The organism is Micromonospora sp. NBC_01392, from assembly GCF_045040125.1.
In the GTDB taxonomy this organism is placed as follows: Bacteria; Actinomycetota; Actinomycetes; order Mycobacteriales; family Micromonosporaceae; genus Micromonospora.
Map to the genome: position 1 here is coordinate 910,364 of NZ_CP109549.1, position 54,005 is coordinate 964,368.

Here is a 54,005-nt window from a genome sequence, read left to right on the forward strand (position 1 = left end):
GGGGCAGCTTGCGCAGCTCGGGCACCCACAGCTCGATCACGAACCGGCCGCCCGGCCCGAGGTGCCGCGCCGCGTTGCGGAAGCAGGCCACCTGCTGGTCCTGGTCGAGCAGGTTGGCGATGGTGTTGTAGACCAGGTAGACCAGGCTGAACTCGCCCGGCACGGTCGCGCCGGCCATGTCGCCGACCACCACCGGGACCGTGGCGGCGTCGACCTTCGTCCGCAACTGCTCCACCATGGGTACGGAGAGTTCGATCCCGCTGACCGGCACGCCGCGGGCGGCGAGTGGCACCGCCACCCGGCCGGTGCCGATGGCGAACTCCAGGGCCCGGCCGGTCCCGGCGAGCGCGGCGAGCCGGTCGACGGTGGGGCCGAGCACCTCCGGCGCGAACATCCCGGTGCCCGGCGTGTCGTAGCGTCGGGCGGCCTCGCCGTCCCAGATCTCGTCCTGGCGCATCGGGTCACCATCGACGTCGAGGACGCCGCGTGTCCAGCGCTTTCCGGTCGTCGTACGCGGCCTGCTTGTTACTCTCCGTCAATGGGCGGAGCCCCCGGGCGCTCAGGAACGCGTCAGGCCGCATCGGTACCCTGCTAGTCCCGACCAGCCCGCGACGACACATGAGGTATTCGTGAACGATCTTCGAGTGGTGGCGTTCGACCTCGACGACACCCTGGCGATTTCCAAGTCCCAGATCGATCGTCGGATGGCGGACCTGCTCGGTCACCTGCTCACCGAGGTGGACGTCCTGATCATCTCCGGTGGCCGGTTCGAGCAGTTCCAGTCGCAGGTGCTGGCCCACCTCGATCTCACCGAGGAGCAGCGCGACCGGCTGCACCTGATGCCGACCTGCGGCACCCGCTACTACCGGTGGTCGTCCGGCGACTGGCGGCTGGTCTACGCGGAGGATCTGAGCGAGGCGGACAAGGCCCGGGTGATCGCCGCGCTCACCGAGTCGGCGCAGGCGCTCGGGCTGTGGGAGACGAAGACGTGGGGTGACATCGTCGAGGACCGGGGCAGCCAGATCACGTTCTCCGCGCTCGGGCAGTCCGCTCCGCCGGCGGAGAAGTACGGCTGGGACCCGGACGGCAGCAAGAAGAAGCGGCTGCGCGACGCGGTTGCCGCGAAGCTGCCCGACCTGGAGGTCCGGGGCGGCGGCTCGACCTCGATCGACGTGACGTGCAAGGGCGTGGACAAGGCGTACGGCATGCGGAAGCTGCTGGAGCACCTCGATCTGAAGATCGACAACGTGCTGTTCGTGGGGGACCGGCTCGACGTGGGCGGCAACGACTACCCGGTCAAGGCCATGGGCATCCGCAGCGTCGCGGTGACCCGCTGGGAGGAGACCGCCGACTACGTGGAGACGCTCGTCGACGACCTCGTGAAGCAGCGCGCCGAGCGGGCCTGACGGGAACCGCGCCCGCCGATCCCTGTGGGGGCGACGGGCTCGGTCCGGTCGTTCAGCGGGCGGCGCGGATCGCCTCGGCCAGCGTGGTCGGGGCGCGGCCGAGCAGCTTGGCGAGATCGTCGCCGACCTCCAGTTCGCCCCGGGCGAGACCGAGGTCGCTGTCGGCGAGCACGGCCGCGTACCCCTCGGGCAGGCCGGCGGCGACCAGCACCTCGGTGTAGCGGTCCGCCGGCAGGTCGGTGTAGCCGACCGGCGCGCCGGTCTGCCGGGCCACCTCGGCGGCGAGGTCGGTGAGCGTGAACGGCGCGCCGCCCAGCTCGTACACCTGGTGGTTGTGACCGTCGGAGGTGAGCACCACGGCGGCGGCCCCGGCGTAGTCCGCGCGGGTGGCGGCGCTGACCCGCCCGTCACCCGCCGCGCCCGCCACCCCGTGCTCCCGGTACGCGTCGAGCTGGTCGGTGTAGTTCTCCAGGTACCAGCTGTTGCGCAGGAAGACGTACGGCAGCCCGGAGTCGCGGATGAGCCGTTCGGTGTCCCGGTGCTCGCCGGCCAGCCGCATCTCGGCGGTGTCGGCGTGGGCGATGCTGGTGTAGACGACCAGCCCGACGCCGGCCTCCCGGGCGGCGGTGACCACGTTGGCGTGCTGGGGTCGACGCCGGCCGACCTCGCTGCCGGAGACGAACATCAGCTTCTCGGCCCCGGCGAGGGCGGCCCGGAGCGAGTCGGGGTCGTCGTATTCGGCCGGGCGGGTGACGACGCCTTGGCCGGCGAGGTCGGCCAGTCGTTCGCGGTCGCGGCCGATCGCCACGATCTCCCCGGCCGGTACGCCACGGTCGAGCAGCGCGGTGACGATGAGGCGGCCGAGCTGGCCGGTGGCTCCGGTGACGGCGATGGACATGCGCGCTCCCTGTGGTTGCGAGTTCAACTTCTTTGAGAACAACCACCGCCGCGGCGCGATGCTTCCCGGTTCCGGAACCGGCGGGCTCTGGTGGGATCGACGGGGATGCGGTAGGAACGGCGAGAGAGCGCTCTCCGCTCTCCTTCCACCACCGAACAGGCAGGCAGATGCGATCATCCGACCCCTCCCGCCGCCGCTTCCTCGCGCTCACCGCCTCGGCGGCCTCGCTCACCGCCCTCGGCCTCCCGGCCGGCACCGCCGTCGCGTCCCCGACCGCGCGGCCCGCCCGCGAGCCCGACCTCGGCCCGAACGTCTTCGTCTACGACCCGAGCACCCCGACCGAGGAGATCCAGTCCACCCTGGACCGGATCTTCACCGCCCAGGAGCACAACGAGATGGGCGCCGACCGGTACGCCGTGCTGTTCAAGCCCGGCCGCTACGAGGTGGACGCCCGGCTCGGCTACTACACCACCGTGGCCGGGCTCGGCGCCCACCCGGACGACGTGGAGATCCACGGCGCGGTCCGGGTGGTCGGCCAGCCCGACCCGAACTCACCCGCCGGCATCTCCGCGTTGACCAACTTCTGGCGCTCGGCGGAGAACCTCGCCGTCACCCCGACCGACTGGTCGAACCAGTGGGCCGTCTCCCAGGCGTCGCCGATGCGCCGGGTGCACGTCAAGGGCGTGCTCTGGCTGGAACCCGGCAACGGCGGCTACTCCAGCGGCGGCTTCATCGCCGACTCCAAGGTGGACGGCATCACCATCAACGGCTCCCAGCAGCAGTGGCTCACCCGGGACAGCGAACTCGGTGGCGAGTGGACCAACGGCGTGTGGAACCAGGTCTTCTCCGGCGTGATCGGCGCGCCCGCGCAGGGCTTCCCCGACCCGCCGTACACCACGCTGCCGACCAGCCCGGTGATCCGGGAGAAGCCGTACCTCTTCGTGGACGACGCGGGCCGCTGGCGGGTGGCGGTGCCCCGTCTGCGCCGCGACACCGCGGGCACCACCTGGGCCGCCGGCGGCGCGCCGACGCCGTCGCTGCCGCTTACCGACTTCTTCATCGCCCGGCCCACCGACAGCGCGACGCGGATCAACACCGAACTCGCCCGGGGTCGCCACCTGCTGCTCACCCCCGGCGTCTACCGCCTGGACCGGGCGCTGCGGGTCCGCCGGCCGAACACCGTCGTGCTCGGCCTCGGCATGCCCAGCCTCGCGCCGGTCACCGGTGACGCGGCGCTGCGGATCGAGGACGTCGACGGGGTACGGATCGCCGGGGTGCTCGTCGACGCCGGGCCGGTCGAGTCGGAGGTGCTGGTCGAGGTCGGTGGGCGGCACAGCCACCGGGCGCACGCCGGCAACCCGATCTCGTTGCAGGACGTCTTCTTCCGCGTCGGTGGCCCGTCCGCCGGCCGGGCGGTGACCAGTCTGGTGGTGCACAGCCGGCACACGCTGATCGACAACATCTGGGCCTGGCGGGGCGACCACGGCCAGCCGGGCACCATCGGCTGGGACGTCAACACGGCCGCCACCGGGGTGGTCGTCAACGGCGACGACGTCACCGCGTACGGGCTCTTCGTCGAGCACTACCAGCGCTGGCAGACCCGCTGGCACGGCGAGCGCGGCCGGACCGTGTTCTACCAGAGCGAGCTGCCCTACGACCCGCCGAGCCAGGCGGCCTGGCGCAGCCCGACCGGCGACGGCTGGGCCTCCTACCGGGTGGCCCCGCACGTCCGCACGCACGAGGCGTGGGGGCTGGGCGTCTACGCGTACTTCAACCAGGGCGTGGACATCCGCTGCGACCGGGCGATCGAGGCGCCGCGCCGGGCCGGCGTGCGGTTCCACGACGCGATCACCGTGTTCCTGAACGGCAGTGGCGGGATCGAGCGCACGATCAACGAGGCCGGCACCCCGGTGGTCGGCTCGTACGGCACCAGCCCGGTGGTCAGCTACCCCTGACCTGCTGCGGTGGCCCGGACGGCCCCGGTCCGCGCGGCCGGGGCGGTCCGGGTGGACCGCCGATCGCCGGGAAACTTCGAGTTCAAAGCACGTAGAATCATCGGGTGAGTGAACCGGCGGCCGGCCTGAACGCGGAGCAGCTCGGCGCGTACTTCGCCCTGATGGAGGTCAGCAGCCTCCTGCAGTATGCGGTGGACGAGCACCTGCGCGCCGCCGGCGACCTGAGCTACGTGCAGTTCCAGATCCTGGCCCGGCTGGTGGACGCCCCGGAGGGCCGGCTGCGGATGACCGACCTGGCCGACGGCGTCGTGTACAGCCGCAGCGGGCTCACCTACCAGGCGGGTCTGCTGGAGAAGCGCGGCCTGGTCACCCGGGCACCCTCGCCGGACGACGAGCGCAGCGTCCGGGTGACGGTCACCGACGCGGGCCGGGACCTGATCGCCCACGTGCTGCCCGGGCACGTCGACCGCGTCCGGCAGTTGCTGTTCGAGCCGATGGCCGACCGGGACCTCGCCGCCGTCAGTGCCGTCCTCGGCCGGGTGCGCGACCACATGCGCGCCAACCCGCCGAGGTCGGCCAGGCCCCGGGCCGGCCGCGCCCGCACCGGCTGCTGACGGGATGGACCGTACGCTGCTCGCCGACTTCCTCCGGGCCCGTCGTCAGGCGTTGCAACCGGAGGACGTGGGGCTTCCCCGGGGCCGACGGCGCCGCACCGGCGGACTGCGGCGGGAGGAGGTCGCGGTGCTGGCCGGCATGTCGGCCGACTACTACAGCCGACTGGAGCAGCAGCGCGGCCCGATGGCGTCCGAGCAGATGCTCGCCGCCCTGGCCCGGGCCCTGAAGCTCAGCCCCGGCGAGCGGGACCACCTGTTCGCCCTCGGCGGCCACTCGGCGCCGCGGCGCGTCCTGCGGGACGAGCGGGTCAGCCCCGCCATGCGGCGGATCGTCGAGCGTCTCTCGGACACGCCCGCGCTGGTCTTCTCCCGGTTCGGGGAGGCCCTGCTGCAGACCCCGCCCGCGGTCGCCCTGTTCGGCGACTACACCAGGTTCGAGGGCATGTCCCGCTACCTGGTCTATCGATGGTTCACCGACGCGTCGCAACGGGCCATCTATCCGCCCGAGGACCATGCCATCCGGGGCCGCGTGTTCATCGTCGACATCCGCGCGGCGTACACGGCGGACCCCACCGGTACGGCCGGCGAGATCGTCGAGGCGCTGCTGTCGGTCAGCCCCGCGTTCGCCGAGGTCTGGCGACGGCACGAGGTGGATGTCACCCACCACCACGACCTCAAGCGCTATCGGCACCCCGAGTTGGGCGAGGTGGAGCTGCACTCGCGCCGACTGGTGGATCCCGACGAGGGTCAGGAGCTGCTGGTCTTCCTGGCGCAGCCCGGCTCGCCGAGCGAGGCGAGACTCCGCCGGCTGACCTGAGCCGGCAGTTGTCCACGGACTGTCGATCCGTGGATGACGACGACATTCCTCCGTTCCCCGAACTCCGCGATGCTCGACTGGCCGGGCCGACGCGGACTGTCGGCCGGCTCACACCGCAGCACACTTGCTTCGAATTCGAAGTGAGCTATGGTCATGAAGTGCTTCGCATTCGAAGCACTCGGCTCGGGAAGATGAGGGATCACCATGAAGGCAGTGCGTTTCCACGAGTACGGAGACCCGTCCGTCCTGCGTCTGGAGGACGCCGCGCAGCCGGTCCCCGGCGCCGGTCAGGTGCGGATCCGCGTCGCGGCGACCTCGTTCAACCCGGTCGACGGCAACATCCGGGCCGGTTTCATGCAGGGCCCCATCCCGGTGACGCTGCCGCACACCCCCGGCTTCGACGTCGCCGGCACGGTCGACACGCTCGGCGAGGGCGTCGACGGCTTCCGTCCCGGCGACCAGGTCATCGGCTTCCTGCCCATGACGGAGGCCGGCGCGTCCGCCGAGTACGTCGTCGCACCGGCGGAGGCCCTGACGTCGGCGCCGGCGCGCATCCCGCTGACCGACGCCGCCGCACTGCCGGCGGTCGGGCTCACCGCCTGGCAGGCGCTCTTCGACCACGCGAAACTGACCACCGGGCAGCGTGTCCTGGTCAACGGCGCGGCCGGTGCGGTCGGCCGGTACGCCGTGCAACTCGCCCACCACGCCGGCGCCCACGTCGTCGCCGTCGCCGGTCCCCGCAGCAGCGCGGCGGTCACCTCGGCGGGCGCGGACGAGGTCGTCGACCACACCACCACCGAGGTGACCACGGCGGTCACCGAGCCGGTCGACGTCGTCCTCAACCTCGCACCCGTCGACCCGGCCCGGCTGGCCGACCTGCTCACGGTGATCCGTCCGGGCGGGGTGCTGGTCAACACCACCGTCTGGATGCCCGCCCCCGCCGACGAGGAGCGCGACGTACGGGGCGTCGACCTCTTCGTCCGCAGCGACGCCGACCAGCTCGCGCACCTCGTGAGCCTCGTCGACCGCGGCGAGCTGCACGTCGACGTGGCCCGGCGGGTGCCGCTGGCCGAGTTGCCGGCCCTGCACGCCGACGCCGCCGCGGGCGCGCTGCCCAGCGGCAAGACCATCGTCGTCGTCGACGCCTGATCAGCCACCGGATCCCCGCCGAAGGCCGCGCCGTGGAACTCGCCCCGGCGTATCGCAGCGAGTTCCGGTAGCCGGCCGTCCGCGGCTCAGCCGACGAGCTGGTCGACCCGGGAGAGGACCTGGTCGACCAGCCCGTACTCGCGGGCCTCCTCGGCGGTGAACCAGCGGTCCCGGTCCCAGTCGCGCTGGATCTCCTCCAGCGTGTGCCCGCTGTGCCGGGCGATCAGCTCCTGCATGGTGTGCTTCACGTGCAGCATGTTCTCGGCCTGGATGGTGATGTCGGCGACCGTGCCGCCGAACCCGCCGGACGGCTGGTGCATCATGATCCGCGAGTGCGGCAGCGCGAACCGCTTGCCCGCCGTGCCGGCGCAGAGCAGGAACTGCCCCATCGAGCCGGCCATCCCGAGCGCCAGCGTCGCCACGTCGTTCTTCACCCACCGCATGGTGTCGTAGACGGCCATCCCGGCGCTGACCGAGCCGCCCGGCGAGTTGATGTAGAGGTAGATGTCCCGCTCCGCGTCCTCGGCCGCGAGCAGCAGGATCTGCGCGCAGATCTGGTTGGCCGAGTCGTCGGTGACCTCGGTGCCGAGGAAGATGATCCGTTCCTTGAGTAGCCGCTCGAAGACCCGGTCGCCGAAGACCGGCTGCCCCTCGTCCCGCATCCAGATGCCACTCATGACTGCCCACCTCCGTGACGCCGGTGGGCGGGGGACCGCCCGGCGAGCCGGCGGTCTCCAGCGTCCGCCGGGCGCACCCGCGCGGCCCAGGCTTTCTGCCCCGGGCAGACTCGCCCTCGGCAGAACCGGGTGGGCGCCGCCGGTCGGTGCGGGCCGTACCTCGGTCGTCCGTCGCGGCGCCCGGCGCCACGCCCGGTCGGCGTTCGTCCGGCCCGACCGTGGGCGCTACGCCGCGACCGGCCGCCGTCGGGCCGCGCGGGCCCGGCGCCGGGCCAGCGCCGGTGAGGTACGCGGGCGCGGGCGCGCGGCCGGCGTCGGGATCAGCCAGATCCGGGTGCCGGCGCCGAACAGCTCCGGTGCGTGACCGAGCGGCGGGCCGACCGGCGTGGGGGACCCGCCCATCGGGCGCAGCCTGCCGCCGAGCAGCGGGGTCGGTCGGACCGGGTGGGCGGTGTGCGGCGACGTGACCGGCCGGGCCGGATGCGGCGCGTTCGGGCCGCCCGGGCGTCGGGTGGCGTGCAGGCGGGGCGGGCCGACCCGGAGCTGCGGGCCGCTGCGGGCCGCGGGCACCCGGTCGAGCCGGGCCAGTGGCACCCCGGGACCGACCGGTGTGGGCCGCTCCCGGCGCAGCTCGTCGCGTGCCTCCTCCAGCAGGTCGGCGAGGTGGATGCCGAGCGCCCGGCAGATCGCGGCCAGCACCTCGGAGGAGGCCTCCTTGCGCCCGCGCTCGACCTCGGAGAGGTAGGGCAGGGAGACGCCGGCCGCCTGCGCCACCTCGCGCAACGTGCGGCCCTGACGCAGGCGGATCCGCCGCAGCACCCCGCCGATCACCCGTCGCAGCAACGACATGCCGGCCTCCTCGCGGTCGCCGTTCGCCGACGCTACCCATCATGCCCCGTCCCGGCGGCGTGGGCCGCCCCGGTCGGCCCCCGTAATGCCGACCGGGCCGGGGTCGGTCAACGCCAGACGACCGCCCGGCTGTGGAAGCTCGGCGAGAGGAAGTCCGCCTGGCCGACGATCAGACCGGTGTCGTTGACATTGATCGCGACGCTGCCCACCGCCCCGTCCGGCAGCGGCAGCAGTTGGGAGCCCGCCGTCGGTGAGGGCCAGAGCATCGCCCGGCCGTCGGTGCCGTCGGTGCCGACCACCAGACCCGAGTCGTTGACGGCCTGGGCGGTGGGGGACGCCGAACTGGTGGACAGTCGGCGCATCGTCGTGCCGTCCCAGAAGAAGGCGGCGAACGCGCCGTCCGCGGTCCAGCTGGTGCCGACCACCTGACCGAGATCGTTGATGCCGCTCGCGTCGCTTGTGGGACCGCCGAGGGTGCCGAGCGGCCGGACGACCCCGTTGCGCCACACGAAGGCCTGGTTGACGAACGGCGGGTCGGTCCAGTCCCGGTAGCCGTAGGTGCCGGCGACCGTGCCCGCCTCGTTGACCGCGACGGCGCTCGCACCCGGCGGCGCGTCGATGGTGATCTCGGTGGTGCCGGTGCGGACGAACGCCCGCCGCCCGGCGAAGCTGTCGGTGACGTGATACACGCCGACCACCCGGTCCCCGGCGGTGTCGTACGCGATGGAGAAGATGCCACCGGTGAGGCCGAGGTCCTGGATCTTCCCGTCGACCCAGGCCACGGCATGGCTGCTGCCGTCCGCGGCCTGGGCGGTGCCGACGATGCGGCCCCGCTCGTCGATCGCCTGGGCCTGACTGTTCGGCCCGCCGAGCGTGCCCAGGTCCTCGATCCGCCCGTCCACCCAGCGGACCGCGTGCCAGTAGCCGCTGGCCAGCTCCGCCGACCCGACCACCACCCCGGCCCGGTTGACGTCGTACGCCGTGCTGCCCCGGCCGGTCAGCGACGGCAGCACGACGGCGGTGCGCTTCGCCGTCGGCATCGACGAGGCGGGCGTCGGCGTGCTCGCCACCGCGGGTGAGGGGCCGGCCAGAGCCACCCCGACGACCACGGCCAGCGTGGTCAGTGCCGCACCTGTACGCATCCGACTCCCCCTCGTCACATTCGTCGGGTCGAGTCTCACCCACCGGGGCGTCGACGGATGTGACGAGATCCTTACCGCTTGCGACGTGGGGGCCGGTCCCACGGCCCGCCCGGCCGACTCCCGGCGTACCCGCTATCTTGAGGGCGTGCAGGCGACGGTGGCGGAGCGGGACCGACGGTGATCCATTTTCCCGCGCAACGGCGGGGGCCGCTGAGCGCGCTGAGCCTGCGCCTGCTCGCCGCCCTCGGCCTGGTCTTCGCCACCGTCTTCGTGGTCTGGCTCGACCGCGACGGCTACCGCGACGTCAACGAGGACGGCCTGACGCTGCTCGACTGCTTCTACTACACGGTGGTCTCGCTCTCCACCACCGGGTACGGCGACATCACGCCGGCCAGTCCGTCGGCCCGCCTGATCAACGTCCTGTTCATCACCCCCGCCCGGGTGCTCTTCCTGATCATCCTGGTCGGCACCACCCTGGAAGTCCTGACCGAGCAGTACCGGACCGGCCGTCGCCTGTCGCGGTGGAGGAGATCCGTGAAGGACCACGTCATCATCTGCGGCTACGGCACCAAGGGCCGCAGCGCGGTCTCCGCGCTGCTGGAGAACGGGGCGGACAAGTCCAAGATCGTGGTGGTCGAGCGGAGCGGGCCGGCGCTGCGCCAGGCCACCTCGAACGGGCTGGTGACGATCGAGGGCTCGGCGACCCGCTCGTCGGTGCTGGAGGAGGCGCACATCCGCACCGCCAAGGCGGTCATCATCGCGACCGACAGTGACGACGCCTCGGTGCTGGTGGCGTTGACCGTCCGGCAGCTCACCGCCGGTCAGGTGCGGATCATCGCGGCGGTCCGGGAGGCGGAGAACGCGCCGCTGCTCAAGCAGAGCGGCGCGCACCACGTGATCGTCTCGTCGGCCACCGCCGGTCGGCTGCTCGGCCTCTCCACCTCGGCCCCGCCCCTGATCGACGTGGTGGAGGACCTGCTCACCCCCGGTCAGGGGATGGCGTTGGCGATGCGCTCGGCCGAGCGCAGTGAGGTGGGTCGCTCGCCGCGTGAGCTGGAGTCGCTTGTCATCGCACTGGTCCGGCGCGGCAAGGTGGTCGCGCTGAACGACCGGGCCGGCGCGGTGATCGAGACCGGCGACATGCTGGTCCACGTCCGCGACGACCGCCCGCAGGCGACCACCACGGCCTGAGCGCTGTCGACCGTCCCGGCCTGACCGGCGCCGGCCCGGTCAGCAGGCGTCCGGGCTCTCCGTGACCGCTTCGGTGCAGGTCGGGGCGCAGCCCTGGCTGGCCCGCCGGAGCAGGTCGTAGAGCAGGTCCCGCTCGTCGGGCGCCAGCGCGCCGAGCACCTCGTCCTCCGCGTCGGCGAGCGCGCACTCGGCCTCGCGGATCCGGGTGTCGCCCGCCCTGGTGAGGCTGACGACGTGCCGCCGGCGGTCGGTCGGGGAGCGACGGCGCTCGACCAGGCCCGCCGACTCCAGGTCGTTGAGCAGCCCGACCACGTTGGTGCCGTCGATCTGGAGCGTGCCGGCCAGCCCCTGCTGGCTGATGTCGCCCGAGTCGCGCAGCACGGTGAGCGCGACCAGGTGTCGGACGCGCAGGCCGAGCGGGGTCAGCACCGATTCCGAGCGCAGCCGCATCCGCCGGGCCAGGTGCTGGAGCAGCGGCCCGGAGCGGCGCTCGTCGGCGGGCTCGGCTGGCATGTGACCCAGTCTACGGCGAACAAGGAACATCGACCTGCTATAAATGGTTCGTGCTACACGAACGATCGATGGAGGAGTAAACGATGGCCCACCTGTTGCACATCGACTCGAGCATCAACGGTGAGCGGTCGGTCAGCCGTCGCCTCACCGCCCGCGCGGCCGACGCCTGGCGTGCCGCCCACCCCGGCGGCACGGTCACCTACCGGGACCTCGGTCAGGACCCGGTGCCGCACCTGGACACCGCCGGCGGTCTCGCCCGGGCGGTGCCGCCCGACCAGCACACGCCCGAGCAGCGCGCGTCCTGGCGGGTGACCGAGGACCTGGTGAGCGAGGTCCTGCGTGCCGACACGATCCTGCTCGGCCTGCCGCTCTACAACTTCGGTCCGCCCAGCAGCGTGAAGGCCTGGGTCGACCACCTGATCGCGCCCGGTCTCGCGCTCGACCCGGCCACCGGCGCCGGGCTGCTCGGCGGTCGCGAGTTCATCGTGTTCGGCACCCGGGGCGGCGGCTACGGCGCGGGCACCCCGCGCGCCGGCTGGGACCACGCCGAGCCCTGGCTGCCGCACGGACTGTCGCGCACCGGCCTGGAGCCGCGGTTCATCTCGGCCGAGCTGACGCTGGCCCCGGTCAACCCGGCGATGGCCGAGCTGGTCCCGCTGCACGAGGCGAGCCTCGCCGCCGCCGAGCGGGCGATCGACGAGCTGTGGGTGCCGGCGGCCGTCTGACCGGTCCGGAAACCGCGAAAGGGCGGGCCGCCCCCCGGGGACGGCCCGCCCTGACGGACGCGCGGATCAGGGCGGAGTTACATGATCGTCCAGGTGTCACCGCTGCCGAGCAGCGCCGAGAGCTGCTGCTCCGGGGTCTGGTCGACGCTCGCCCGCGCGGACGCGACCTGCTCCTGCACCACGCTGTCGTAGGAGGGCCGGTCCACCGACCGGAACACCCCGAGCGGCGTGTTGCGCAGATCCAGCCCGGGCAGCCGGGACAGCGCGAACGCGTACGCCGGGTCGGCGACCGTGACGTCGTGCACCACGATCTGGTCCGCCGGGGTGGCCGCGGTCTCCCGCACCTCCAGCCCGAAGCCGCCCGGCGGGTGGACGACACAGAACTGCCCGTCGGTGCCGAACGTGATCGGCTGCCCGTGCTCCAGCCGGATCAGGTAGTCGTCCCGGGTGGTCGGCTCCTTCAACGGCTCGAACGCGCCGTCGTTGAAGATGTTGCAGTTCTGGTAGATCTCCACGAACGCCGAGCCCTTGTGCTCGGCGGCGGCCCGCAGCACCGACTGGAGGTGCTTGCGGTCCGAGTCGAGCGTCCGGGCCACGAACGTGGCCTCGGCGCCGAGCGCCAGCGACAGCGGATTGAACGGGGCGTCCGCGGAACCGACAGGCGTCGACTTGGTGATCTTGCCGACCTCGGAGGTGGGCGAGTACTGGCCCTTGGTCAGCCCGTAGATCCGGTTGTTGAACAGCAGGATCTTCAGGTTGACGTTGCGGCGCAGCGCGTGGATCAGGTGGTTGCCGCCGATGGAGAGCGCGTCGCCGTCACCGGTGACCACCCAGACCGACAGGTCCGGCCGGGACACCGACAGGCCGGTGGCGATCGCCGGGGCGCGACCGTGGATCGAGTGCATGCCGTACGTGTTCATGTAGTACGGGAAGCGGGACGAACAGCCGATGCCCGAGACGAAGACGATGTTCTCCCGGGGGATGTTCAGCTCCGGCATGAAGCCCTGCACCGCGGCCAGGACGGCGTAGTCGCCGCAGCCGGGGCACCAACGCACCTCCTGGTCGGACTTGAAGTCCTTGGCGGTGAGCTTCAGGGCGACGGGCTCAGACATTCTTCAGGACCTCTTCCAGCATCGTCTCCAGCTCCGCGGCGGTGAACGGCAGGCCGCGGACCTGGTTGTAGCCGATCGCGTCGACCAGGTACTTCGCCCGGATCACGTGGGCGAGCTGGCCGAGGTTCATCTCGGGAACGACCACCCGGTCGTAGGAGCGCAGCACCTCGCCGAGGTTGGCCGGCATCGGGGCCAGGTGCCGCAGGTGCGCCTGGGCCACCGGCAGCCCGCGCTGGCGCAGCCCCCGGCAGGCCGCGCCGATCGGGCCGTACGTCGAGCCCCAGCCCAGCACCAGCACCCGGGCGTCGCCGTCCGGGTCCTCGACCTCCACGTCCGGCACCGGGATGGTCTCGATCCGGGCCGCCCGGGTCCGCACCATGAAGTCGTGGTTCGTCGGGTCGTACGAGATGTCGCCGGTCTTGTCGGCCTTCTCCAGGCCGCCGATCCGGTGCTCCAGCCCCGGCGTGCCGGGCACCGCCCACGGGCGGGCCAGCGTCTGCGGGTCGCGCAGGTAGGGCAGGAACGTGGTGCCGTCCTCGCCGTTGGGCCGGGTGGCGAACTCCACCCGCAGGTCGGGCAGGGAGTCCACGTCCGGCAGCAGCCACGGCTCGGAGCCGTTGGCCACGTAGTTGTCGGAGAGCAGGATCACCGGCGTGCGGTAGGTCAGCGCGATCCGCGCCGCCTCCAGCGCGGCGTGGAAGCAGTCCGACGGCGACTTCGGCGCGATCACCGCGACCGGCGCCTCACCGTGCCGGCCGTACAGCGCCATGTTCAGGTCGGCCTGCTCGGTCTTGGTGGGCATGCCGGTGGACGGCCCGGCCCGCTGCACGTCGACGATGACCAGCGGCAGCTCCAGCGCCACCGCCAGGGAGATCGTCTCGCTCTTCAGCGCCACGCCCGGCCCGCTGGTGGTGGTGATGCCGAGCGAGCCGCCGTACGACGCGCCCAGCGCCGCGCCGACCGCGGCGATCTCGTCCTCGGCCTGCATGGTGACCACGCCGAACTTCTTGTGCTTGCTCAGTTCGTGCAGGATGTCCGAGGCCGGGGTGATCGGGTACGCGCCGAGGAACACCGGCAGCCCGGAGCGCACCCCGGCGGCCACCAGGCCCAGCGACAGCGCCGCGTTGCCGGTGATGTTGCGGTACGTGCCGGGCGGCATCTTCGCCGGCTTGACCTCGTACCGGACGGAGAAGTCCTCGGTGGTCTCGCCGAAGTTCCAGCCGGCCCGGAACGCGGCCACGTTCGCCGCCACCAGCTCCGGCCGGCGGGCGAACTTGCGCTCCAGGAACCGCAGCGTCGACTCGTACGGCCGGGAGTACATCCAGCTCAGCAGCCCGAGCGCGAACATGTTCTTGGCCCGCTCGGCGTCCTTCTTGGACACCGTCAGCTCGGCCAGCGCACCGATCGTCATCGAGGTGAGCGCGACCGGGTGCACCGCGTAGCCGTCGAGCGTGTCGTCGTCCAGCGGGTTGGTCGCGTAGCCCACCTTGGCCAGGTTGCGGCGGGTGAACTCGTCGGTGTTGACGATGATGTCCGCCCCGCGCGGCAGGTCGGCCAGGTTGGCCTTGAGCGCGGCCGGGTTCATCGCCACCAGCACGTTCGGCGCGTCGCCGGGGGTCAGGATGTCGTAGTCGGCGAAGTGCACCTGGAAGCTCGACACGCCCGGCAGCGTGCCGGCGGGCGCGCGGATCTCGGCCGGGAAGTTGGGCAACGTGGAGATGTCGTTGCCCAACTGTGCCGTCTCCGAGGTGAACCGGTCGCCGGTGAGCTGCATGCCGTCGCCGGAGTCGCCGGCGAACCGGATGACCACCCGGTCCAGTTGACGGATCTGCTTGGTCACGCCCGCACCTCGCTTCGCTGAGCGCCGTCGCCCTCGTCGACGCGGCCCGCTCCGTTTCTCACCGTCAGAGCCTACGTCGTACGGTTAGGGCCGCCTTGGTGGTGGTCCGACGGGTGAGACCCGAACGGGCTGCTGTATGCCCTGATTAGGGACGGTTAGTACCGCCGACCGTAATCCAGATCACCGCGCCGCGCGGCTCACCGCTCCGTGGTCGGCTCCGGCACGGTGATGTCGCTGCGGCGTCGCAGCGAGCGCGTGGCCAGCGTCAACGCGAAAACGACGAGCAACGCCGACATGATGATCAAGGCAATGGCGATTCCTCGGGCCGGGCCGTCGCCGGAATCGGACCGCTCCGACGCAGTCAGCACTCCCTGAGAACCCGTGGGCGTGGGCGCCCCCGCCACCGGCGTGGACTGCGCCGCCGCCGCACTGATCCGGAAGCTCATCTGCACCTGTCGGTCCCGCCCGCTGCGCGGGTCCAACCGGCCGATCACCGCGCCGGCGAGCGGGGCCATGCGCTGGGCCTCCGCCGACGCGGTCACCGGCAGGCGCAGCGTCGCGGTCCGGCCGGCCGGCAGCGTGCCCAGCTCGCACCGGGTCCGGTCCGGGGCCACCGGGGCGCAGGCGTTCCCGGTGTCGCTCACCGTCACCCCGCCCGGGAGGAGCACCTCCACCCGTCCGGCGGCGTCCACCTCGCCGGTGTTGCCCAGCCGTACGGTGAGCGTGCTCGGCGCGCCGCTGATGTCGAAGAGGACCTCGTCGGCGCGGAGCGAGATGCCGGGCACCGGCGGGCCGGGCGGGAACAGCACCGCGAAGCCCTCGTCGTCGTACGCCGCCCCGGCGACGCCGGGCGCGACGGCGGTGACCTGGACCGATCCGCTCAGCGGCATGGTCTGCCAGGCGTCCCCGGCGACCCGGACCCGGATGGTGGCGCTGAACCGGGCGTCGGGCGCGACGGTCCACCCGCCGCAGCGGTGGTTGCCGCCTCCGGCGTCGACGCAACCCGGCGTGCCGCCGTCGACCAGCCCGGCCGGCAACGAGTAGCCGAGGCTGATCTGCTCCTCACGTCCACCGGTGTTGGTCACCGTCACCCGCAGCGTGGCCACCGTGCTGTCGGCGTTCCAGTAGTCCGGCGTCAGCGCCAGGTCGCCGGTGCTGACCTGCACCCCCAGCGGCCCGCCGGCGGCCTGGGTGGGCGGTGGCGGCGGGGGCTTGACGGGCGGCCCGACCGGCGGCGGGGCCGGTGCGGTGGTGGTGGCCGGCGCGGTGGTGGCGGGCGGGGCCGGCGCGGTGGTGGTCGGCGGGGGCGGCGCGGTGGTGACCGGCGGCGGGGGCGTGGTGGGCGGCGGGGCCTCCTCCGTCGGCGGCGCCGTGGTCGGGGCCGGCGCGGTGGTGGTCGCGTCCCCGGTCGGCGTCGGCTCGGTCGGGTCGCCGGGGTCGCCGCCCGGGTCGCCCGGGTCGCCCGGCGCGCCCGGGTCGGCCACCCGGACCACCCCGGCCGCGGCGGCGGCGGGGGTGACCGCGGCCCATCCCGGCGCCACCACGGCGACCGCCGCGGCCGCGGCGATCAGCGCGGGCGCGAACAGCGCGAGGGTACGGCGAGGCGTGACCCGGTGGGCAGGCCGGACGCGGGGGCGGGTCATCTGTCCTCCGGGGACGTTTCAACGAGGTCTCATTATTCGGGGACGGTTGCCCTCCGGCACTAGTCCCGCCAGGAAACGAATTCGTAACGTGTCCGAGACGTCTCGACGGGACCGGTACGCTCCGGGTCGTGACCGGATACCTCGGCTCGTACGCCACGCTCGGTCTTTTGCTGCTCGCCGCCGTGCTCTTCTTCCTGACGGCGTTCTCGGCGAACCGGATGTTACGTCCGGCCCGACCGGCGGAGCCATGGGGCAAGCGGGCCACGTACGAGTGCGGGCTCGACCCGGTCGGCGGCGACTGGGCCCAGATGCAGATCCGCTACTACGTCTACGCGTACCTCTATGTCCTGTTCGCGGTGGAGGCGGTCTTCCTCTTCCCGTGGGCGCTGGTCTTCGACCGGCCCGGCTTCGGGGCGACCACGGTGGTGGAGATGGGCGTCTTCGTGGCGATCGTGGCGCTCGGCATCCTCTACGCCTGGCGGCGCGGCGTGCTGCGCTGGACCTGACCCCTAGGCCAGCCCGCGCCGGGTCGCCGCCGGCGGCCGGTCCCCCCGGATCGACGCCACCATGTCGAGCACCCGACGGGTCGGGCGGACCTGGTGGGCGCGGAACACCCGGGCGCCGAGCCAGGCCGAGACCGCGGTGGCGGCGAGCGTCCCCTCCAGTCGTTCCGGCACCGGCAGGTCCAGCGTCTCGCCGATGAAGTCCTTGTTCGACAGCGCCACCAGCAGCGGCCAACCGGTGTCGGTCAACTCGGCCAGCCGCCGGGTGATCTCCAGCGAGTGCCGGGTGTTCTTGCCGAAGTCGTGCGCCGGGTCGATCAGGATGCCGTCCCGGCGTACCCCCAGCCCGACCGCGCGTTCCGCCAGCCCGGTGACGGTGTCGAGCACGTCGGTCACCACGTCGTCGAAGGCCGCCCGGTGCGGCCGGGTACGCGGGGCCAGCCCACCGGCGTGCGAGCAGACCAGCCCGGCGCCGGTCGCCGCGGCGACCCGGGCCAGTGCCGGGTCCGCCCCCGACCAGGTGTCGTTGAGCAGGTCCGCGCCGGCCGCGACCGCCTCCACCGCCACCTCCGCCCGCCAGGTGTCGATCGAGACGACCACGTCGGGAAAGGCGGCCCGGACCGCGGCGATGGTGTCCACCGTGCGGCGGATCTCCTCGGCCACGTCGACCTCGTCGCCGGGCCCGGCCTTCACCCCGCCGATGTCGATGATCTCCGCGCCCTCGGTCACCGCCCGCTCGACCGCTCGCAGCGCGCTGTCCCGGGCGAACGTGGCGCCCCGGTCGAAGAACGAGTCCGGGGTGCGGTTCACGATCGCCATCACCACCAGCTCACCCGGGGCGAAGGCCCGTCCACCGAGCCGCAACATCCCGGTCATCCCCGCCTCCTCGTCCCCGTCCCCGTACCACCGTCGCACCCTCGCACGTCCCCCGCGGTGCCGCCCCCGGCGCCGCTCCGAGATCTTGGTACGGCACGGACCCGCCGGGGGCACTTTCGTACCAAGATCTTCGGATTTCCTGAAATGTGGAAGGCGGGCGGCGGTCGGGGAGGAACCTCCACCACGCCGGGAGCGCGGGTTTTGCCGACCGGAGGCCGTGGAGGGCTCGCCCGATCCCGGCCCGCATGCCACGATCTCTCCATGGGTGAGGTTCTGCTCCTCTTGGTCGTCGCGCTGACCGTCGCGGCAGTGGTGTTCGGAGTGACGGTGCTCGTCTCCGGGCGGGATCCGGGGCTGGTGCCGGCCGAGCCGGACGGCCGGGCCGTGCCGCTACCGGGTGGCCGCCCGCTCGACGAGTCGGACGTGACCGGGGTCCGGTTCGACACCGCGCTGCGCGGTTACCGGATGGCCCAGGTCGACGTGGCGCTCCGGCGGGCCGCCTACGACATCGGCTACAAGTCCGAGCTGATCGGCGTGCTGGAGGCCGAGAACACCGCACTGCGGGAGGGCCGGACCGAAGAGGCCGACGCCCTGCGCCGGGCGCGCGAGGAGGCCGTCGCCGCCGGGGCCGGGACCGACGAGTCGGCCCTCGATCCGTCGGGCGCCGGTCCGGTGACCATCGACTTGTCGGCGCCGGAGTCGCCGACCGCCGCGACGCCGGCCCGGGACCGGTCCGCCGCCGGGCCGTCGGCCACCGACCCGCTCGTCGCCGGGCAGTCGGCCACCGACCGGTCCGTCGCCGGCCCGGCCGACGGCCGGTCCGCCGGAAGCCGACCGGCAGCCGTGACCGGAGCCCGCTACGGGACGGCCGAGGCGGGCGTGGCGGAGGCGCCGGCCGCCGCCGCGGTCGAGGACACCACGTCCCCGGCCGGTGGGATCACCGCCGGGCCGGCCGGCGCGAGCGCGGACGACAGCGACGCGGACGACAGCGACGCGGACGACCGGGCACGTGGGCCGGTGGCCCGCTCGGAGCCGGCGTGACCGGCGCGGAGGGTTCCGCAGGCTTCGCCGAGGCGGCCCAGCCGGGTGCCGCCGAGGTCACCGCCACGGTGATCGTCGACGCGCCGGCGGAGCGCGTCTTCGCGGCGCTGACCGCGTGGGAACGGCAGTCGGACTGGATCCCGTTCACCACGGTCCGGGTGGTCGAGGGCGACGGCGGCGAGGGCAGCCTGGTCGAGGCGGTCACCGCGGTCGGCCCGGCCGTGCTCCGCGACGAGATGCGGGTGGTGCGCGTCGACGCGCCGTACGAGGTCGGCGTGGTGCACTGCGGCAAGCTGCTGCGCGGCCCCGGCGTGCTGCGGTGCACCCCGATGGACCGGGAGCGCACCCAGGTGGTCTGGCACGAGTGGTTCCACCTGCCGGGCGGGACGGCGGGCCGGGTGGCCTGGCCGGTGCTCTGGCCCGGCTCGAAGTTCGGCCTGACCCAGGCGCTGAAGAGGTTCGCCCGGCTGGTCGAGCAGGGCCGCCTGCCCTGACCGTGGCGTGCCGGCGGAGTCGGTGGGTCGCACTACCCTGTGCGGCGTGACTGACCTGGTGACCGGCCCGGACGGGCTGCCCCGTTGCGCCTGGGGGGCGAGCACCCCCGACTACGCCGCCTACCACGACGAGGAGTGGGGTCGGCCGCTGCGCGGCGACGACGCGCTCTACGAGCGGCTCACCCTGGAGGCGTTCCAGTCCGGCCTGTCCTGGCTGACCATCCTGCGCAAGCGGCCGGCGTTCCGGCTCGCCTTCGACGGGTTCCGGATCGAGTCGGTCGCCGGCTACGGCGAGGCCGAGACGGCTCGGCTGCTGGCCGACGCCGGGATCGTCCGCAACCGGGCCAAGATCGAGGCGGCGATCGCCAACGCCCGCGCCGCGCTGGAGCTGCCCGAGGGGCTCTCCGCGTTGCTCTGGTCGTTCGCGCCTCCGCCCCGACCGGCGCGCCCCCGCTCGTTCGACTCCGTGCCGGCGCTCACCCCGGCGTCCACCGCGATGGCCAAGGCGCTCAAGAAGCGCGGCTTCCGCTTCGTCGGCCCGACCACCGCGTACGCGTTGATGCAGGCCACCGGCATGGTGGACGATCACCTCGCCGGATGTCACGCCGGTGGTGACCGGGCCGGGGTCTGACGACGCGGCGTGATGGGATTGGGGCATGACCGACACCGAGCCACGGACGAGCGGGACGACCGACGCCGACACCACGCCGGGCGCCTGGGCGGTGCTGCTGCCCGCCGAGCGCTACCAGGCCGAGCGGTTGGTGCACCACGACGTGCTGGAGCTGACCGGGTTGCCGGGGGCGGCCCGGCCGCGCCCGGGTGACCGGGTGGCGGTGCTGGTCGAGGAGCCGCTGCGGCTGGTGGCGCTCGGCCGGGTGACGCGCCCCGGCGCCGAGGGCCGGGAGGATCCGGACGACCCCCAGTCCGACCCGGCGGCCGGCGCGCTCGTGGTGACGTACACCCGTCGGGCGCTCGACGAGCCGGTGCCGGTCGACGGCCCGGCCCCGGACGGCCCGGTCGCCGCGCTCGACCCGGCGCGCTGGCGGGCGCTGGCCGACCGGCTCGGTCCGCCGCCGGCTCGGCGTACCTGGCTGGTCAGCCTCGACCTGCCGATCGAGGCGGCCACGCGGGCCGAGGCGGTCCGGATCTTCTGGTCCTACGTGCAGGAGCTGGGCCCGCGTGAGTTGCCGGCGTTCGTCTCGCCGGCCGGCGACGAGTTGGCCATGCAGGCGTTCGTGCTCGGCGTCGAGGCCAACCAGGACCCGGAGGAGGACGACTGAGCCTCAGCGCCCCTCGAAGACCGGCTTCTGCTTGTTGACGAACGCCATCGTGGCGGCCCGGTGGTCGGCGGTGCCGCCGCAGATGGCCTGCGCCTGCGCCTCGGCGGCCAACGCGTCGGCGAGCGTGCCGGCGTCGGCGATGGAGAGCTGACGCTTGATCGCCCCGTACGCGACGGTCGGGCCGGCGGCGAGCCGGACGGCCAGCTCCTGCGCGGCCGGGAGCACCTGCTCGTCGTCGTCCACCAACCGGGTGAGCAGGCCCAGCCGGCAGGCGTCCTCGGCGCCGACCGGCTCGGCGAGCATGAGCAGCTCGACCGCCTTGGCGTGGCCGACCAGCCGGGGCAGCGTCCAGGAGGCCCCGGTGTCGGCGGCGAGCCCGACCCCGGCGAACGCCATCAGGAACCGCGTCTTCGGGCCGCCGATGCGGAAGTCGGCCAGGAACGCCAGCGAGGCGCCGGCCCCGGCGGCCATCCCACGCACCGCGGCGACCACCGGCTTGGGCAGGTTGGCCAGCCGGGCGGCGATCGGGTTGTAGTGCGCCCGCACGGTGGCGAGCGGGTCGGCGTCCGCCGACTCCAGCGTCTGCACGTGCTCCCGCAGGTCCTGCCCGGCGCTGAACGAGCCGCCCGCGCCGGCCAGCACGACCGCCCGGCAGGAGCGGTCGGTCTCCAACTCGGCCAGCGTCTCCCGGAGCGCCTCCTTGAGCGCCACGTCGAGCGAGTTCATCGCCGTCGGGCGGTTCAGCGTCAGGGTGACGACGGCGTCGGTGCGGTCGACGAGCAGCGGCTCGGTCACGTTTCTAACGACCCTTCTGTCGGGCGAGGCGGTGGCTGGCGTCGAGGCACTGCTCGACGTACCGGTCGGCGGCCGGCCGGAGCCGGGCCGCGTGCCGGTCGAAGAACCCGGCCGCGCTGGTGCCCGGCCAGCGCTCGGGGAGCAGCGCGGGGGGCAACTGCGGGTCCCGGAACAGGAAGGTACGCCACGCGTGCACGAGCCGGAACCGGGCCGCGTACGCCTCCTCGTCGCTGCTGCGGACCGTGACGCCGGACAGCAGCGGCTTCTGTTCGGCGACGAAGCGTTCGTACGCCCGGCCGATCTCGACCAGGTCCCAGGCCCGGCGGACCACGCCCATGGCGCCCGGGGTGCCGGCGGCGTGCGCGGCGGTGAACCGTTCGAAGCGCACGCCCGCCTCGGCGAGCAGCAGGTCGACGTCCTCGCCGGGGCGGGTGGCCACCCAGGTGCAGTCGTCGAGTGTGCCGTAGCCGAGGAAGGTGAGGTTGGCGGCGAGCCGCTGCCGGTCCCGGCGGGAGGCGGGCGCCGTGAGGACGAGAAGATCGAACCGTCCGTCCCAACTGTGCCGACCGGTCCGGTAGATCCGGGAGGCCGCCTCGTCGAGTCGACGACCCGCTTTCGGGGTGATCGAATATCCCGGTCCGGAGGCGAGCCGGAGTGGTTCCAGCCAGCCCTGACGGACCATCCGGGACACCGCGGTGCGTACCGCCGGTGGGGCGATCCCGAGCGGCGCCAGCAGCTTGACCAGGGCGGCGACCGGTGCACGGCCACCCCGGACGCGGAGGTGGTCGCCGTACAGGTCGAAGAGTGCCGACCGTGCCTGCATGACCGCACATTGTGACAGGCCTACCCAAGATAAGCTAGATGCTGTTACATCAATGCTGCTTCGGTTTGGGTCCGGCGGTGTTCATCAGGGAAAATCGTTGGTCGACGCCTCCGCGACTGTTGCGGGTGCGATGGCGAAGTGGCTGTGGGGCAACCCACCGACCCTGGCGTAGGTCTGAGGGGAGACAACATGGCGGCGATGAAGCCGCGGACGGGCGACGGTCCGCTGGAAGTCACCAAGGAGGGCCGGGGCATCGTCATGCGGGTCCCGCTGGAGGGTGGTGGCCGGCTCGTCGTCGAGATGACTCCCGACGAGGCCACCGCGCTGGGTGACGCGCTGAAGGCGGCCGCCGGCTGATTCGAGGAGCAGGCCGCGTGGTGTCCCACCGCGCGGACGGTTCGTCCTACCCTGAGCCACCGGCTTGCCCGGTGGCTCAGGGCCTTCCTCGGCCGGTAAGCGGCAACGCGTCCCGCTTAGAGCGTTTTCGGAGGTACGGTCCAGCGTGCTGGCCATTCGTCTGGTGAGCGGGTCCACGCGACCCGACGCCCTCGTCCTGCCCATCCGTCCCGGTGGGCCGGACGCCCCGCCGACGTTGGTCCCGACCGCCGTCCCGCCCGATGACGACGTCCGGGCCGCCGCGACCGCGCTGCTGCCCGCCGCCCGCCTCACCGGCGCGGCCGGCGAGATCCGCGAACATCTGCGTCCCGGCGAGGCCCCGAGCCGGCTCTGGCTGCTCGGCGTCGGCGACGGCGACGAGGCGGGCTGGCGCTCCGCCGGGGCCGCGCTGGCCCGTGCCGGCAAGGATGAGACGCAGATCACGATTTCGGTTCCGGACGGGTCCGGGTCGGCGCTGCGCGGCCTGGCCGAGGGGCTGCTGCTCGGCTCCTACCGGTTCCGGCTCACCGAGGCCGGCGCGCAACCCGCCCTGGCCCGGGTGGACGTGCTGGTGGCCGACCCGGACGCGCTCGCCGACACGCTGGCCGCGGCCCGGGTCACCGCCGAGATGACCCGGCTGGCCCGCGACCTGACCAACACCCCGTCCTCCACCAAACATCCGGCGTGGTTCGCCGACCAGGTGGCCGACGCCGCCGCCGACCGCCCCGACCTGCACCTGCACGTGCGTGGCCCGGAGGAGCTGTCGGCCGAGGGCTTCGGCGGCATCCTGGCCGTCGGCGGCGGCTCCGTCCAGGGGCCGCGCCTGGTCGAACTGGACTGGCGGCCGGCCGGCGCGCGTACCCACGTGGTGCTGGTGGGCAAGGGCATCACGTTCGACACCGGCGGCATCTCGATCAAGCCGGTGCCGGCCATGAAACTCATGCGCAAGGACATGGCCGGCGCTGCCGCCGTGGTCGCCGCCACGCTGGGCGCCGCCACGCTGCGCCTGCCGGTCCGGATCACCACGCTGGCCCCGCTGGCCGAGAACATGGTCAGCGGCTCCGCGTTCCGCCCCGGCGACGTGATCCGGCACTACGGCGGGCTGACCAGCGAGAGCACCAACTCCGACGCCGAGGGGCGGCTGGTGCTCGCCGACGCGATGGCGTACGCGGTCCGGGAACTGAAGCCCGACCTGCTCGTCGACCTGGCCACCCTGACCGGGGCGAACGCGGTCGCCCTGGGCAAGCGGCACGCCGCGCTCTACGCCGAGAACGACGACCTGGCCACCGACCTGCTGGCCGCGATCAGCGCGGCCGGCGAGCGGGCCTGGCGGATGCCGCTCGCCGACGACTACCTGGAATACCTCGCCAGCGACGTCGCCGACCTGCACAGCTCCCCGGCCCGGGGCGCCGGCTCCGTGGTGGCCGCGCTCTTCCTCCGCGAGTTCACCGGCGACCTGCGGGACCGCTGGGCGCACCTGGACATGTCCGCCCCGTCCTGGTCCGACGACGTGCACGGCGAACTGACCAGGGGCGCCACCGGCTGGGGCGTACGCGGGTTGCTGCGCTGGCTGGCGACGTTGGGCTGAGCGGGCGGCGTCAGCTCTTCACCGCGGCGAGCAGCCCGTGGCCGACCGGCAGCAGCGCGGGCACCCAGTGCTCCGACTCGCGGATCGCCTTGATGGTCTCCCGCACCGTCACCGTCTCCATGTCCCGCGCGGCCGGGTCACCGATCCGGCCGGCGGCCAGCGCGCCGTTGAGCGCGAGCACCCCGCCGGGGCGCAGCAGCCGCAGCGCCGCGTCCACGTACGCCGCGAAGCCGGGCCCCGGCGCGTCCGCGAAGACCAGGTCGTAGACACCGTCCGCGAGACGCGGCAGCACGTCGAGCGCCCGACCGGTGATGATCCGGGTACGCCCCGACGGGAAGCCCGCCTCCTGGAACAGCCGCCGGGCGATGCGCTGGTATTCCACCTCCACGTCGATCGTGGTGAGCACGCCGTCGGGGCGCATACCGCGCAGCAGCCACACGCCGCTGACCCCGGTGCCGGTGCCGATCTCCACCACCGCGCGGGCGTTGCCGGCGGCGGCGAGCAGGCGCAGCGCGGCACCGGCACCGGACGTCACCGCCTCCACACCCACCTCGTGGGCGAGGGCGCGGGCCGTGCGCAGCACGATGTCCTCGGTGACGTACGACTCGGCGAACTGCAACGCCTGGGCCGTCGAACCGCCGGGACCGGCGACCGTGGCGATGGGGCACCTCCTGGGGGGCGGGGCTGGTGCGAGGGGTCGGTTGGCACTGTGAGCGTAGAGGCGAGCCGGTACGCGCGCAGCCGCGAGTCGGCCCTCGGGCGATCACGGGCGGCAACCCCTGACTCCACCCGGGGCATCCGTGCAATCCTGGATGGGTCCCGCGCGTCTCGATCGTCCGGCTCCGCCGGCGTCGGCGCGGGACGCGCGGGACGAATGTGGGAGGCACGGACGTGACCGACGGCTGGGACTGGCGCCGGCCCGGCGGCTCGGGCGCACCGGCGGGAGGGCCGGTGCCCGGGCAGCCACCGCCGAGCGCCGGGGGTGGCACGACGTCGCCCTGGTGGTCCGACGCGCTGGCCGACCCGTGGCGGGACCCGTACGCGCCCGCGGCCGTGGTGGTCCCGGCCACCGCGCCCACCGGGGCGGGTGAACCGGAGCCGGTCACCGACCCGGACGCGCCGACCCGGCCGGGGCTGCGTCAGGTGGTGTTGATCTCGCTGATCACCGCGCTGCTGGCCGGCTCACTGGGCAGCGCCCTGACCTACGCCTTCCTGGGCGGCGGCGCCGTGTCGACGCTGGGCGCGCAGGCCGGGCAGGCCCCGGCGCTCGCCCAGCGCAAGCCGGAGTCGCTGGCCGGGGTCGCCGAGCGGGTGCTGCCCAGCGTGGTCACCATCCGGGTGGCCAGTCTCGGCGGCACCAGCGAGGGCTCCGGCTTCGTGGTGAGCACCGACGGGCACATCGTCACCAACGACCACGTGGTCGCGGACGGCCCGGGCAAGGCCACGGTGGTGTTCAACGACGGCAGCACCGCCGCCGCCACGGTGGTCGGGCAGGACCCGGAGTCGGACATCGCGGTCATCAAGGTCACCCGCAGCGGGCTGACGCCGGTGCAGTTCGGCGACTCGGACGCGCTCGCGGTGGGCGACCCGGTGCTCGCCATGGGTTCGCCGCTGTCGCTGGCCAACACCGTCACCGCCGGCATCGTCAGCGCGCTGGACCGCACCATGCAGGCGGGCGAGCCGGGCGGCCCGACCCGCTACTACGCGGCGATCCAGACCGACGCCGCGGTCAACCACGGCAACTCCGGCGGCCCGCTGGTGGACGGGGCGGGCCGGGTGGTCGGCGTGAACTCGACGATCAAGTCGCTGGTGGCCGACGGGCAGGAGGCCGGCAACATCGGGCTCGCCTTCGCCATCCCGATCAACCAGGCCAAGCGCGTCACCGAGGAGATCATCGGCACCGGCAAGGCCCGGCGTACGGTGATCGGCGCCTCGGTGGGCGGCACCGGCGCCACCGGCGGCGGGGTGCGGCTCAACGCCGTCGAGCCGGCCGGTCCGGCGGCGGCGGCCGGGATGCGTACCGGGGACGTGGTGCTCCGGCTGGACAAGCACCCGATGACCGACCCGACCGACCTGGTGGCGCTGGTGCGCAAGTACGCGCCGGGCTCGGTGGTGACGGTGGAGTACCGGCGCGGCTCGGCCCGGCAGAACACCTCGGTGACGCTCGCCGCGGACGCCAAGTGAGGAGCGGTGACCCCCTCCCGCCGGGCCGCCTTCCGTGCGTAGTCTTGCCCTGACACGGACGAGGAGGCCGGAGTGTTCGAGAACCTGAACTGGTGGGAGATCGGCGCCCTGCTGCTCCTGGCATTGTTGATCTTCGGGGACCGGCTGCCCAACGTGATCAACGACGGCCTGCGGATGGTGCGCAACCTGCGGAACATGGCGCGGAACGCGACCGGAGACCTGAGCCGCGAGCTGGGGACCGACATCCAACTGGAGGACCTGCACCCGAAGGCGTTCATCCGCAAGCACCTGCTCAGCGAGGACGACGAGCAGGCGATCCGGAAGCCTCTGCAGAGCATGTACGACAACCTGCGCTCGGACGTCACCGGCGTGCACGACGAGCTGAAGGACGTGGCCAAGGCGGCGGACCTGCGCACCCCCACCCCTCGCCCGGCGGTGGCGACCCCCACCGCGACCCCCACCACCCCGACCCCGCGCCCGTCCTACGACGACGCCACCTGACCCCGTCCCCACGGGATCCGCGGGGGAGGGGTGAGGGGACGTGGGTCAGCGGCCGGCGGGCTTGAGGCCGAGCGGCTTGCCGAGCAGGGACTCGCGGCGCACGGCGAGCCGGTCGGCCACCTCGAACATGGCCTTCGCGGCCGGCGCGTCCGGCTGGGTCAGCACGATCGGCTGGCCGGCGTCGCCGCCCTCGCGGACCCGGGTGTCCATCGGGATCTGCCCCAGCACCGGCACCTGCGCGCCGATGGTCCGGGTCAGCGACTCGGCCACCGCCGCGCCACCGCCGGCACCGAAGACCTCCATCCGGGAACCGTCCGGCAGTTCGAGCCAGGACATGTTCTCGATCACACCGACCACCCGCTGGTGGGTCTGCAACGCGATGGCGCCGGCCCGCTCGGCCACCTCGGCGGCGGCTGCCTGCGGCGTGGTGACCACCAGGATCTCCGCGTTCGGCAGCAGCTGGGCCACCGAGATCGCGATGTCGCCGGTGCCCGGTGGCAGGTCGAGCAGGAGGACGTCCAGGTCGCCCCAGTAGACGTCGGCGAGGAACTGCTGGAGCGCGCGGTGCAGCATCGGGCCGCGCCAGACCACCGCCGCGTTGCCGGGGGTGAACATGCCGATCGAGATGACCTTCACGCCGTGCGACTGCGGCGGCATGATCATGTCCTCGACCCGGGTCGGCGCGCCGTCGGCGCCGAGCATGCGGGGCACCGAGTGGCCGTAGATGTCGGCGTCCACCACGCCGACCGACAGGCCGCGGGCGGCCAACGCGGCAGCCAGGTTGACCGTGACGCTGGACTTGCCGACGCCGCCCTTGCCGCTGGCCACCGCGTAGACGCGGGTCCGCGAGCCGGGCTGGGCGAACGGGATCACCGGCTCGGCGGTGCCGCCGCCGCGCAGCTTCGACTGCAACTCCTGGCGCTGCTCCGGGCTCATCACCCCGAAGATGATCTCGACGCGGCTCACCCCGGGCACCGCCCCGACCGCGGCGGTGATGTCGGTACGCAGCTTGTCCTTCAGCGGGCAGCCGGCCACGGTGAGCAGCAGCTCCACCCGCACCACGCCGTCGTCGTCCCGCTCCGCGGAGCGGACCATGCCGAGTTCGGTGATCGGCCGGCGGATCTCCGGGTCGTTGACGGTGGCCAGCGCGGCCTGGATCGCGTCGGAGACGGTGCTGACGGGTGCTGACATGCCGGTAATGCTACGTCGGGCTCTGGTGCCGGGCGTCGTGGGCGTGGTCACCGTCGAGCTCGTCGCGGGGCTCGTCGAGCGGGCGGCCACCGGGCGGTCGCCGCGTCCCGCGGTCCTGCTGTCCCCGGTCATGCTGTCCCCGCTCGTGCTGCCGCCGTTCCAGCTTGCGCCGCCGCTCCGCCGCCTCGTCCAGCTCCTCGGCCAGCCGGGTCAGCTCGGAGCGGAGGAAGTCCCGGGTCGCCACGTCCCCCATCGCGATCCGCAGCGCGGCGATCTCCCGGGCCAGGTACTCCGTGTCGGCCTTCTGCATGGTGGCCCGCCGCCGGTCCTCGTCCAGCGAGACCCGGTCCCGGTCCGCCTGCCGGTTCTGCGCGAGCAGGATCAGCGGGGCGGCGTACGAGGCCTGGAGGGAGAGCACCAGCGTCAGGAACGTGAACGTGTACGGGTCGAACCGCAGGTGCGCCGGGGCGAGCGTGTTCCACAGGAACCAGGCGGCCAGGATCAGCGTCATGTAGACCAGGAAGTTGGCCGTGCCCATGCCCCGCGCGATGCCCTCGGCCCAGCGGCCGAACGAATCCGCGTCGATCCGGGGCAGGTGCAGGCCCCGGGGGGCGCGCGGCTGGTCGAGCCGCTCGCCGCGTCGCTGCTCACTCATCGTCCACGGTCCCGTCGTCGGTGGCGGACGGGGTCGGTGCCGCGTCCCGGTCCCGCCAGTCGCGCGGCAGGGAATGGTCCAGCACGTCGTCCACCGTGACGGCGCCGACCAGCCGGTTGCTCCGGTCCACCACCGGCATGCCCACCATGTCGTAGGTGGCCATCCGGCGGGTGATCTCGGTCAGCGGGGTGGATGTCCGGAGCGGGTCGATGTCGTTGACCACGATGCCGCCGAGCAGGTCGGCCGGAGGCTCGCGGAGCAACCGCTGGAAGTGCACCATACCCAGGTAACGCCCGGTCGGCGTGGTCAACGGCGCGCGGGTCACGAAGACCTGCGCGGCCACGGCGGGCGAGAGCTGCACCTCCCGGATCCGGGCCAGGGCCTCGGCGACGGTGGCGTCCGGGGGCAGGATCACCGGCTCGGAGGTCATCACGCTGCCGGCGGTGCCCGAGGCGTAGCGCAGCAGTTGACGCACCGGGTCGGCCTCGTTCGGCTCCATCAGGTCGAGCAGCACGTCCTGCTCCGGCGGGGGCAGCTCGTTGAGCAGGTCGGCGGCGTCGTCCGGGTCCATCTCCTCCAGTACGTCGGCGGCCCGTTCCCGGTCCAGGGCGGCCAGAATCTCCACCTGGTCGCGTTCGGGCAGTTCGCTGAGCACGTCGGCGAGACGCTCGTCGTCGAGCGCGGCGGCCACCTCGTTGCGCCGGGCGTCGGGCAGGTCCTGGAGCGCGTTGGCCAGGTCGGCCGGGCGCATGTCCTCCAGCACGGCGAGCAGGTTGGCCGTACCCCGGTTGTCGCCCACGACGCCGAGGCCGCGGACCCGGTCCCACTCGACCTGGTGCAGGTGGCCGCGGCGGGTGAGCCGGCTGGTCTGCTCGCGGACGGCGACCCGGGTCAGCGCCCACTCGCCGCCCCGGCTGTGCTCCATGGCCACGTCCACCACCGAGCCGGCCTGTCCGCTCTCGAGCTGGACCCGCCGGTCGAGCAGTTCCTGGAGCACCAGCAATTCGTTCGGTCGTTTCTCGAACCGGCGCAGGTTGAGCGTGCCGCTGCCGAGCACCACGGCGTCCGGGTCGATCGAGGTGATCCGGTTGATGGAGAGGAAGATGCGTCGCCGCATGGGCATCTCGGCGACCAGCCCCACCACCTCCGGCGGTCGTTGGGTCGGACGCATCCGGGCGACCGCGTCGCGGACGCGGCCGACCTGGTCGCCGTTCGGGTCGAAGACGGCGACTCCGGCGAGTCGAGCGATGTAGACCCGGTTCGGCGTGCTCACGGGCACCAGCCTAAGGGCCTACTCTCTAACAGCATGTCGACCTTGGCCTACGAGATCGTGGACGTCTTCACCGACCGCCCGTTCGCCGGCAACCCGCTGGCCGTGGTGTTCGGCGCGGAAGCGCTGGCCACCGAGCAGATGCAGGCGCTCGCGCTGGAGTTCAACCTGTCCGAGACGGTCTTCGTGCTGGCGCCCACCCAGGCCGGCGCCACCTACCGGGCCCGCATCTTCACCCCGACCGACGAGCTGCCGTTCGCCGGGCACCCCAGCGTGGGCGCCGCGGTGACCGCCGGCCGGCGCGGCCTCTTCGAGGTGGGCCGGGTCACCCAGGAATGCGGCGCCGGCGTGCTGCCGATCGAGGTGACCCCCACCGGCGCGACGCTGACCGGGGGCACCCCGACGCTCGGCCCGGAACTCGACCCGGAGCCGCTGCTGGAGATCGTCGGGCTCACCGCGGCCGACCACGCCGGGCCACCGCCGCGCGTCGCCGGGTGCGGCCTGGAGTTCCCCTACCTCCCGGTACGCCCCGACGCGGTGGCCCGGGCGCGACTGAACACGGCGGCGGCGGAGCGATACGGCGTCGAGCACGTCAGCTTCTTCTCCTGGGACCCGGAGTCGCAAACCGCGCACGCCCGGGTCTTCGTGCCCGGGATCGGCGTTCCGGAGGACCCGGCCACCGGTTCGGCCGCGCTCGGGCTGGGCGTCTGGCTGGTCGCCAGCGGCCTGCTGCCGGGCGAGGGTCGGACGCCGTACGCGGTGCGCCAGGGCATCGAGATCCACCGGCCCTCGTCGTTGGCCTGCACCGTGACCGCGGCCGGCGGAACGGCGGTCGGCGCGACCGTCTCCGGTCAGGTGGTGCCGGTCGCCCGCGGCGAGATCACCGTCCCGCCGTTCGTCGGCTGAACGACCCGTTGTCGGTTGAACCGTCTCCCGGCGGCGGGGCGCCGGCTCTGTCGGCGCGCAGGGAAGGAACAGCCCGCCGCGCCTACGAACTTGATGGCGTGCACGAGTCACCGGAACCGGGAACCGGGAACCGGCATCGGCTCCTGGCGACCGGGTAGCGGTGACTCATTCACGCCATCAAGTTGGTAGCGCCGTAGGTGAAGTCTCCCGCGCGAGCCCGCCCGCTCCGACGGGTCCACGGGCGGTGGAATGCGGGAGGATGGTGGGGTGAGCGACGAGGTGGACGAACGGGTGACCCCGCCGTTGGTGGACGAGGCGGTGAAGAAGGCCGCCGTCTGTTGGGTCGGCGTCGGCGACGGCCCGGCGTACGCGTTGTGGTGCCTGCCGCTGGACGGCGCGTTGCTGGTGGTGACCGGCCCCGGCGAGCAGGCGGCGCCCGGGCTGGCCGACACCGACGCGGCCGAGGTGACGCTGCGCGGCGACCACGGCGGGCGGATCGTGAGCTGGCCGGCGCGGGTGGGTCGGCTCCGGCCCGGCACCGAGGAGTGGGACACCGTCGCGCCGCTGGTGGCGGCGAAGCGGCTCAACGCGTCCGGCTCGGCCACCGAGCTGGTGGCCCGGTGGGCGGCCGAGGGCTGCGCGCTCAACCGGCTCACGCCGGCCGGCACGGCGGTGAGCGGCGCCGACCTGCCGGACGGCCCGTTGACCGAACAGCCGCGCCCGGCGCCCGCGGTCCGGGCCGTCCGCAAGCCGTTCCGCCTGCACCGCGTCCGCCGCCGCTGATCCGCCGCCGCTGCCCCGCCACGGATCGTGGGGGCCGGCGGTCAGTCCCGCAGCGGCGGCGGGTCGACCGGCACCGGGACCGGCGCGGCGCGGCGGCCGGCCCGCGCGCCCCCGAGCACGACCACGGCGACGCCCACCAGCAGCAACGCCAGCCCGGGCAGGGCCAGCGGCCGGGGTAGCTGACCCAGCCAGACCCAGCCGATCAGCGCCGCGCCGGGCGCCTCCAGCAGGATCAGCACGCTGACCGTGGTGGCGGAGACCCGGTGCAGCGCGTAGTTGAACATCGAGTGCCCGAGGAGTTGGGCGCCGGCCACCAGGCCGAGGATGGCCAGCCACGTCCCGCCGTCGTAGCCGTGCAGGCGTACGCCGCCGACCAGGCAGACCACCAGCAGGATCAGCGCGCACACCCCGTAGCAGACGGTGGTGTAGCCGGTGGTGCTGACGCTGGCCCGGGCACGCTCGCCGAGGGCGGTGTAGACGGCCGCGAACATGCCGCCGGCCACGGCCAGCAGGTCGCCGGCGAACGCCCGGCCGGAGACGGCGACGTCGGCACCGGTGGCGAGCGCCGCGCCGAGCACCGCCACCGCGATGCCGGCCCAGACCGCCCCCGGCAGCCGGTGCCCCTGCCAGCGGGCGATCAGCCCCTGCCACACCGGCTGCGTCGCGCCCAGCGCGGTCGCCGCCGCGACCGAGGTGAGCTTCGCGCTCGGCATCCAGGTGGCGAAGTGGGCGGCCAGCGCCACCCCGGAGAGTACGCAGTACAGCCCCTCCCGACGGCCCGGCCCGACCAGGAGCGCCCGGAGTTCGGCCCGTCGACGGGTCACCGCGACCGGACCGAGCACCGCCACCGACAACATGTTGCGCCAGAACGCGACGGCCAGGGCCGGCGCGGCGGCGAACGCCACCAGCGGCGCGGACGACGAGACGGCGGCGACGGCCAGTGCGAGCGCGCCGAGGGTCAGCGTGTCGAGCGGCGGGCGGTGTCCAGCGGTGTGCACGGCTCCGATCATGCGCGTTCCGGCGATCCGGGATGCCGGAGACGTCTCCCCGGGCCGATCGGAGACGTCTCCCCGGGCCGAACTGTGGCCGAACCGGCCACCGGAGGGGCCGCGGTGCACGACAGTGCGGGAGTGGAGGCAGAGCGGGACGGCGCGGCGGAGCCGGGCACCGTGGTCACGCCGTCGGCCGAGTTCCCGCCGCTCGGCGCCGAGGAGCGGGCCGCGCTCGGCCGGCTCGGCACGCGTTGGCGCGGTCCCCGGGAGGCCGGCGACCTGCCCGTCGACCCGACGCTCGGCCGGCGCGGGCAACCGCCCCGACCCACGCGGTTCGGGCGGTTGGCCCCGATCGACCTGTTCACCGTGGCGCAACCGGACGAACTGGTCGCCACCGGGTCGGCGTACCTGCCCGGCAACCGGGCCGGCCGGGCGGTGGCCCGGGTACGCCGGACCCTGATCGGCCCGCCGCTGGCCAGCAGCTCCGTGCTCTACGAGCGGATGCGCAAGCTGGTCGCGCTGCCGGTGCTCTCCTCGGACCTGCTCAGCTCCGTCGCGTACGGGCCGGAGGCGATGCTCGCCGTGTTGGTGCTGGCCGGTGGTGCCGCGCTCGGGCTGGCGTTGCCGCTGGCCGCGCTGCTGGCGGTGCTGATGGTCGCGGTCGGGCTCTCCTACCGGCAGACCATCCCGGCCTATCCGCACGGTGCCGGGTCGTACCTCGTGGCCGGGGACAACCTGGGGCGTACGGCGGGACTGGCCGCCGCGGCCGGGCTGATGCTCGACTACGTGCTGACCGTGTCGGTGTCGGTGGCCGCCGGCGTGCACGCGGTCACCTCGGCGCTGCCCGGGTTCACCAGGTGGACCGTGCCGCTCGGGGTGCTGGTGATCGCCGTGCTGCTCGCCGGCAACCTGCGCGGCGTACGCACCGCCGGCAACATCTTCGTGCTTCCCACGTACGCGTTCGTGGTGGTGGTCCTCGCGGTGCTGGCGGTCGGCTACGCGAAGGCCGCGGCGCGGGGTTTCGCGCCGGTGCCGCCGCCGGCGGTGCCGGCTGCGGAGGGGCTGGGGCTGCTGCTGGTGCTGCGCGCGTTCTCCTCCGGCGCGGTGTCGATGACCGGCATCGAGGCGGTCTCCAACGCGGTGCCGGCGTTCCGCCCGACCGAGTGGCGCAACGCCCGCACCACGCTGGGCTGGATGGTCGCCATGCTGGTCACGCTCTTCGCCGGGCTGGTCGGGCTGATCCACCTGGACGGCCTGGCGCCCCGGGCGGACGAGACGCTGCTGTCCCAGCTCGGCCGCGTCACGTTCCCCACCGGCCCCGGGTACGCGATCCTCCAGGCCACCACCGCGCTGATCCTGCTGCTGGCCGCGAACACCGCGTTCAACGACTTCCCCCGGCTGCTGTTCTTCATGGCCCGGGACGGGCACGCGCCGCGCCGCTTCCTGCACATGGGTGACCGGCTGGCGTTCAGCAACGGGCTGGTCGCGCTCGCGCTCGCCGCGGCGGCCGTCTTCGTCGCCTTCGGTGGGCACACCCAGACGCTGATCCCGCTCTACGCGGTCGGCGTCTTCCTCGCGTTCACGCTGTCGCAGGCCGGGATGGTGGTGCACTGGCGACGCCGGCGCGGGCGGGGCTGGCGCCGCCGGCTCGCGGTGAACGCGGTCGGCGCGACGCTCTCCGGGCTGGTGCTGCTGACCGCCGCGGTCGCCAAGTTCACCGAGGGCGCCTGGGTGGTGGTGGTCGCGGTGCCGCTGCTGGTGCTGCTGTTCCGCCGGATCCACCGGCACTACGCCACGCTGCACCGGGCGCTGGCGCTGCACCCGCCGCCGCCCGGGGCGCCGCCCGGCCCGGCCGGCTCCGCCGAGGGCGAGGAGCTGCCCCAGCAGGTACGCCACCTGGTGATCGTGCCGGTGGCCCGGCTGAACCGGGCCTCGCTGCGCGCGCTGGCGTACGCGGCCTCGCTGGGCCGGCCGACGCTGGCCGTGCACATCGCGCCGGAGGAGGCCGAGGCGGACCGGTTCCGGGACCAGTGGCGGGCCTGGGGCGACCACCTGCGGCTGGAGACGATCGTGTCGCCGTACCGGTCGGTGATCGGGCCGCTGGCGCACTACCTGGAGGCGCTGCACGCCGCCGGCCCGGAGCTGACGCTCACCGTGATCGTGCCGGAGGTGGTGCTGCGCCGGCGTCGGCACCGGTTGCTGCACAGCCGCGCCGAGCAGCGGCTGCGTGCCGCGTTGCGGGCGCTGCCCGGCGTGGTGGTGACGAGCGTCCCGGTGCACGTCTCGCAGTGACGCCTCAGACGTCGTGGACCTCCAGCACGCGGGTGGTGGGGGCGGCGTCGCCCAGCTCCGCGCGGAGCGCGGCGCGCTCCGGGTCGACCAGGAACGCGTCGAGCCCGTCGCGGGCGGCGAACCGGATCACGTGCACCTCGGTCTCGCCGTCCCCGGTGCGCAACCGCCGCTCCAGCCGCCCGCCGTGCCGGTCGAGCAGCGCCAGCACCGCGTCCTCGTAGCGCCGGCCGGCGTCGTCGTCGGCGCTCAGGTCGACCAACGCGACCAGCAGGACCTCGCTCCCCGTCGTCATGGCGTCGAGTGTCCCAGCCGGCCGACCGTCGCGGTGTCCCTCAGCGGCCCGGCCGGTCGGCGCGGTCTCCCTCAGCCGGCGAGACCGACGGCCTCGGCGCTGGCCGTCCAGAGCCGGGCCGCCAGCGCCGGGTCGGCCGCCCAGGGGCGCGGCCGGTGCGGCCTGCGGTCGGCGTAGTAGCCGCCGTCGATCAGCCGGGACGGGTCCTGGCCGGCGAGCCAGACCAGTGTCTCCGCGCCCTTCTCCGGGGTGCGGAACGGCAGCAGCCGCATGCCGAGCGCCACCACCCGGCTCTCGTTGCCGAACCGGGTGCTCACCACGCCGGGGTGAAACGCGTACGACCGCACCCGTGGCCAGCGCCGCGCCGCCTCGGCGGTGAACAGGATGTTCGCCTGCTTGCTGGTGCCGTACGCCCGGAACGGCCGGTAGTGGCGCAGCGTGGCGTTGAGGTCGTCCGGGTCGAGCACGCCGCTGCGGTGCGCGTTGGAGGCGGTCACCACCATCCGGCGCACCCGGTCGGCCAGCAGGTTGCTGAGCAGGAACGGGGCGAGGTGGTTGGCCTGCATGCTCAGCTCGAAGCCGTCGACCGTGGTGACCGGTTCGAGCACGATCGCGCCGGCGTTGTTGGCCAGCACGTCGATCCGGTCGTAGTTCGCGCGCAGCCGCTCGGCGAGCCCGCGTACGTCGTCGAGCACGGCGAAGTCGGAGCGGAACAGCTCCGGCTGTTCGCCGCTGGACTCGCGCACCCGCTCGCCGGCGGCGCGCAGCCGGGCCGGGTCCCGGCCGACCAGCACCACCTGGTCACCGCGGCGGGCCAGCTCGACGGCGGCGGCCAGCCCGATGCCCGAACTCGCGCCGGTCAGCACCACGATCCGACGCTCAGTGAGATCTTCCACAGGTCCATTCACCCCGGTCACGGCACGAGGTTACCGTGACGTAGCCCCGTCCTTTGGGATCGTTAAGTTCCGACTTCCACCGCCGCGTCGCGTGCTGCCGCCGGACGCTGATAGGAGCGCATCCATGACCGCTGTCGGTCGCCCCCGCCGGTCCTGCCTGGCGGTTCCCGGGTCCAGCGTCAAGATGCTCGGCAAGGCCCAGGGCCTCCCCGCCGACCAGGTCTTCCTGGATCTGGAGGACGCGGTCGCCCCGCTGGCCAAGCCGGACGCGCGCAAGAACATCGTGGCCGCGCTGAACGAGGGGGACTGGGCCGGCAAGACCCGCGTGGTCCGGGTGAACGACCTGACCACGCCGTGGACCTACCGGGACGTCATCGAGGTGGTCGAGGGCGCCGGGGCGAACCTGGACTGCATCATGCTGCCGAAGGCGCAGAACGCCGAGCAGGTGCACTGGCTGGACCTGCTGCTCACGCAGATCGAGAAGACGCTCGGGCTGGAGGTCGGCCGGATCGGCGTCGAGGCGCAGATCGAGAACGCCGCCGGGCTGGTCAACGTGGACGCCATCGCCGCCGCCTCGCCCCGGGTCGAGACGATCATCTTCGGCCCGGCCGACTTCATGGCCTCGATCAACATGAAGTCGCTGGTGGTCGGCGCGCTGATCCCGGACTACCCGGGCGATCCCTACCACTACATCCTGATGCGCATCCTGATGGCCGCCCGGATGCACGACAAGCAGGCCATCGACGGCCCGTTCCTCCAGATCCGCGACATCGACGCGTTCCGCGAGGTGGCGAAGCGCTCGGCCGCGCTCGGCTTCGACGGCAAGTGGGTGCTGCACCCGGGTCAGATCGACGCCGCGAACGAGGTGTACTCGCCGGCGCAGGCCGACTACGACCACGCCGAGCTGATCCTCGACGCGTACGACTACTACACGTCCGAGGCGGGCGGGAAGCTCGGCGCGGTGATGCTCGGCGACGAGATGATCGACGAGGCGTCCCGCAAGATGGCGCTGGTGATCTCGGCCAAGGGCCGGGCCGCCGGGATGACGCGTACCTCCTCGTTCACCCCGCCCTCGGCGTGACCGCGCGCCGGGCCGCCCCGCGTCGGGGGCGGCCCGGTCGGGTCAGTAGTTGGTGGTGCTGTCCGAGTTGATGGCGATCGCGATCATCACGATGTAGAAGATGATGCCGGCGACCAGCAGGGCGGTGAGGATCCAGCCGACGATGATCGCGGCCTTCGCCATGCCCTCGCCCTGCTCGCCGGTCTCCCGGATCTGCCGGCGGGCCACGTGCCCCATGATCGCGCCGATCGGCGCGGTGATGCAGGACGTGAACCCGACCAGCGAGAGCACCAGCGCCACGATGGCCAGCGTGTTCGTCCGGCTCGCCGGCGGCGCGTAGCCGGGGTGCACGGGCGGGGGGTAAGCGCCCGGCGGGGGATAGCCGGCCGGCGGGTAGCCGGGCGCCGCGTACGGGTCGCCGGGCGGGGGCGCGTAGGGCGACTTCCCGACCGCGTACGGGTCCTCGGGCGCGTAGGGGTCGACCGGCGGGCTCGACTGCGGCCCGGCCGAGGGGTCGTGCCAGCCACCGGGCGGCGGGGGATAGCTCATCTGATCATCTCCAGGTACGTGGTCCGGGTCAGGGTAGCCACCACCGGAAAACCCGGAGCACCCCCTTTCCGGGTGCCGCATTGCCCGGAAGGTCCACAGCGGGCAGGATCCTCGACATGGCACTTGACGCGCGTGGGGGTCGGTCGCGACGGGACACGAGCCGGCCGGGGTCGGTGCGCCGCCCGCGCGCCGGGGAGCCGGCGGGCGCCGCCGACCAGGAACGGGCCGCGCCGCTCCCGGAGCCGGCCACCATGCGGCTGGACGGCCGGGTCGCGCTGGTGACCGGCGCGGGCAGCGCGGACGGCATCGGGTACGCGACCGCGCGCCGGCTGGCCGACCTGGGCGCCCGGGTGGCGATCGTGTCGACCACCCGACGGATCCACGACCGCGCCGAGGAGCTGGGCGTCACCGGTTTCGTCGCCGACCTCACCGACGAGTCGGAGGTGGGCGCGCTCGCCGACGCGGTGGCCGAGCAGCTCGGCGACGTCGAGGTGCTGGTCAACAACGCGGGCCTGGCCAGCCGGGCCAGCCCGGAGGTGCTGCGGCCGGTGGCCCAGTTGACCTACGACGAGTGGCGCGGCGAGATCGACCGCAACCTGACCACCGCGTTCCTGTGCAGCCGCGCGTTCATCAACGGGATGTCGGAACGCGGCTGGGGGCGGATCGTCAACCTGGCCGCCACCGCCGGTCCGGTCAACGCGCTGCCCACCGAGGCGGGCTACGCGGCGGCCAAGGCCGGCGTGGTGGGGCTGACCCGGGCGCTGGCGATGGAGATGATCGCCGACGGGGTGACCGTGAACGCGGTGGCGCCGGGCATCATCCACACCGCCGCGTCCACCATGGCCGAGATCAAGCAGGGGCTCGGCACGCCGGTGGGCCGGCCCGGCCTGCCGGACGAGGTGGCCGCCGCGATCGCGTTCCTCTGCTCACCGGCCGCGTCGTACATCACCGGGCAGATGCTGGTGGTCGACGGCGGCAACAGCGTCCGGGAGGCGCAGTTCCGCTGACGCGTCAGTAGCCGTTGTTGTCGGCGTTGGCCCAGATCGCCAGCCCGATCCAGCCGCAGCAGACCAGCAGGCCGAGCGCGGTGAAGACGTAGCTGAGGATCAGCCCCCAGGTGGCGAGCTGGTCGCCCTCCTCACCGGTCTGCCGGATCTGCCGCTTGGCCAGGTGGCCGCAGACGATGCCAGCGGGCGCGAAGACGAACGCGAAGACCAGCGACAGGATGGCGAGCACGTTGGGGCCGCCGCGCGGGCGCGGGCCCTCGCCGGGCGGGCCGTACTGGCCGTAGGGCGGCTGCGGGGCGTACGGCGGCTGCTGCCCCCACTGCGGCTGGTGCCCGTACGACGGTTGCGGCCCGTGCGGCTGGCCGCGGTCCGGCGGCTCGTACGGCGACGGTGGCTGCTCGTCGGTCACGCCGGCCCCCTCGGATCCGCAGGTCAACCGCCCTTTCTCTTGCGGACGCTACCCGCAGCGGTGAACCTTTTCACAGCGGTTGTGTGGACTGGTCACCTTGGCGCGGCCGGTTGCGGGGCCGATACTGACCGAGCGTTCAGTTACCCATGAGTAATGCGCCGACCCCGGAGGCTGAGATGGCCCGACTCGCCCAGACGCCCGGCCTGACCGATGTGCAGCGGTCGATCCTGGAAACGGTCCGGGAGTTCGCCGACAAGGAGATCATTCCGCACGCCCAGCGGCTGGAGCACGCCGACGAGTACCCGACCGACATTCTCGACGGGATGCGCGAGATGGGGCTGTTCGGCCTCACCATCGACGAGGAGTACGGCGGTCTCGGCGAGTCGCTGCTGACCTACGCGCTGGTGGTCGAGGAGCTGTCCCGGGGCTGGATGTCGATCTCCGGCATCGTCAACACGCACTTCATCGTGGCGTACCTGATCTCGCAGCACGGCTCGGCCGACCAGAAGGCCCGCCTGCTGCCGAAGATGGCGACCGGCGAGGTGCGCGGCGCGTTCTCCATGTCGGAGCCGGAGTGCGGCTCGGACGTCTCGGCGATCAAGTCGAAGGCGGTCCGCGACGGCGACACCTTCGTGCTCAACGGCCAGAAGATGTGGCTGACCAACGGCGCGTACTCCTCGGTGGTGGCCACCCTGGTCAAGACCGACACCGGGGCCGACTCGGTCTACGGCAACATGAGCACGTTCCTGCTGGAGAAGGAGCCCGGCTTCGGCGAGACCGCGCCCGGCCTGACCATCCCCGGCAAGATCGACAAGATGGGCTACAAGGGCGTCGAGACCACCGAGATGGTGCTCGACGGCGTCGCCGTCCCCGCCTCCGCCGTGCTCGGCGGCGAGGAGCAGGTCGGTCGCGGCTTCTACCAGATGATGGACGGCATCGAGGTCGGCCGGGTCAACGTGGCGGCCCGCGCCTGCGGCATCTCGATCCGCGCGTTCGAGCTGGCCGTCGCGTACGCCCAACAGCGCAAGACGTTCGGCCAGCCGCTCGCCCGGCACCAGGCGATCGCGTTCAAGCTCGCCGAGATGGGCACCAAGATCGAGGCCGCGCACGCGCTCATGGTCAACGCGGCCCGGCTCAAGGACGCCGGCCAGCGCAACGACGTCGAGGCCGGCATGGCCAAGCTGCTCGCCTCGGAGTACTGCGCCGAGGTGGTCCAGGAGGCGTTCCGGATCCACGGCGGCTACGGCTACTCCAAGGAGTACGAGATCGAGCGCCTGATGCGGGAGGCCCCGTTCCTGCTGATCGGCGAGGGCACCTCGGAGATCCAGAAGACGATCATCTCCCGCGGCCTGCTCAAGCAGTACAAGCTCTGAAGGACGGGCCCCCTCTTAACGTTTCCGGTAGAGAAGGGGCCCCCTCTCAACGCTTCGGCCGGCGCGCGACGGGGTCGGCGGCAAGGTGTCGGCGGGCGTGCTCGACAAGCGCGGCCGGGTCGTCCGCGTACATCCGGATCTCCCGGACCGGGGTGCTCGGCCCGCTCGGCAGCGGCACCGACAGCGGTTCCCGCAGCACCAGGTCGATCGCCGTCTGGCTGCCGACGCCGAGGTTGAGCACCGTCGGGTCGTCCTCGTCGTACCGGACCGCGCGGCTGGACGGCAGCGACCGACGACGGACCGCGACGTCGGCGACGGCGGCCCACGGAATCGTGACGTCGAGCGAGACGCCGTTGCGCACCCGCAGGCCGTCGCCATCGACCACGTGCGGGTGGATCCGGAGGCTGGCCATCAGCCCGAACATCCACAGCAGACCCCAGACGCCGAGCCCGACGGCGGCGTGCCGGATCGTCGGCGAGTCGACGGTGTGCCGCAGGATCACGTCCAGGATCGGGATCTCGATCGCGGACATGACGATGAAGGCCAGCAGGATCGTCTGGACGCCGCCGACGTACGCGAACGTCGTCGCGCCGGGCGCCACCGGGTAGGGGCGGCGCAGCACCCACCGGGCCAGGCTGCGCCACATGCCCCACTCGTACGCCACGACCCGTCGGACCAGCCTCATCGTCGCCCTCCTCGTTCTTTGCAATACAGTTGCACGGTAAAGGTGTCGCGGCCGGCATGTCAATGCAGTTGTATTGTGAAAACATGGGGGCATGCCGAAACGGGTGGACCACCGGGAGCGTCGGGCGCTGATCGCGGACGCGTTGATGCGGGTCGCGGCCGAGCAGGGGCTGGAGGCGGTCAGCCTGCGCCACGTGGCCGCCGCGGCCCAGGTCAGTGCCGGGATGGTGCAGCACTACTTCCGTACCCGCGACGAGATGATGGTCTTCGCGCTGGCCGTGGTGAGCGAGCGCAACGAGACCCGGATCCGTCGGGCGGTCGAGGCGCTCGGCGCGACGCCGCCACCCCGGGCACTGCTCCGGGCCATGCTGACCGAGCTGCTGCCGCTGGACGAGGAACGACTGGCGGACGGCCGGGTGGCCCTGGCCTTCCTCGCCTACACGGCCGTCCGGCCCGCCGTGGCCGCCGCGCTGCACGACGACACGGCGGCGTTGCGGGCGTTCGTCGCGGACCAGATCGCCAGGTCACCGCTGGCCACGGCCGGCCGGGTGGACCCGGAACCGGCCGCCGTCGGCCTGCTCGCCGTGCTGGAGGGGCTCGGCATCCACGTGCTCGGCGGCCACTACTCGCCGGAGACCGCGCTTGTCGCGTTGGACGCCCAGCTCGACCTGATCTTCGGCCGCGAGTCGCCGGTCGAAACGGTCAGCCGTGCCGGGTCAGGCCGGCCGCGGCCCGCTCCACGATGAGGCACCTGTCCTCGACGTAGTCGATGCCGGCCGCCTCGGCGATCCGGCGCGCCTCGGCGGAGACGATCCCGAGCTGCAACCAGACCGCCGGCGCGCCGATCGCCACCGCCTGCCGGACCACCTCGACCGCGTCAGGCGCCGGGCGGAACACGTCCACCAGATCGACCGGGTGCGGGATGTCGGCAAGCGTCGGGTACGCCTTCTCGCCGAACAACTCGTCCACGGTCGGGTTCACCGGGATGATCCGCCACCCGTGCCGCTGCATCTCCAACGGCACCCGGTGCGCGGCCTTGCCCGGGTCACGGGAGGCCCCGACGACGGCGATCACGGCGGAGTCGGCGAGGAGCTGCTGGGCTGACCGCATCCACCGAGACTAACCCGCCGGCCCGGTCACAGCAGGGCGAGCTGTTCGGCGGCCGGTGTCGGTGGCGCGGTGTCGGGCAGCCGCCGGTTGTCGCCGACCTCGCCGCGGTGCAGGCCGTGCCGGCGGGCCGCCATCCGGACCCGCGCGGTCACCTCCCGCTGGTACGCCTGCGGCGCGTACGCCCCGGCCTGGTAGAGCTGGCGGTAGCGGGGCACCAGGTGGGGGAACTCGCGGGCCAGCCAGCGTGCATACCACTCCCGGGCGCCGGGGCGCAGGTGCAGGGGCAGCGGCGTCACGTCGACGGCCCCGGAGGCGGCGATCGCCGCGACGGTGGCGTCGATCGACTCCTCGTCGTCGCTGAGGCCGGGCAGGACCGGGGCCATCAGCACGCCGACCGGGAAGCCGGCGTCGGTGAGCCGGCGGACCGCGTCCAACCGGCGGCGCGGGCTCGGTGTGCCCGGCTCGGCCAGGCGCCAGAGCGTCTCGTCCACGAAACCCACCGAGTAGGACAGCCCGACCCGGGTCACCTCGGCGGCCTGGCGCAACAGGGGCAGGTCGCGCAGCAGCAGGGTGCCCTTGGTCAGGATCGAGAACGGGTTGGCAAAGTCGCGCAGCGCCGCCAGGATCGGCGGCATGAGGCGGTAGCGCCCCTCGGCCCGCTGGTAGCAGTCCACGTTGGTGCCCATGGCGACGTGCGCGCCCCGCCAGCGTGGGGCGGCCAGCTCGCGCCGGACCAGCTCGCCGGCGTTGACCTTGACGATCACCTTGCGGTCGAAGTCGGCCCCGGCGTCCAGGTCGAGGTAGGTGTGGGTGTTGCGGGCGAAGCAGTTGTGGCTGACCACCCCGTTGGCGATGAAGTCGCCGGTGCCGGTGGTGATGTCCCACAGCGGCAGCTCCAGCCCGAGGTCCTCGATGGATGTCACCTGGAGCCGCGCCGCGCACTTGAGCGCCGTGCCCTCGATCGAGCGGCGGTCGGTGACCGCCGGGTCGGTCAGGTGGAAGAAGCGCAGCCGCTCCGGCAGGCCGCCGGTCAGCCGGATCTGGAGCCCTCCGTTGCGGTTGCCGGCATCGTCGAGCGCCCACCGGAAGTCGAGCCGGTCGAGCGCCTCGACCGTGTGGCGCCGGCTCTCGTCGTCGGTGACGCCGATCCGGAACACGCCCCGGCGGCAGCTGCCGGCGGCGTCGAACATGCCGGCCAGGAAGCCGTGTCGCCAGTCGTCGGTCGGCTCGTCGGGTGGCCGGACCAGCGCGGCGACGACCTCGGCCCGGACCGGCCCCACCGTGCGCAGGGTGGTCAACCGGCGGGCCGGTCGCCCGGTCGTCCGCTCGACGTCGACCCCGGCGTCGGCGAGGAACCGCTCGGCCCGCTCCAGCGCCTCCGCCTCGACCGTGCGCAGCCGGAAGCGGAGGCGCGGGCCGTCGGCCTCCGCCTCGTGCCGTGGCAGCCGGCGTCGGTCGGCGTCGCGGACCAGCGCGTGCAGGTAACCCCGGTGGTAGTCGGTGGAACGCTTCGGCGCGACGGCGAACCGGCCGGTGCCGAGCAGGCGGTTGCGGGTGGTCAGGTGCGGGCGCCGCGCGCCGCCGCGCATGCCGCCGGTGACGTGCTTCCAGCCGCGTTCGGTGAGGAAGCGGTGGTCGCCGCTGGCCACCAGCGTGGTGCCGTCGGCCAGGGTGACCCGGTAGGCCCGCTTCACCGTCGACCAGGCGTCGAGCACGGTGGTGACGACGTAGTGCCGGTAGGCGCCGCGCCGTTGGGTGCCGTAGATCCGGTCGCCGGGCGTCAGCTCGCTGATCGGCCGGGTGCGCCCGTCGGCCATCAGGATCGGCGTGTCGCCGGCCAGGCAGTAGGTGCAGGCGTGGGAACAGCCACGGTAGGGGTTGACCGTCCACTCGAACGGCACGCGCGACTGACCGGGCACCCGGTTGATGATCGACTTGGCCTGCACCTCGTAGAACGTCATGCCGGCGAAGTCGGGGGTGTCGAACGTGCGGACGACCGCGTGGGGCAGCGCCAGCGGCAGGGGTGGAGCCGCCGGCGCTGCCCGGTCAGGAGTCCCCTCGTCCGGGGGAGCGGAGAGGTTGTCCCAGCGCATGACGTTCATTCGAACACGTGTACGAACGAAGCGCAAGTGACGCGCCGGACACCGCGTGCCGTCGCGACCGACGCGGGTGCAGGATGGACGCATGGAGACGTCGACATTCGTGTACGACGGCGACTGCGCCTTCTGCACCCGGTGCGCGCAGTTCATCGAACGTCGTATCCCCACCGGGGCCCGGGTGGTCCCGTGGCAGTTCGCCGACCTGGCGGCGCTGGGCCTGACGGAGGCCGAGTGCGAGGAGGCGGTGCAGTGGGTGGGCGCCGACGGCTCCCGGGCCGCCGGGCCGGACGCCATCGCGCGGCTGCTCGGCGACAGTGGGCCGCTCTGGCGCGTCGCCGGGGGCGGGCTGCGGCTGCCGCCGGTACGCGCAGCGGCCTGGCCCGCGTACCGCTGGGTGGCCCGCAACCGGCACCGGCTGCCCGGCGGCACCGCCGCGTGCGCGCTGCCCCAGGAGGCCCGCGAGCGCCTCTACGGCCCCACCGGCCGCCCCGACCCCACCCCCTGACCGCCCCGCCCCCGACCCCAGCGTGGGGTGATCAAGGAGTTTGGGTCGGCGTCGATCTCTGCGGAGACGCGAACTCCTTGATCACCGTGGCGGGCGGAGCGGACGGCGCGGGAGGCGGGGAGGACGGTGGAGGGGTGGGGCGGTGGCGCAGGCGGCGGGCGAACGCCACCGGGCGGACCTTCTCCAGCGGCAGGAACGCGGTCATCGCCACCAGGTGCGGCGCGAACGAGATGGTGATGGTCGCGACGGTCACCAGGTGGAACGAGTAGAAGAAGCCCACCATGGCCGTCCGCCACCGTGCGGGGAGCACGAACACCAGCGGGCTGAGCAGCTCGAACGCCAGGATGCCGAACTGGGCCACGATCAGCAGGTGCGGCACCTGCGCGATCAGGTCGGCGAGGTCGGTGCCGCGGCGGATGATCGCCCGGGCCAGCACCGAGCCGGTGGCCCAGTCGAGACCGCCGAAGCGGAACTTCGCCCAGGCGGCCAGGAAGTAGGTGCAGATGACCGCGATCTGGGTGACCCGCAGCGCCCAGCCGCCCGCCTCGGTGCGGGTCGGGTCGCCGTGCCGGGCCCGGCCGGCGGTGGGCAGTGCGGCCAGCGCCACCAGGAGCCCGAACCGGTCGTGGTCGACCTTGCCGTAGCTCATCGCCACGATCATCCACTCGAAGTAGAGCGCGAAGACCGTCCAGCCGAGCAGCCGCGGCGCGCGGCCGGTCGCGGCCAGCAGCGCGGCCACCAGCAGCATCCAGAAGACCACGCCGACCAGGGCGGGGGTGGGCGTGGGCAGTGGCAGCAGCCGGCCGACGAGCAGCGGCTGGTAGAGGTCGCCGGGCACGTCGACGCGGGTGCGGACCCAGGGGGTGAAGACGACCAGGTCGGCGGCGACGAAGAGGTAGACGAGCGTGCGGAACGCGGCGACCCGGCCGCGCGGCACCGCCTCGGTGAGCCAGCCGGTCATCCGGCGGTGTCCCAGCGTACGGCCGTGCGGTCGGTCCACTCGCCGGTCGGGCGTCCGCCCCGGATGTCGTGCAGGCGGACCACGATGCGCACCTCCACCAGCGCCGGCGCGCCGGGATGGCGTTCCGCGTACGCCTCGGCGACGGTGCGCAGCAGGCTGGGATCGGCGGCGTACCGGTCCTGCTGGCCCTCGATCTCGGCGCGGCGGATGCCGGTGGCGTCCTGGCCGAGCGGGACCACGGCGCCGCTCTCGTCGACGCCCTCGACCCGGGTGTCGGGGGCCGGTGCGTCCGGCGGGTCGGAGGTGGAATACATCCGGAACGGCCCGAACGGGAAGTCGTCGTCCGTGCCGTGCACGGTGCCGAGCAGGAGCAGCGCCATCCCGAGCAGGGTGGCGCCGAGCCGGACGGCACGCCCGCGCGCGGTCAAGGTCTCCATCAGCTCGTGACGATACGGGAGTGAACCGTCCGGAACTGTCCCTCAGTCGGCCATTTCCCACTGCCCGTCCCGCCGGTCACCCCGGTACGCGAAACGCCGCCGGCCGGTCCCGCGAACGGGCCCGGCCGGCGGCGGAAGACGCGCCGTGCTCAGTGCTTGTGCTCGGCCAGCTTCTTGCGGACGTCGTCCATGTCCAGCTGCTCGACCTGCTCGATGAGGTTCTCCAGCGCCGACTCGGGCAGCGCGCCCGGCTGGGCGAACACGATGACGCCGTCGCGGATCGCCATCACGGTCGGGATGGAGCTGATGTTGAACTTGGCCCCCAGCTCCTGCTGCGCCTCGGTGTCGACCTTGCCGAAGACGATCTCCGGGTGCTTCTCCGAGGAGCGCTCGTAGACAGGGGCGAAGCGCTTGCACGGAGTGCACCAGTCCGCCCAGAAGTCGAGCAGGACGATGCCGTCCCGGCTGGTCACCTCGTCGAAGTTGGCCGTGGTCAGCTCAACCGTTGCCATGTGCTCTCTCCGATCACCGCGGATTGCCGTACGTCCGGTGGAACCAGGGTCGGTCCGTGAGAATTCCCGTGACCTGCGCGGCGAAACGCTGGCCGCTCCGGACGTGACCTCCAGCACATCGAACCTTATCTGTTCGCAAGATCGTGCGGATCGCAAGTGCAGGACGCATTTGCGTGACGGGACGTGATGGGAGCGTTTCCAAGGAGATCACGCTGTGTTGCCGCTACGAATCGGTAACTTGCGTGCTGACAAGCGGTGATCCGGCCTGCGGAGATCGCTTGGGGGGAGGCGGGCGGTGACTCTACGTATTGTTACGAAAAGATAAATGTGACGCCGGTCTCTGTCGAACCCTGGCCCCGTACGGCAGAATCTTTCACATCAGAGCGTGGGCGGCGGGTGCCGGGGAGGGCCCCGCCGCTCATTGCGTCTCCCCCCCGGGTGGCGCCCGGTGTGACATTTCCACCGCGCGAGCGCCCCGCCCCTTGCCTTAACCAGCGGTAAGGCATGCTGTGCCGAACTCCATCGCCGCCCGTCGAAGGGACCAGGATGCAGTTCGGCCGCTACTACGAGGAGTTCGAGGTCGGCGCGGTCTACCGGCACTGGCCGGGCAAGACCGTCACCGAGTACGACGACCACCTCTTCTGCCTGCTCACCATGAACCACCACCCGCTCCACCTGGATGCGCACTACGCCGAGTCCGCCTCCCAGTTCAAGCGCAACGTGGTGGTCGGCAACTACGTCTACTCGCTGCTGCTGGGCATGTCCGTGCCGGACGTGAGCGGCAAGGCGATCGCCAACCTGGAGATCGAGTCCCTGCGACACGTCGCCCCGACGTTCCACGGCGACACCATCTACGGCGAGACCACGGTGCTGGACAAGCGCGAGTCGGCCTCGAAGCCCGACCGCGGCGTGGTCGCGGTGGAGACCCGCGGCTACAACCAGGACGGCACGCTGGTCTGCGTCTTCCGCCGCAAGGTCATGGTCCCGAAGCAGGAGTACGCGGCCGCCGCCGTGCCGGAGGGCGTCGACCCGGAGCGCCCGAGCTTCCCCGAGCCGCGCTGAGTCGGGCACCCCGCCGACCGGGTCCCGGTCCCGTTCCCCGGGGACGGGACCCGGACCGGCCTCCGGGGCATATGCTCTGGCTGGAGGTCCCCATGAGCCACTCCGTCGCCGGAGAGCCGCCCTCTGCCGGTCGCCGCGCCGCACCGCTCACCACCGCCGCCTACTCCGCGGCGGAGTGGGACCTGCTGACCGACCTGCCCGGCCGGGTCCTCGTCGCCGCCGCGTCGCCCGGCCCGGGCCGCCCGCCACGGGGGATCGCCGCCGGGCTGGCCGGCCTGGACGCGGTGGCCGCCGGCCGCGCCTTCGACAGTGATCTGATCCGCGCGGTGGTCACCGCCATCTACGCGCGCCACGACGGGGCCGCCGTCCGGGCCGAGCGCCTCACCGACCTGGTCGACCTGCTCGCCGCCGCCCGGGCCGCGGTGCGCGTGCTGCGCCGCCGGGCCGACCCGGCCGACTCCGCCGCGTACCGGCAGTGGGTGGAGTCGGTGGCCGCCCGGGTGTGCCGGGCCGGCGGGACGTCGCCCAGCCCCGCCGACCGGCGGTTCCTGGACCGGTTGGCCGGCGCGCTCGACCTGCGCTGACGGCGCGCGCCGCCGGGTGCGTACGCTCGGCAACCGTGACCGACGACCAGCTCGACGTGGGGGTGGGGCCGTGGACCGGTGACCCGCCGGACGACCCGCGACTCGACCCGGAGCTGCTCGCCGCCGGCGACCGGCGCAACGTGGTGGACCGCTACCGCTACTGGCGGCGCGAGGCCGTGGTGGCCGACCTGGACCGGCGGCGGCACGACTTCCACGTGGCGATCGAGAACTGGCAGCACGACTTCAACATCGGCACCGTGGTCCGCAACGCCAACGCGTTCCTCGCCGCCGAGGTGCACATCGTCGGGCACCGGCGGTGGAACCGTCGGGGCGCCATGGTGACCGATCGCTACCAGCACGTCCGGCACCACCCGACGATCGAGGGGTTCGTCGCGTGGGCGGCCGGGGAGCGGCTGCCGGTGGTCGGCATCGACAACCTGCCCGGCTCCCGGCCGCTGGAAACCGCCGTCCTGCCCCGCCGCTGCGTGCTGCTCTTCGGCCAGGAAGGTCCGGGGCTGTCACCGGTGGCCCGGACGGCCTGCGACGCGCTGTTCTCGATCGCCCAGTACGGCTCCACCCGCTCGATCAACGCGGGGGTGGCCAGCGGCATCGCCATGCACGCCTGGGTCCGGTCGTACGCCGGCCCGCCGCCGGCCGGCTGACGGATCGCGGGTGTGTCGCCGGGCGAAAATCCCACGTTCGTCGGCCCGCCCCGCTTGACGGCCCGCCGCCCCGGCGGGACGGTGAAGGCGTGACTGTCGCGGTGAGTTGTCCGAGATGTGCGGGCCCGGTACGCGAGCCGGACCTGATGCACGGCGAGTACCGGTGCCTGCGCTGCGGCCCGGTCCCGCCCCTGCACGTGCCGGAGCATATCGGCGCCGAGATCATGGCGAGCGTGGTCGAGCGGGTGGCCGCCGACGGCGACACGCCCGACCGGCCCGGCGTGCCGCTCTGGTGTCCGTGGCCGCTCCCACCGGGTTGGACGCTGACCGGCGTGGCCTGGGCGGGCGACGACCGGGCCGGCATCCGGGCCACGGTGGTCGCCTGCGCCGGCCCGGCGCCGCTCGACGGTGGACCGGCCGACCTCATCTTCGTCGCCGAGGAGCCCGGTGTGGGCCTGGGATCCCGCTTCGCGGGACTGCCCGGCCCCGATCCCGGCCCCCAGGTCGAGGAGGCGCTGACCGATCCCGGCCCTGGTCACCCGGAGCGTGTGCCGCACGCGAAGATCCGGGTGGCCGGCCATCCGACTCCACTGTGGCTCGTCCGGTCCGAAACGGATCGAAGCGCGTACGCCGGAGAGGCTCGGGGAATGTGGCTCCATGCGATAGCCTGGCCGGCGAGCGCGGGTCACCTCCTCGCGGAAGAAGTCGTCCTGTGCGACCTCACCGAGTGGACACCGCCCGAGCTCGTGTACGGCGCACCGTCCCCGTACCTGCACGGGCAGGCCTGACCGGCCGGCACCGGCGAGTCGGGGAACGGACGCAGATATTCACGGTAAGACACCATGCTGATACTCTGGGTGCCGCTGCGGTACTTGGACCCGGCTCCGCGCGAGAGGATGGCCCGCTATGGTCAAGAAGGTCCTCACCTGGGCCGGCATCGCATTCTTGATCTTCTTCGTCGCCTACCGACCCAACTCGGCAGCCGACGTGTTCAAGTCTCTCGGTGGCGGCATCATGGACATCGCGCAGGGCTTCGGTGATTTCTTCACCAACCTGGTCGCCTAGCCGGCCATGGGAAGCCCTTCCGGTCCACCCTTCGACCCGGACGATCCCGACCGGGCACGCCGGGAGCGCGACACCGAGCCGATCCCCCGGATCGACCCGGACGACGGTCCCGGCTACGGCGCCGGTCCCGGCTACGGGGCCGGCCCCTCCCTCTCGGACGGCGCCGCGTTCGGCGACGGACCGGGTTTCGCCGGTGAGGGTCGCTCCGGTCGCGCCTGGGCGCGTGACCCGGAGGGCTATCCGGAGCAGCCGATCTCCGAGGAGGAGCTGGCCGGTCTCCGGGTCGACGCCTCCGGCATGGCCCCGCGCCGGGTGCTGCCCCTGGAGGACGAGCCCAGCTCGCTGGTCGCGCGCTACCTCTTCCCCACCGAGCGCTACCGGGGCGAGTGGAAGCGGCACTGGATCCACCTCAGCACACCGATCATCGTCGGCATCGCGGCCACGTTCGTGCTCGGCTACCTCTCCGGCTTCCTCGCCGGGCGGGACGTCGGCGCGCTGACCACCATCGCGGTGCTGCTCTGGTTCGCGGTGATGGGCTGGGTCGCCTGGCGCGTCGCCGACTGGTGGTACGACCGCTTCATCCTGACCAACAAGCGGGTGATGGTGGTCAACGGCATCATCACCCGCCGGGTCGCGATGATGCCGCTGGTCCGGGTCACCGACATGAAGTACGAACAGACCCCGACCGGCCGGGCCCTCAACTACGGCACGTTCGTGCTGGAGTCGGCGGGTCAGGAGCAGGCGCTCCGCGAGGTCAAGAACCTGCCCAACCCGAACGAGCTCTACCTGCGCGTGGTGGAGGAGATGTACGAGCCGCAGGCCGTCGAGGCGCGGTTGGGCAAGGAGGCCGACGAGGCCAAGGCCGACGACGGCGCCTGAAACTTTTCGTCCGAACATCTCAAGGACTGCGCACCTTTCGCCGTCGACCCGACCCGCTCGGTCGTGGGAGCCTGCCAGGCAGGACGGGGGCGCGGAGGTGGGCGTGGCGAGCAGGGATCCGCTGGAGGAGGAGTTCCGCGAGTTCGTCGCGGCCCGGTCCGGCGCCCTGCTGCGTACCGCCTATCTGCTGGCCGGTGACTGGGCGACCGCCGAGGACCTGCTCCAGACCGCGCTGACCAAGACCTACCTGGCCTGGAAGCGGCTCGGCGGGATCGACGCCATCGAGCCGTACGCCCGCCGGGTCCTGGTCAACACGTCGACCAGTTGGTGGCGTCGCCGCTGGCACGGGGAACGGCCGACCGAGGTGCTGCCCGAGCGGGCCGGCGTCGACGAGATCGAACACCAGCTCGACCGGGACGCGCTCTGGCGGCACCTCCAGGCGTTGCCCGCCCGCCAGCGGGCCGTGCTGGTGCTCCGCTTCTACGAGGACATGTCGGAGGCGCAGACGGCCGCCCTGCTGGAGATCTCCCCGGGCACGGTCAAGAGTCAGACCTCCCGGGCGTTGAACACGCTGCGCCGCCGCCTCGGCTCGGAGGCCGCCCTGGGCCTGCCGGGAGAGCCGGCCCCGGCACCCGCCCCGGCCCCCACGACACCCCGCGTCCTGCCGGCCCCGGCCGGTCCGCGGGTCGGGCGCGCGCCGGCGGCCCGGCAGCCCGTCGTGCCGCCGACGTCCCGCCTCCCGGCCGGGTCGGCCCGGCAGCCGGCCGCCTCCCGACCCGCTCGCCGTCCGGCCGGCTCCACGCCGTCATCCGTCGAGACGTCGACGCCGCGACTTCCGGCCGGGTCCACGCGGGAACCCGCCGCCCCGGCCGCGCCGCCGGCGGCGACCGCGCCGGCCCCGGTCCGCCCCGCCGCCCCGATCCCGGCGGAGACCCGATGAGCGGCGTCCGGCCCTCCGGTGACAACCGAACCAGCAGCCCGGAGCGTCCACTCCCCGTGGGCGAGGCCGAGCTGGAACGGGCGCTGCGGGAGACGTTCTCCCGCCGGGTCGACACGCCCGCGCCGCGCCGCGCCGACCCGGCGGGGGAGGTGCTGCGCCGGGCCCGCCGCACCGGACGCCGCCGGACGCTCACCGGCCTGGCCCTGGCCGGCGTCGCGACGGTGCTGGTCACCACCGGCATGGTGCAGCTCAGCGGGCCGGGCGGGCGCGGCGGCACGCCGACCGTGGTGCTCGGCGACCCGCCCGGGCTCTCCCTCTCCCCGCTGCCCAGCGAGCCGACGCCGGTGTACCGGCCGGGGCCGGTCCGCGCCGAACTCGACCTGCTCGTCGGTGACCAGCTCGACACCAGCGGCGGCCAGCGCCGGGAGCTGACCGGCGTGGACGGCGTCGAACGGGCACAGCGGATCCACGACGGGGAGGGCTGGCTGCTCACCTCGGCCGCCACCGCTGCCGGCCGTACCCTCTGGTGGGTGTCGGCCGACGGGGGCACGCCGCAGGTGATGCTCGCCGCCGCGGACGCGGTCGCGGTCTCCGCGGACGGCCGGCAGGTGGCCTGGCGGGACGGCACGGACGTGGTCGCCGCCAGCGTGGTCGCCGGCCAGCTCATCGCGCCCAGCCGGGTGAGCGCGCCGACCGGCGTCGTGCCGGTCGGCTTCACCGGCGACGACGTGCTGATCGCCCAGCCCGGCCAGGGTGGTATGAGCGTCTGGCGGCGGGCGATGGGCGGCGTGCCGGGCACCGTGAACCCGAACGTCCGCGTCGTCTACGGCACCCGTCCGGACGGCCGGCTCGTCGCCCTGGTCACCACCGGGCCGGCGCAGCGGCCCTGCGTGGCACTGCTCGACCCGGGCCGCGGTCTCACCCCGACCCGGACCGGCTGCGTCGCCGAGCTGACCGCCGACGGGCTCGGCGCCGTCTCGCCGGACGGGCGGTGGCTGCTGGCGAACGGCACCGGGCGTACCGCCCTGCTGATCGACCTGGCCGACCCGGCCGCCGCGCCGGCGACCCACCCGGCCGGCCCGAAGCTGGTCGGCCCGGTGGCCTGGACCCGGGCCGGTGTCGCGTTGCACGTGGACGCCGCCGGCGGGCTGGTCCGGGTCCGGCCGGAACGGGTGCTGGCCGGCGAACGCCCGACCCCGTCCACGATCGACGGGATGGCGCCCGGGCAACGGCCGGTGGTGGTGGCCGACACCCCCGCGCTGCCCGACGGGGCGTAGCGTCGGGCCGGTGAGCGTTCCCGCCCGCATCGACCTGCACACCCACTCCACCGCCAGCGACGGCACGCTCGGCCCGGCCGAACTGGTCCGGGCCGCCGCCGACGCCGGGCTCGACGTGGTGGCCCTGACCGACCACGACACCACGGCCGGCTGGGCGGCGGCCGTCGCCGCCCTGCCGTCCGGTCTCACCCTGGTCCGCGGTGCGGAACTCTCCTGCCGCTGGTCCGGCACCGAGCCGGCGCTGCCGCTGCACCTGCTCGCGTACCTCTTCGACCCGGCCGAGCCGGAGCTGGCCGCCGAACTGGCCCGGGTCCGGCGGGCCCGCGAGGAACGCGGCGAGCGGATCGTCCGGCTGCTCCAGGCCGACGGCATCCCGGTGAGCTGGTCGGAGATCCTGGCCGGGGCGGCCGGCGGAACGGTCGGCCGGCCGCACATCGCGCAGGCGCTGATCCGGGCCGGCCTGGTCGCCACCACCACCGAGGCGTTCGGCAGGGGCTGGCTGGGGGAGCGGTACCGCTTGCCCAAGGACGACATCGACGTGTTCCGGGCGGTCGCGCTGGTC

General features: G+C 73.4%; 60 protein-coding genes (2 of these 60 running past the window's edge). 33 read left to right on the forward strand and 27 right to left on the reverse strand.

Going from position 1 to position 54,005, the window contains the following annotated elements:
* Positions 1-457: the 5' portion of a class I SAM-dependent methyltransferase gene (locus tag OG767_RS04345; RefSeq protein ID WP_405092260.1), read on the reverse strand. Its footprint begins 278 nt before the window's first position; 457 of the gene's 735 nt are visible here — the first part of the coding sequence; it begins with the start codon at positions 455-457; its stop codon lies beyond the left edge, outside the window.
* Between the two features lie 172 nt (positions 458-629).
* Between OG767_RS04345 and OG767_RS04350 the strand changes: the two genes are divergently transcribed.
* A complete protein-coding gene (locus OG767_RS04350; protein ID WP_405092261.1) occupies positions 630-1,406 on the forward strand; it encodes an HAD-IIB family hydrolase in 777 nt (258 codons plus the stop codon).
* A gap of 52 nt (positions 1,407-1,458) precedes the next feature.
* Here OG767_RS04350 and OG767_RS04355 read toward each other — a convergent pair whose 3' ends face one another.
* Positions 1,459-2,304 carry an SDR family oxidoreductase gene (locus OG767_RS04355; protein WP_405092262.1) on the reverse strand — a complete coding sequence of 282 codons (846 nt, stop codon included), beginning with the start codon at positions 2,302-2,304 and terminating at the stop codon, positions 1,459-1,461.
* A 167-nt stretch (positions 2,305-2,471) separates the two neighbouring features.
* Here OG767_RS04355 and OG767_RS04360 point away from each other — a divergent pair, with 167 nt between their 5' ends.
* The 4 genes from OG767_RS04360 to OG767_RS04375 all read left to right on the forward strand — a co-directional run bounded on the left by OG767_RS04360 (position 2,472) and on the right by OG767_RS04375 (position 6,839).
* Positions 2,472-4,259, forward strand: a complete 1,788-nt coding sequence (locus OG767_RS04360; RefSeq protein WP_405092263.1) for an adenylyl cyclase — start codon at positions 2,472-2,474, stop codon at positions 4,257-4,259.
* 104 nt (positions 4,260-4,363) lie between these two features.
* Positions 4,364-4,873: a MarR family winged helix-turn-helix transcriptional regulator gene (locus OG767_RS04365; protein WP_405092264.1), complete on the forward strand. Its 510-nt coding sequence runs from the start codon at positions 4,364-4,366 to the stop codon at positions 4,871-4,873.
* Between the two features lie 4 nt (positions 4,874-4,877).
* Complete coding sequence (locus OG767_RS04370) at positions 4,878-5,690, forward strand: helix-turn-helix domain-containing protein (protein WP_405092265.1); 813 nt, start codon at positions 4,878-4,880, stop codon at positions 5,688-5,690.
* Between the two features lie 204 nt (positions 5,691-5,894).
* Positions 5,895-6,839 carry an NADP-dependent oxidoreductase gene (locus tag OG767_RS04375; protein WP_405092266.1) on the forward strand — a complete coding sequence of 315 codons (945 nt, stop codon included), beginning with the start codon at positions 5,895-5,897 and terminating at the stop codon, positions 6,837-6,839.
* 86 nt (positions 6,840-6,925) lie between these two features.
* Here OG767_RS04375 and OG767_RS04380 read toward each other — a convergent pair whose 3' ends face one another.
* The 3 genes from OG767_RS04380 to OG767_RS04390 all read right to left on the reverse strand — a co-directional run bounded on the left by OG767_RS04380 (position 6,926) and on the right by OG767_RS04390 (position 9,507).
* On the reverse strand, positions 6,926-7,516 hold the full coding sequence (locus tag OG767_RS04380; protein ID WP_405092267.1) for an ATP-dependent Clp protease proteolytic subunit: 591 nt from the start codon (positions 7,514-7,516) through the stop codon (positions 6,926-6,928).
* Between the two features lie 225 nt (positions 7,517-7,741).
* Positions 7,742-8,365: a helix-turn-helix domain-containing protein gene (locus tag OG767_RS04385; protein ID WP_405092268.1), complete on the reverse strand. Its 624-nt coding sequence runs from the start codon at positions 8,363-8,365 to the stop codon at positions 7,742-7,744.
* A gap of 107 nt (positions 8,366-8,472) precedes the next feature.
* Positions 8,473-9,507, reverse strand: a complete 1,035-nt coding sequence (locus OG767_RS04390; protein ID WP_405092269.1) for a hypothetical protein — start codon at positions 9,505-9,507, stop codon at positions 8,473-8,475.
* Positions 9,508-9,684: 177 nt separating this feature from the next.
* On the opposite strand from OG767_RS04390, the gene OG767_RS04395 reads away from it, so the two are divergent.
* On the forward strand, positions 9,685-10,698 hold the full coding sequence (locus tag OG767_RS04395) for a TrkA family potassium uptake protein (protein ID WP_107154879.1): 1,014 nt from the start codon (positions 9,685-9,687) through the stop codon (positions 10,696-10,698).
* Positions 10,699-10,737: 39 nt separating this feature from the next.
* Here the strand turns inward: OG767_RS04395 and OG767_RS04400 are convergent, their stop codons facing one another.
* Positions 10,738-11,211, reverse strand: coding sequence for a MarR family winged helix-turn-helix transcriptional regulator (locus OG767_RS04400; RefSeq protein WP_405092270.1), 474 nt, complete (start codon positions 11,209-11,211; stop codon positions 10,738-10,740).
* An 83-nt stretch (positions 11,212-11,294) separates the two neighbouring features.
* On the opposite strand from OG767_RS04400, the gene OG767_RS04405 reads away from it, so the two are divergent.
* Complete coding sequence (locus tag OG767_RS04405) at positions 11,295-11,936, forward strand: FMN-dependent NADH-azoreductase (RefSeq protein WP_405092271.1); 642 nt, start codon at positions 11,295-11,297, stop codon at positions 11,934-11,936.
* A 77-nt stretch (positions 11,937-12,013) separates the two neighbouring features.
* On the opposite strand, the gene OG767_RS04410 is transcribed toward OG767_RS04405, so the two are convergent.
* The 3 genes from OG767_RS04410 to OG767_RS04420 form a co-directional block, all read right to left on the reverse strand.
* Positions 12,014-13,048 (reverse strand): 2-oxoacid:ferredoxin oxidoreductase subunit beta, encoded by a 1,035-nt coding sequence (locus OG767_RS04410; RefSeq protein WP_405092272.1) that lies wholly within the window; start codon positions 13,046-13,048, stop codon positions 12,014-12,016.
* Entirely contained in the window at positions 13,041-14,888 is a 1,848-nt protein-coding gene (locus OG767_RS04415; protein ID WP_405092273.1) for a 2-oxoacid:acceptor oxidoreductase subunit alpha, read from the reverse strand. The genes OG767_RS04410 and OG767_RS04415 overlap by 8 nt, the downstream gene beginning before the upstream one ends.
* A 197-nt stretch (positions 14,889-15,085) precedes the next feature.
* On the reverse strand, positions 15,086-16,531 hold the full coding sequence (locus OG767_RS04420; RefSeq protein WP_405092274.1) for a hypothetical protein: 1,446 nt from the start codon (positions 16,529-16,531) through the stop codon (positions 15,086-15,088).
* A 128-nt stretch (positions 16,532-16,659) separates the two neighbouring features.
* On the opposite strand from OG767_RS04420, the gene ndhC reads away from it, so the two are divergent.
* Positions 16,660-17,037, forward strand: a complete 378-nt coding sequence (gene ndhC, locus OG767_RS04425) for an NADH-quinone oxidoreductase subunit A (protein WP_405092275.1) — start codon at positions 16,660-16,662, stop codon at positions 17,035-17,037.
* 3 nt (positions 17,038-17,040) lie between these two features.
* On the opposite strand, the gene folP is transcribed toward ndhC, so the two are convergent.
* A complete protein-coding gene (folP, locus tag OG767_RS04430; RefSeq protein WP_281943157.1) occupies positions 17,041-17,910 on the reverse strand; it encodes a dihydropteroate synthase in 870 nt (289 codons plus the stop codon).
* 261 nt (positions 17,911-18,171) lie between these two features.
* Here folP and OG767_RS04435 point away from each other — a divergent pair, with 261 nt between their 5' ends.
* The 4 genes from OG767_RS04435 to OG767_RS04450 are packed head-to-tail and all read left to right on the forward strand — an operon-like array spanning position 18,172 to position 20,725.
* Positions 18,172-18,951 carry a DivIVA domain-containing protein gene (locus tag OG767_RS04435; protein WP_405092276.1) on the forward strand — a complete coding sequence of 260 codons (780 nt, stop codon included), beginning with the start codon at positions 18,172-18,174 and terminating at the stop codon, positions 18,949-18,951.
* A complete protein-coding gene (locus OG767_RS04440; RefSeq protein ID WP_405092277.1) occupies positions 18,948-19,445 on the forward strand; it encodes an SRPBCC family protein in 498 nt (165 codons plus the stop codon). Before OG767_RS04435 ends, OG767_RS04440 begins: the two co-directional genes overlap by 4 nt.
* Positions 19,446-19,491: 46 nt before the next feature.
* A complete protein-coding gene (locus OG767_RS04445) occupies positions 19,492-20,076 on the forward strand; it encodes a DNA-3-methyladenine glycosylase I (RefSeq protein WP_405092278.1) in 585 nt (194 codons plus the stop codon).
* Between the two features lie 25 nt (positions 20,077-20,101).
* A complete protein-coding gene (locus tag OG767_RS04450; protein ID WP_405092279.1) occupies positions 20,102-20,725 on the forward strand; it encodes a hypothetical protein in 624 nt (207 codons plus the stop codon).
* A 3-nt stretch (positions 20,726-20,728) separates the two neighbouring features.
* On the opposite strand, the gene OG767_RS04455 is transcribed toward OG767_RS04450, so the two are convergent.
* Both OG767_RS04455 and OG767_RS04460 read right to left on the reverse strand, forming a co-directional pair.
* Positions 20,729-21,520 (reverse strand): enoyl-CoA hydratase/isomerase family protein, encoded by a 792-nt coding sequence (locus OG767_RS04455; RefSeq protein WP_107154891.1) that lies wholly within the window; start codon positions 21,518-21,520, stop codon positions 20,729-20,731.
* Positions 21,521-21,524: 4 nt separating this feature from the next.
* Positions 21,525-22,343: a PaaX family transcriptional regulator C-terminal domain-containing protein gene (locus OG767_RS04460; RefSeq protein WP_107154892.1), complete on the reverse strand. Its 819-nt coding sequence runs from the start codon at positions 22,341-22,343 to the stop codon at positions 21,525-21,527.
* A gap of 189 nt (positions 22,344-22,532) precedes the next feature.
* On the opposite strand from OG767_RS04460, the gene OG767_RS04465 reads away from it, so the two are divergent.
* Complete coding sequence (locus tag OG767_RS04465; protein WP_013283866.1) at positions 22,533-22,700, forward strand: DUF3117 domain-containing protein; 168 nt, start codon at positions 22,533-22,535, stop codon at positions 22,698-22,700.
* Between the two features lie 145 nt (positions 22,701-22,845).
* Positions 22,846-24,306: a leucyl aminopeptidase family protein gene (locus OG767_RS04470; RefSeq protein WP_405092280.1), complete on the forward strand. Its 1,461-nt coding sequence runs from the start codon at positions 22,846-22,848 to the stop codon at positions 24,304-24,306.
* Between the two features lie 10 nt (positions 24,307-24,316).
* Here the strand turns inward: OG767_RS04470 and OG767_RS04475 are convergent, their stop codons facing one another.
* The gene (locus OG767_RS04475) at positions 24,317-24,925 is read right to left on the reverse strand and encodes an O-methyltransferase (RefSeq protein ID WP_281943139.1); all 609 of its coding nucleotides are present in this window, start codon (positions 24,923-24,925) and stop codon (positions 24,317-24,319) included.
* Between the two features lie 257 nt (positions 24,926-25,182).
* Between OG767_RS04475 and OG767_RS04480 the strand changes: the two genes are divergently transcribed.
* Complete coding sequence (locus tag OG767_RS04480) at positions 25,183-26,490, forward strand: S1C family serine protease (protein ID WP_405092281.1); 1,308 nt, start codon at positions 25,183-25,185, stop codon at positions 26,488-26,490.
* A gap of 72 nt (positions 26,491-26,562) precedes the next feature.
* Entirely contained in the window at positions 26,563-26,991 is a 429-nt protein-coding gene (locus tag OG767_RS04485; RefSeq protein ID WP_281943135.1) for a preprotein translocase subunit TatB, read from the forward strand.
* A gap of 45 nt (positions 26,992-27,036) precedes the next feature.
* Here the strand turns inward: OG767_RS04485 and OG767_RS04490 are convergent, their stop codons facing one another.
* Genes OG767_RS04490 through OG767_RS04500 form a run of 3 tightly spaced genes read right to left on the reverse strand, consistent with a single transcriptional unit; the run spans position 27,037 to position 30,110 of the window.
* On the reverse strand, positions 27,037-28,182 hold the full coding sequence (locus tag OG767_RS04490; RefSeq protein WP_281943133.1) for a P-loop NTPase: 1,146 nt from the start codon (positions 28,180-28,182) through the stop codon (positions 27,037-27,039).
* 10 nt (positions 28,183-28,192) lie between these two features.
* The gene (locus OG767_RS04495; protein ID WP_405092282.1) at positions 28,193-28,837 is read right to left on the reverse strand and encodes a DUF1003 domain-containing protein; all 645 of its coding nucleotides are present in this window, start codon (positions 28,835-28,837) and stop codon (positions 28,193-28,195) included.
* Entirely contained in the window at positions 28,830-30,110 is a 1,281-nt protein-coding gene (locus tag OG767_RS04500; protein WP_405092283.1) for a magnesium transporter MgtE N-terminal domain-containing protein, read from the reverse strand. Before OG767_RS04500 ends, OG767_RS04495 begins: the two co-directional genes overlap by 8 nt.
* Before the next feature lie 33 nt (positions 30,111-30,143).
* On the opposite strand from OG767_RS04500, the gene OG767_RS04505 reads away from it, so the two are divergent.
* Positions 30,144-31,013, forward strand: coding sequence for a PhzF family phenazine biosynthesis protein (locus OG767_RS04505; protein ID WP_405092284.1), 870 nt, complete (start codon positions 30,144-30,146; stop codon positions 31,011-31,013).
* 249 nt (positions 31,014-31,262) lie between these two features.
* On the forward strand, positions 31,263-31,796 hold the full coding sequence (locus tag OG767_RS04510; RefSeq protein ID WP_405092285.1) for a hypothetical protein: 534 nt from the start codon (positions 31,263-31,265) through the stop codon (positions 31,794-31,796).
* Between the two features lie 41 nt (positions 31,797-31,837).
* Here OG767_RS04510 and OG767_RS04515 read toward each other — a convergent pair whose 3' ends face one another.
* Positions 31,838-32,794 (reverse strand): DMT family transporter, encoded by a 957-nt coding sequence (locus OG767_RS04515; RefSeq protein WP_405092286.1) that lies wholly within the window; start codon positions 32,792-32,794, stop codon positions 31,838-31,840.
* Between the two features lie 132 nt (positions 32,795-32,926).
* On the opposite strand from OG767_RS04515, the gene OG767_RS04520 reads away from it, so the two are divergent.
* A complete protein-coding gene (locus OG767_RS04520; RefSeq protein ID WP_405092287.1) occupies positions 32,927-35,080 on the forward strand; it encodes an APC family permease in 2,154 nt (717 codons plus the stop codon).
* A gap of 4 nt (positions 35,081-35,084) precedes the next feature.
* Here OG767_RS04520 and OG767_RS04525 read toward each other — a convergent pair whose 3' ends face one another.
* Together OG767_RS04525 and OG767_RS04530 are read right to left on the reverse strand one after the other, a co-directional pair.
* Positions 35,085-35,372, reverse strand: a complete 288-nt coding sequence (locus OG767_RS04525) for a hypothetical protein (RefSeq protein WP_405092288.1) — start codon at positions 35,370-35,372, stop codon at positions 35,085-35,087.
* A 71-nt stretch (positions 35,373-35,443) separates the two neighbouring features.
* Complete coding sequence (locus tag OG767_RS04530) at positions 35,444-36,268, reverse strand: SDR family NAD(P)-dependent oxidoreductase (protein ID WP_357292891.1); 825 nt, start codon at positions 36,266-36,268, stop codon at positions 35,444-35,446.
* 124 nt (positions 36,269-36,392) lie between these two features.
* Between OG767_RS04530 and OG767_RS04535 the strand changes: the two genes are divergently transcribed.
* Positions 36,393-37,349: an HpcH/HpaI aldolase/citrate lyase family protein gene (locus OG767_RS04535; protein WP_405092289.1), complete on the forward strand. Its 957-nt coding sequence runs from the start codon at positions 36,393-36,395 to the stop codon at positions 37,347-37,349.
* Positions 37,350-37,391: 42 nt separating this feature from the next.
* Here the strand turns inward: OG767_RS04535 and OG767_RS04540 are convergent, their stop codons facing one another.
* Positions 37,392-37,877, reverse strand: coding sequence for a DUF4190 domain-containing protein (locus tag OG767_RS04540; RefSeq protein WP_405092290.1), 486 nt, complete (start codon positions 37,875-37,877; stop codon positions 37,392-37,394).
* A gap of 116 nt (positions 37,878-37,993) precedes the next feature.
* Here OG767_RS04540 and OG767_RS04545 point away from each other — a divergent pair, with 116 nt between their 5' ends.
* Positions 37,994-38,884 (forward strand): SDR family NAD(P)-dependent oxidoreductase, encoded by an 891-nt coding sequence (locus tag OG767_RS04545; protein WP_281943110.1) that lies wholly within the window; start codon positions 37,994-37,996, stop codon positions 38,882-38,884.
* Between the two features lie 4 nt (positions 38,885-38,888).
* On the opposite strand, the gene OG767_RS04550 is transcribed toward OG767_RS04545, so the two are convergent.
* The gene (locus OG767_RS04550; protein ID WP_405092291.1) at positions 38,889-39,293 is read right to left on the reverse strand and encodes a DUF4190 domain-containing protein; all 405 of its coding nucleotides are present in this window, start codon (positions 39,291-39,293) and stop codon (positions 38,889-38,891) included.
* 176 nt (positions 39,294-39,469) lie between these two features.
* Here OG767_RS04550 and OG767_RS04555 point away from each other — a divergent pair, with 176 nt between their 5' ends.
* Positions 39,470-40,666: an acyl-CoA dehydrogenase family protein gene (locus tag OG767_RS04555; RefSeq protein ID WP_405092292.1), complete on the forward strand. Its 1,197-nt coding sequence runs from the start codon at positions 39,470-39,472 to the stop codon at positions 40,664-40,666.
* Positions 40,667-40,712: 46 nt separating this feature from the next.
* Here the strand turns inward: OG767_RS04555 and OG767_RS04560 are convergent, their stop codons facing one another.
* Complete coding sequence (locus OG767_RS04560; protein WP_405092293.1) at positions 40,713-41,351, reverse strand: PH domain-containing protein; 639 nt, start codon at positions 41,349-41,351, stop codon at positions 40,713-40,715.
* Positions 41,352-41,442: 91 nt separating this feature from the next.
* Between OG767_RS04560 and OG767_RS04565 the strand changes: the two genes are divergently transcribed.
* Complete coding sequence (locus OG767_RS04565; protein WP_405092294.1) at positions 41,443-42,096, forward strand: TetR/AcrR family transcriptional regulator; 654 nt, start codon at positions 41,443-41,445, stop codon at positions 42,094-42,096.
* On the opposite strand, the gene OG767_RS04570 is transcribed toward OG767_RS04565, so the two are convergent.
* Entirely contained in the window at positions 42,053-42,460 is a 408-nt protein-coding gene (locus OG767_RS04570; protein ID WP_405092295.1) for a CoA-binding protein, read from the reverse strand. The two genes, OG767_RS04565 and OG767_RS04570, sit on opposite strands and share 44 nt — an antisense overlap.
* A 26-nt stretch (positions 42,461-42,486) precedes the next feature.
* Complete coding sequence (locus OG767_RS04575; protein WP_405092296.1) at positions 42,487-44,709, reverse strand: intein-containing Rv2578c family radical SAM protein; 2,223 nt, start codon at positions 44,707-44,709, stop codon at positions 42,487-42,489.
* Here OG767_RS04575 and OG767_RS04580 point away from each other — a divergent pair.
* Complete coding sequence (locus OG767_RS04580; RefSeq protein WP_405092297.1) at positions 44,645-45,064, forward strand: thiol-disulfide oxidoreductase DCC family protein; 420 nt, start codon at positions 44,645-44,647, stop codon at positions 45,062-45,064. The two genes, OG767_RS04575 and OG767_RS04580, sit on opposite strands and share 65 nt — an antisense overlap.
* 31 nt (positions 45,065-45,095) lie before the next feature.
* On the opposite strand, the gene OG767_RS04585 is transcribed toward OG767_RS04580, so the two are convergent.
* The 3 genes from OG767_RS04585 to trxA all read right to left on the reverse strand — a co-directional run bounded on the left by OG767_RS04585 (position 45,096) and on the right by trxA (position 46,974).
* The gene (locus OG767_RS04585; RefSeq protein ID WP_405092298.1) at positions 45,096-46,025 is read right to left on the reverse strand and encodes an MFS transporter permease; all 930 of its coding nucleotides are present in this window, start codon (positions 46,023-46,025) and stop codon (positions 45,096-45,098) included.
* Complete coding sequence (locus OG767_RS04590; protein WP_281943098.1) at positions 46,022-46,462, reverse strand: hypothetical protein; 441 nt, start codon at positions 46,460-46,462, stop codon at positions 46,022-46,024. Before OG767_RS04590 ends, OG767_RS04585 begins: the two co-directional genes overlap by 4 nt.
* A 149-nt stretch (positions 46,463-46,611) precedes the next feature.
* On the reverse strand, positions 46,612-46,974 hold the full coding sequence (gene trxA / locus OG767_RS04595) for a thioredoxin (protein WP_281943096.1): 363 nt from the start codon (positions 46,972-46,974) through the stop codon (positions 46,612-46,614).
* A gap of 546 nt (positions 46,975-47,520) precedes the next feature.
* Between trxA and OG767_RS04600 the strand changes: the two genes are divergently transcribed.
* The 9 genes from OG767_RS04600 to OG767_RS04640 form a co-directional block, all read left to right on the forward strand.
* Positions 47,521-48,036, forward strand: coding sequence for a MaoC family dehydratase (locus OG767_RS04600; RefSeq protein WP_107154914.1), 516 nt, complete (start codon positions 47,521-47,523; stop codon positions 48,034-48,036).
* Positions 48,037-48,128: 92 nt separating this feature from the next.
* The gene (locus OG767_RS04605; protein WP_405092299.1) at positions 48,129-48,620 is read left to right on the forward strand and encodes a hypothetical protein; all 492 of its coding nucleotides are present in this window, start codon (positions 48,129-48,131) and stop codon (positions 48,618-48,620) included.
* Positions 48,621-48,655: 35 nt separating this feature from the next.
* Positions 48,656-49,282, forward strand: coding sequence for a TrmH family RNA methyltransferase (locus tag OG767_RS04610; RefSeq protein ID WP_405092300.1), 627 nt, complete (start codon positions 48,656-48,658; stop codon positions 49,280-49,282).
* Positions 49,283-49,371: 89 nt separating this feature from the next.
* On the forward strand, positions 49,372-50,070 hold the full coding sequence (locus OG767_RS04615) for a DUF6758 family protein (RefSeq protein WP_405092301.1): 699 nt from the start codon (positions 49,372-49,374) through the stop codon (positions 50,068-50,070).
* A 118-nt stretch (positions 50,071-50,188) separates the two neighbouring features.
* On the forward strand, positions 50,189-50,347 hold the full coding sequence (locus OG767_RS04620; RefSeq protein WP_013283898.1) for a hypothetical protein: 159 nt from the start codon (positions 50,189-50,191) through the stop codon (positions 50,345-50,347).
* A gap of 6 nt (positions 50,348-50,353) precedes the next feature.
* Positions 50,354-51,226, forward strand: a complete 873-nt coding sequence (locus tag OG767_RS04625) for a PH domain-containing protein (protein ID WP_405092302.1) — start codon at positions 50,354-50,356, stop codon at positions 51,224-51,226.
* A 103-nt stretch (positions 51,227-51,329) separates the two neighbouring features.
* A complete protein-coding gene (locus OG767_RS04630) occupies positions 51,330-52,166 on the forward strand; it encodes a SigE family RNA polymerase sigma factor (RefSeq protein ID WP_405092303.1) in 837 nt (278 codons plus the stop codon).
* A gap of 56 nt (positions 52,167-52,222) precedes the next feature.
* Positions 52,223-53,443, forward strand: a complete 1,221-nt coding sequence (locus OG767_RS04635; protein ID WP_405092304.1) for a hypothetical protein — start codon at positions 52,223-52,225, stop codon at positions 53,441-53,443.
* 10 nt (positions 53,444-53,453) lie between these two features.
* A protein-coding gene (locus tag OG767_RS04640; RefSeq protein ID WP_405092305.1) for a PHP domain-containing protein crosses the window boundary here: on the forward strand, positions 53,454-54,005 show its 5' portion. 315 nt of this gene lie beyond the right edge of the window; only the first 552 of its 867 coding nucleotides appear in the window; the start codon lies at positions 53,454-53,456; its stop codon lies beyond the right edge, outside the window.

Excerpts from the sequence above, each read along its gene's own strand:
- OG767_RS04355 (WP_405092262.1), bottom strand. The coding sequence starts at position 2,304 with ATGTCCATCGCCGTCACCGGAGCCACCGGCCAGCTCGGCCGCCTCATC.
- OG767_RS04360 (WP_405092263.1), top strand. The coding sequence starts at position 2,472 with ATGCGATCATCCGACCCCTCCCGCCGCCGCTTCCTCGCGCTCACCGCC.
- OG767_RS04370 (WP_405092265.1), top strand. The coding sequence starts at position 4,878 with ATGGACCGTACGCTGCTCGCCGACTTCCTCCGGGCCCGTCGTCAGGCG.
- OG767_RS04375 (WP_405092266.1), top strand. The coding sequence starts at position 5,895 with ATGAAGGCAGTGCGTTTCCACGAGTACGGAGACCCGTCCGTCCTGCGT.
- OG767_RS04380 (WP_405092267.1), bottom strand. The coding sequence starts at position 7,516 with ATGAGTGGCATCTGGATGCGGGACGAGGGGCAGCCGGTCTTCGGCGAC.
- OG767_RS04385 (WP_405092268.1), bottom strand. The coding sequence starts at position 8,365 with ATGTCGTTGCTGCGACGGGTGATCGGCGGGGTGCTGCGGCGGATCCGC.
- OG767_RS04390 (WP_405092269.1), bottom strand. The coding sequence starts at position 9,507 with ATGCGTACAGGTGCGGCACTGACCACGCTGGCCGTGGTCGTCGGGGTG.
- OG767_RS04400 (WP_405092270.1), bottom strand. The coding sequence starts at position 11,211 with ATGCCAGCCGAGCCCGCCGACGAGCGCCGCTCCGGGCCGCTGCTCCAG.
- OG767_RS04405 (WP_405092271.1), top strand. The coding sequence starts at position 11,295 with ATGGCCCACCTGTTGCACATCGACTCGAGCATCAACGGTGAGCGGTCG.
- OG767_RS04410 (WP_405092272.1), bottom strand. The coding sequence starts at position 13,048 with ATGTCTGAGCCCGTCGCCCTGAAGCTCACCGCCAAGGACTTCAAGTCC.
- OG767_RS04420 (WP_405092274.1), bottom strand. The coding sequence starts at position 16,531 with ATGACCCGCCCCCGCGTCCGGCCTGCCCACCGGGTCACGCCTCGCCGT.
- folP (WP_281943157.1), bottom strand. The coding sequence starts at position 17,910 with ATGACCGGGATGTTGCGGCTCGGTGGACGGGCCTTCGCCCCGGGTGAG.
- OG767_RS04435 (WP_405092276.1), top strand. The coding sequence starts at position 18,172 with ATGGGTGAGGTTCTGCTCCTCTTGGTCGTCGCGCTGACCGTCGCGGCA.
- OG767_RS04450 (WP_405092279.1), top strand. The coding sequence starts at position 20,102 with ATGACCGACACCGAGCCACGGACGAGCGGGACGACCGACGCCGACACC.
- OG767_RS04460 (WP_107154892.1), bottom strand. The coding sequence starts at position 22,343 with ATGCAGGCACGGTCGGCACTCTTCGACCTGTACGGCGACCACCTCCGC.
- OG767_RS04465 (WP_013283866.1), top strand. The coding sequence starts at position 22,533 with ATGGCGGCGATGAAGCCGCGGACGGGCGACGGTCCGCTGGAAGTCACC.
- OG767_RS04490 (WP_281943133.1), bottom strand. The coding sequence starts at position 28,182 with ATGTCAGCACCCGTCAGCACCGTCTCCGACGCGATCCAGGCCGCGCTG.
- OG767_RS04495 (WP_405092282.1), bottom strand. The coding sequence starts at position 28,837 with ATGAGTGAGCAGCGACGCGGCGAGCGGCTCGACCAGCCGCGCGCCCCC.
- OG767_RS04505 (WP_405092284.1), top strand. The coding sequence starts at position 30,144 with ATGTCGACCTTGGCCTACGAGATCGTGGACGTCTTCACCGACCGCCCG.
- OG767_RS04510 (WP_405092285.1), top strand. The coding sequence starts at position 31,263 with ATGCGGGAGGATGGTGGGGTGAGCGACGAGGTGGACGAACGGGTGACC.
- OG767_RS04525 (WP_405092288.1), bottom strand. The coding sequence starts at position 35,372 with ATGACGACGGGGAGCGAGGTCCTGCTGGTCGCGTTGGTCGACCTGAGC.
- OG767_RS04535 (WP_405092289.1), top strand. The coding sequence starts at position 36,393 with ATGACCGCTGTCGGTCGCCCCCGCCGGTCCTGCCTGGCGGTTCCCGGG.
- OG767_RS04540 (WP_405092290.1), bottom strand. The coding sequence starts at position 37,877 with ATGAGCTATCCCCCGCCGCCCGGTGGCTGGCACGACCCCTCGGCCGGG.
- OG767_RS04545 (WP_281943110.1), top strand. The coding sequence starts at position 37,994 with ATGGCACTTGACGCGCGTGGGGGTCGGTCGCGACGGGACACGAGCCGG.
- OG767_RS04555 (WP_405092292.1), top strand. The coding sequence starts at position 39,470 with ATGGCCCGACTCGCCCAGACGCCCGGCCTGACCGATGTGCAGCGGTCG.
- OG767_RS04560 (WP_405092293.1), bottom strand. The coding sequence starts at position 41,351 with ATGAGGCTGGTCCGACGGGTCGTGGCGTACGAGTGGGGCATGTGGCGC.
- OG767_RS04565 (WP_405092294.1), top strand. The coding sequence starts at position 41,443 with ATGCCGAAACGGGTGGACCACCGGGAGCGTCGGGCGCTGATCGCGGAC.
- OG767_RS04570 (WP_405092295.1), bottom strand. The coding sequence starts at position 42,460 with ATGCGGTCAGCCCAGCAGCTCCTCGCCGACTCCGCCGTGATCGCCGTC.
- OG767_RS04580 (WP_405092297.1), top strand. The coding sequence starts at position 44,645 with ATGGAGACGTCGACATTCGTGTACGACGGCGACTGCGCCTTCTGCACC.
- OG767_RS04575 (WP_405092296.1), bottom strand. The coding sequence starts at position 44,709 with ATGAACTGCGCGCACCGGGTGCAGAAGGCGCAGTCGCCGTCGTACACG.
- OG767_RS04585 (WP_405092298.1), bottom strand. The coding sequence starts at position 46,025 with ATGACCGGCTGGCTCACCGAGGCGGTGCCGCGCGGCCGGGTCGCCGCG.
- OG767_RS04590 (WP_281943098.1), bottom strand. The coding sequence starts at position 46,462 with ATGGAGACCTTGACCGCGCGCGGGCGTGCCGTCCGGCTCGGCGCCACC.
- trxA (WP_281943096.1), bottom strand. The coding sequence starts at position 46,974 with ATGGCAACGGTTGAGCTGACCACGGCCAACTTCGACGAGGTGACCAGC.
- OG767_RS04600 (WP_107154914.1), top strand. The coding sequence starts at position 47,521 with ATGCAGTTCGGCCGCTACTACGAGGAGTTCGAGGTCGGCGCGGTCTAC.
- OG767_RS04605 (WP_405092299.1), top strand. The coding sequence starts at position 48,129 with ATGAGCCACTCCGTCGCCGGAGAGCCGCCCTCTGCCGGTCGCCGCGCC.
- OG767_RS04620 (WP_013283898.1), top strand. The coding sequence starts at position 50,189 with ATGGTCAAGAAGGTCCTCACCTGGGCCGGCATCGCATTCTTGATCTTC.
- OG767_RS04625 (WP_405092302.1), top strand. The coding sequence starts at position 50,354 with ATGGGAAGCCCTTCCGGTCCACCCTTCGACCCGGACGATCCCGACCGG.